The 42,681-nt window shown below is 44.9% G+C and carries 37 protein-coding genes (1 of these 37 cut by a window edge); 5 read left to right on the forward strand and 32 right to left on the reverse strand.

All coding sequences use genetic code 11. From position 1 onward, the window contains the following. On the reverse strand, nt 1–327 hold the beginning of the coding sequence (locus H8704_RS06835) for a DUF4317 family protein (RefSeq protein WP_330605858.1). Its footprint begins 330 nt before the window's first position; the window shows 327 of its 657 coding nt (coding positions 1–327); the start codon lies at nt 325–327; its stop codon lies off the left edge, out of view. Between the two features lie 50 nt (nt 328–377). Beyond that, nucleotides 378–1,463 (reverse strand): Fic family protein, encoded by a 1,086-nt coding sequence (locus H8704_RS06840; protein WP_249297766.1) that lies wholly within the window; start codon nt 1,461–1,463, stop codon nt 378–380. A gap of 235 nt (nt 1,464–1,698) precedes the next feature. Here H8704_RS06840 and H8704_RS06845 point away from each other — a divergent pair, with 235 nt between their 5' ends. After that, a complete protein-coding gene (locus tag H8704_RS06845; protein ID WP_249297767.1) occupies nt 1,699–2,322 on the forward strand; it encodes an HAD family hydrolase in 624 nt (207 codons plus the stop codon). A 15-nt stretch (nt 2,323–2,337) separates the two neighbouring features. Here the strand turns inward: H8704_RS06845 and H8704_RS06850 are convergent, their stop codons facing one another. The 16 genes from H8704_RS06850 to H8704_RS06925 all read right to left on the reverse strand — a co-directional run bounded on the left by H8704_RS06850 (nt 2,338) and on the right by H8704_RS06925 (nt 18,932). Beyond that, nucleotides 2,338–3,081: a metallophosphoesterase gene (locus tag H8704_RS06850; protein WP_022465741.1), complete on the reverse strand. Its 744-nt coding sequence runs from the start codon at nt 3,079–3,081 to the stop codon at nt 2,338–2,340. A gap of 170 nt (nt 3,082–3,251) precedes the next feature. Next, nucleotides 3,252–3,614: a P-II family nitrogen regulator gene (locus H8704_RS06855; protein WP_022465742.1), complete on the reverse strand. Its 363-nt coding sequence runs from the start codon at nt 3,612–3,614 to the stop codon at nt 3,252–3,254. Nucleotides 3,615–3,644: 30 nt separating this feature from the next. Next, nucleotides 3,645–4,862 carry an ammonium transporter gene (locus H8704_RS06860; protein WP_249297768.1) on the reverse strand — a complete coding sequence of 406 codons (1,218 nt, stop codon included), beginning with the start codon at nt 4,860–4,862 and terminating at the stop codon, nt 3,645–3,647. A gap of 326 nt (nt 4,863–5,188) precedes the next feature. After that, the gene (locus H8704_RS14105) at nt 5,189–7,606 is read right to left on the reverse strand and encodes a fibronectin type III domain-containing protein (protein ID WP_283241951.1); all 2,418 of its coding nucleotides are present in this window, start codon (nt 7,604–7,606) and stop codon (nt 5,189–5,191) included. Between the two features lie 330 nt (nt 7,607–7,936). Further along, nucleotides 7,937–8,722, reverse strand: coding sequence for a ZIP family metal transporter (locus tag H8704_RS06870; RefSeq protein ID WP_022465745.1), 786 nt, complete (start codon nt 8,720–8,722; stop codon nt 7,937–7,939). A gap of 251 nt (nt 8,723–8,973) precedes the next feature. Beyond that, the gene (locus H8704_RS06875) at nt 8,974–9,933 is read right to left on the reverse strand and encodes a D-2-hydroxyacid dehydrogenase (protein WP_249297769.1); all 960 of its coding nucleotides are present in this window, start codon (nt 9,931–9,933) and stop codon (nt 8,974–8,976) included. A gap of 273 nt (nt 9,934–10,206) precedes the next feature. Next, nucleotides 10,207–11,142 (reverse strand): hypothetical protein, encoded by a 936-nt coding sequence (locus tag H8704_RS06880; protein WP_118679086.1) that lies wholly within the window; start codon nt 11,140–11,142, stop codon nt 10,207–10,209. Nucleotides 11,143–11,175: 33 nt separating this feature from the next. Beyond that, the gene (locus H8704_RS06885; protein ID WP_249297770.1) at nt 11,176–11,661 is read right to left on the reverse strand and encodes an RNA polymerase sigma factor; all 486 of its coding nucleotides are present in this window, start codon (nt 11,659–11,661) and stop codon (nt 11,176–11,178) included. 71 nt (nt 11,662–11,732) lie between these two features. Next, nucleotides 11,733–12,173, reverse strand: coding sequence for a PD-(D/E)XK nuclease domain-containing protein (locus H8704_RS06890; RefSeq protein WP_249297771.1), 441 nt, complete (start codon nt 12,171–12,173; stop codon nt 11,733–11,735). 200 nt (nt 12,174–12,373) lie between these two features. Continuing rightward, nucleotides 12,374–13,348, reverse strand: a complete 975-nt coding sequence (locus H8704_RS06895; protein WP_249297772.1) for a hypothetical protein — start codon at nt 13,346–13,348, stop codon at nt 12,374–12,376. 1 nt (nt 13,349) lies between these two features. Continuing rightward, nucleotides 13,350–13,922, reverse strand: a complete 573-nt coding sequence (locus H8704_RS06900) for an RNA polymerase sigma factor (RefSeq protein ID WP_118679094.1) — start codon at nt 13,920–13,922, stop codon at nt 13,350–13,352. 185 nt (nt 13,923–14,107) lie between these two features. Beyond that, nucleotides 14,108–15,850, reverse strand: coding sequence for an adenine deaminase (gene ade, locus H8704_RS06905; RefSeq protein ID WP_249297773.1), 1,743 nt, complete (start codon nt 15,848–15,850; stop codon nt 14,108–14,110). Between the two features lie 117 nt (nt 15,851–15,967). Further along, nucleotides 15,968–16,516, reverse strand: a complete 549-nt coding sequence (locus H8704_RS06910; RefSeq protein WP_249297774.1) for a hypothetical protein — start codon at nt 16,514–16,516, stop codon at nt 15,968–15,970. 100 nt (nt 16,517–16,616) lie between these two features. Further along, nucleotides 16,617–17,282 carry a PH domain-containing protein gene (locus H8704_RS06915; protein ID WP_249297775.1) on the reverse strand — a complete coding sequence of 222 codons (666 nt, stop codon included), beginning with the start codon at nt 17,280–17,282 and terminating at the stop codon, nt 16,617–16,619. Between the two features lie 93 nt (nt 17,283–17,375). After that, nucleotides 17,376–18,191, reverse strand: a complete 816-nt coding sequence (locus H8704_RS06920) for a lecithin retinol acyltransferase family protein (protein ID WP_249297776.1) — start codon at nt 18,189–18,191, stop codon at nt 17,376–17,378. Nucleotides 18,192–18,224: 33 nt separating this feature from the next. Next, complete coding sequence (locus tag H8704_RS06925; RefSeq protein ID WP_249297777.1) at nt 18,225–18,932, reverse strand: glycosyltransferase; 708 nt, start codon at nt 18,930–18,932, stop codon at nt 18,225–18,227. A gap of 73 nt (nt 18,933–19,005) precedes the next feature. Between H8704_RS06925 and H8704_RS06930 the strand changes: the two genes are divergently transcribed. The 4 genes from H8704_RS06930 (at nt 19,006) to H8704_RS06945 (ending at nt 22,918) form a co-directional block, all read left to right on the forward strand. Continuing rightward, nucleotides 19,006–20,016: an ABC transporter substrate-binding protein gene (locus tag H8704_RS06930; RefSeq protein ID WP_022465759.1), complete on the forward strand. Its 1,011-nt coding sequence runs from the start codon at nt 19,006–19,008 to the stop codon at nt 20,014–20,016. A 47-nt stretch (nt 20,017–20,063) separates the two neighbouring features. Next, nucleotides 20,064–21,044: an ABC transporter permease gene (locus H8704_RS06935; protein WP_022465760.1), complete on the forward strand. Its 981-nt coding sequence runs from the start codon at nt 20,064–20,066 to the stop codon at nt 21,042–21,044. Continuing rightward, a complete protein-coding gene (locus H8704_RS06940; protein ID WP_118679104.1) occupies nt 21,045–21,839 on the forward strand; it encodes an ABC transporter ATP-binding protein in 795 nt (264 codons plus the stop codon). 128 nt (nt 21,840–21,967) lie between these two features. Then, nucleotides 21,968–22,918: a Gfo/Idh/MocA family protein gene (locus H8704_RS06945; RefSeq protein WP_118679106.1), complete on the forward strand. Its 951-nt coding sequence runs from the start codon at nt 21,968–21,970 to the stop codon at nt 22,916–22,918. A gap of 26 nt (nt 22,919–22,944) precedes the next feature. On the opposite strand, the gene H8704_RS06950 is transcribed toward H8704_RS06945, so the two are convergent. From H8704_RS06950 to H8704_RS07015, 14 genes are all read right to left on the reverse strand, one after another. Continuing rightward, nucleotides 22,945–23,892, reverse strand: coding sequence for a bile acid:sodium symporter family protein (locus H8704_RS06950; protein ID WP_249297778.1), 948 nt, complete (start codon nt 23,890–23,892; stop codon nt 22,945–22,947). Continuing rightward, the gene (locus H8704_RS06955; RefSeq protein WP_249297779.1) at nt 23,889–25,202 is read right to left on the reverse strand and encodes an ABC transporter substrate-binding protein; all 1,314 of its coding nucleotides are present in this window, start codon (nt 25,200–25,202) and stop codon (nt 23,889–23,891) included. The genes H8704_RS06950 and H8704_RS06955 overlap by 4 nt, the downstream gene beginning before the upstream one ends. Beyond that, entirely contained in the window at nt 25,195–26,703 is a 1,509-nt protein-coding gene (locus H8704_RS06960) for a GGDEF domain-containing protein (RefSeq protein WP_249297780.1), read from the reverse strand. The genes H8704_RS06955 and H8704_RS06960 overlap by 8 nt, the downstream gene beginning before the upstream one ends. An 874-nt stretch (nt 26,704–27,577) precedes the next feature. Beyond that, nucleotides 27,578–30,082, reverse strand: coding sequence for an ABC transporter permease (locus H8704_RS06965; RefSeq protein WP_249297781.1), 2,505 nt, complete (start codon nt 30,080–30,082; stop codon nt 27,578–27,580). After that, nucleotides 30,069–30,770, reverse strand: a complete 702-nt coding sequence (locus tag H8704_RS06970; RefSeq protein ID WP_249297782.1) for an ABC transporter ATP-binding protein — start codon at nt 30,768–30,770, stop codon at nt 30,069–30,071. The genes H8704_RS06965 and H8704_RS06970 overlap by 14 nt, the downstream gene beginning before the upstream one ends. Nucleotides 30,771–30,930: 160 nt before the next feature. Then, entirely contained in the window at nt 30,931–31,851 is a 921-nt protein-coding gene (locus H8704_RS06975; RefSeq protein ID WP_022465767.1) for a sensor histidine kinase, read from the reverse strand. After that, complete coding sequence (locus tag H8704_RS06980; RefSeq protein ID WP_118679116.1) at nt 31,839–32,507, reverse strand: response regulator transcription factor; 669 nt, start codon at nt 32,505–32,507, stop codon at nt 31,839–31,841. Before H8704_RS06980 ends, H8704_RS06975 begins: the two co-directional genes overlap by 13 nt. Nucleotides 32,508–32,618: 111 nt before the next feature. Next, nucleotides 32,619–33,725: a tetratricopeptide repeat protein gene (locus H8704_RS06985; protein ID WP_249297783.1), complete on the reverse strand. Its 1,107-nt coding sequence runs from the start codon at nt 33,723–33,725 to the stop codon at nt 32,619–32,621. A gap of 14 nt (nt 33,726–33,739) precedes the next feature. Beyond that, the gene (locus tag H8704_RS06990; RefSeq protein ID WP_249297784.1) at nt 33,740–36,373 is read right to left on the reverse strand and encodes a DEAD/DEAH box helicase; all 2,634 of its coding nucleotides are present in this window, start codon (nt 36,371–36,373) and stop codon (nt 33,740–33,742) included. A 79-nt stretch (nt 36,374–36,452) separates the two neighbouring features. Beyond that, nucleotides 36,453–36,941, reverse strand: coding sequence for a hypothetical protein (locus H8704_RS06995; protein ID WP_022465771.1), 489 nt, complete (start codon nt 36,939–36,941; stop codon nt 36,453–36,455). Nucleotides 36,942–37,025: 84 nt separating this feature from the next. After that, the gene (locus tag H8704_RS07000; protein ID WP_118679144.1) at nt 37,026–38,123 is read right to left on the reverse strand and encodes a glycoside hydrolase family 53 protein; all 1,098 of its coding nucleotides are present in this window, start codon (nt 38,121–38,123) and stop codon (nt 37,026–37,028) included. A 198-nt stretch (nt 38,124–38,321) separates the two neighbouring features. Next, nucleotides 38,322–40,361, reverse strand: coding sequence for a beta-galactosidase (locus H8704_RS07005; RefSeq protein ID WP_249297785.1), 2,040 nt, complete (start codon nt 40,359–40,361; stop codon nt 38,322–38,324). Between the two features lie 95 nt (nt 40,362–40,456). After that, on the reverse strand, nt 40,457–41,299 hold the full coding sequence (locus H8704_RS07010; protein WP_249297786.1) for a sugar ABC transporter permease: 843 nt from the start codon (nt 41,297–41,299) through the stop codon (nt 40,457–40,459). 2 nt (nt 41,300–41,301) lie between these two features. Then, a complete protein-coding gene (locus H8704_RS07015; RefSeq protein ID WP_249297787.1) occupies nt 41,302–42,546 on the reverse strand; it encodes a carbohydrate ABC transporter permease in 1,245 nt (414 codons plus the stop codon). Nucleotides 42,547–42,681: the final 135 nt, after the last annotated feature.

Below are 42,681 nucleotides of genomic sequence, written 5' to 3' on the forward strand. Positions count from 1 at the left end.
GTAAAACATTTCCAACAGGGCATCATTTTTCAGCTCACTCTGATTTAACGACAGGAGCAGCTTACGCATGCTGTCATCCGTCATATCCTGTCTGCGGTACGGATACTCCTTTAGCTGTACATTCGTTTCCGCAAAGGGCACCGCCTTGGCAAGTTTTATATTTTTGTCCCGTTCGGACGATGTCAGATTCAGAAAATGCTGGTTAAAGGTGCCGTCAATATAGCCCTCCTCGTCCAGATAAGCTCCTGCAATACGGGCAAAGCAGTTTCTTTTGACTGTCATACGTCTCGTCAGCTCCAGCATATCCTCCCGGTTTATCATACCCATGGTTTATAAATCCTCCGTTTCTTTATAAGCTCCCCGATCCATCGTCATTTTCATCCCCATAAATTGTCGGTACCTACAAAAACATCATAAATTCTTTTGTATTGAAAACCCTTTTTATTTACGGTATCATCAGGAATCACAATTTTTAATTCCACCAATTGATTGATGATATTAGACGCACTGTTATATGATACTCCTGACATTTCCTGTACTTCCTTTTTCGTAAAAACAATCTGCTTCATGATCACCGGCATGATCCGATATACTGCAGTCCCCTTTATCACCTCAATAGACTGCATATCTTCTTTATAAATATTTTTGATCCGCTCCAGCTTATAAATGTAAGCATTACATTGCTCTATGACACATTGCAGAAAAAACTTAATATATCCCGCTGTATTTCCTCTTCTACATTCCATCAAGTATCTCTGATAAGACGGTTTGTATAATTCTAAAATTTCTGACATATACAAAATAGGAGTTCCCGACTCAAATAATGCCATCTGAACCGGGATCAATGCTCTTCCCAAACGTCCATTGCCGTCTTTATATGCATGAATCGTCTCAAACTGCATATGTGACAATGCAATGTTGATCAGCAACGGGTCAATAAATTCATCATTCATATATTGATATAAGTTCACTAATAACCCATAAACTTCCTCGGGTGCAGGCGAGACAAACGCTGCATTTTCCATACTGCAGCCTCTGGGTCCGATCCAGTTTTGTGTGGTTCTAATCTGTCCCGGAGTTTTCATAGACCCCCGTACGCTGTCCAAAATCAGCTTGTGCATGTTATTTACAAGCTCATAATCAATCTGTCCTGCAGACTTTAAATAAGTAACTGCATATTCCATTGTCTTCTTCAGATTCTGAATTTCCCGGTTCTCATCTGTTTTCTCCATATATTTTAAATAAAACATTTCATCCTGAGAAATCTGGGTTCCCTCAATCTGTGTTGATTTGTAACTCTCATTCAAAAGAACCGAATCCAGAAAAAAACTGGCATCAAACTCCAATGTATGAAGCAAGGACTTATATTCTCCGTATTTCTCATTTGCTTCCGAAATAAGCCTTAGCATTTCCTTATCAATCGTGTATTCCAAAGGCATCTTTTTTGCCTGAAATGGCTGCATAAAATCACCCCTTTTTTCATATATTACCACATTATTCTGAAAAAAATCACTAATTTTTCAAAAAACAGAAATTTTTCATTAAAATCCCAAAGATTTTCACTATATTTTCAAAAAACTGAAATTATATCTTTACGAACACACCAAAAATGTATTAAGATGAAAAAAACAGTTTTTTATGCGCAGAAATATAATATTATATTACAAATTTTTGATATATGAAAGGATGGTATGTTTTATGGAAATGACAAATATAAAAAATTTTATTTTTGATATTGGCGGTGTCCTTCTGGAATACCGCTGGGCGGATATGCTGATGGATCACGGACTTTCCAGAGAAAACGCCATTGCCATCGGAAACACGATGTTTAACGATCCTCTGTGGTCCGGCATGGATCTTGCTGCTGCCGGAGAGGAGCAGTCCATTATCGAAGCATACCGTAAGAAATACCCGGCATACGGTGATACGATCGCCTGGTTCATTAACCACTGCGAATATATGCATGTACCCAGAAAAGATGTCTGGGAGCGGGTACATACTCTGAAGGAGCTGGGATATCCTCTTTATCTGCTGTCCAATTATCCGGAGACCATGTTTCACAAGCATACCGACGATGCTCCGTTCCGACAGGACATGTCCGGCGGCGTGATCTCCTATGAGATCAAAAAGCTTAAGCCTTATCCTGAGATTTATCAGCACCTTCTGCAAAAATACAATCTGATCCCGGAGCAATGTCTTTTCTTTGATGACCGTGCCGAGAATACGGAAGGTGCCAGAAAGCAGGGCATTCACGCCATTACTGTCACCTCCCGCCAGTTTTTGATAGAAGAATTGGACAAAATAATAGCAGCAACGAAATAATCCTCATTGCTGCTATTATTCTAATCTGCCAATCTCATCAAAAATGCAGTGACATTTTTCTTCTTCAAAGCTGACATTGACATGCATATGTCCAAACATCCACGCTTCAAACTCTGTGGTATTTTTGATCTCATCCAGATAATCTGTGAGATAATCCTTTGCATAGAAATCCGGATATCCATCCATCTGCTCCAGAATAGAGGAACATGGACTATGAGTAATGATATAGTCCACCTTATGATCGTGAGCGGCAAGATTCTTTAGCCCCTCCTCCATCTCCTCCTCGGAAGGAAGCTCCCGTTCCCACCAGGACAGATGATTGATCCGGAACATTTTTCGCATCTTATACCAGCTCTCAATCCTCTCATCATCCGGCTCCAGCACGCCATCCGGAATGTCGTGGCAGCTTGCTCCGCCAAAGGTAAAAAAGCTTCTGTCATTTATATCAAAAATCTGTCCTCTCATCAGGTGAATCACAGATGGCCGGATAAAATTAACCTTTCCTCCGTGCCACTCCTCCACCGGCAGATTGTCCAATATATCATAATTACTGTGGTTGCCCGCCACAAAAAGCGTAGTGAACTTTTTATTCTCTAACCAGTCCAGATTGGCATGCTCTCTCGGACTGTCATCCCAGATGCCAAAATCTCCACAGACGATCACATAATCATCCTTCGTCAGCTCCACTCCCTCCGGAAAAACATAACGGTTCAGCCTGCTTTTCCAATCGCCGTGAGTATCGCCTGTTACAAATACCATCTCCATCAGCCCCCAATTTTATTTACACCTGTGTGTCAAATTTGAGTCATATATTCTATTATACATGTATTCTTCTTAAAATGCTACCAAAAAATACTTGAAATATGATGAATAAATGCGTACATTTCTCAAAAAATGGGGGAAAATCACATCCGCAAGGGATCTTTATATTATTCCGTCTGATCCGCAGCCCACACAGCCTTTGGTCCATGCTCTCCGGTACGGATCCGCACCACATCCATCAGCTCATAAACAAAAATCTTACCGTCTCCGTGCTCCCCGGTATGTGCTGTTCGGCAGATAGCATCTACCGTACGCCTTGCCCACTCCTGACTGGAAACCACAATTTCAAATTTCACCTTAGGAAGAACATTGATGTCCACGTCGTAGCCTCTCACCTTCTCCTTATATCCCATCTGTGTGCCACAGCCCATCACCTGTGAGATTGTCATTCCGTGAACCTGCAGCTCCTGCAGGGCATCCTTGACATCCTCCATTTTATCTTCATTAATAATCGCATCGATTTTGATCATAATCCTAACCTCCTGATTTTCTTTAACTCCCTAATCCAATCCGTTAAAGGACGGATATGCACTTTCTCCATGCTGGCTCTCGTCCAGTCCCACTCTCTCGTCATGCTCTGATACACGCAGCGGAGTAAACAGCTTGACAACAGATGCACAGATCAGCGTTCCGACAATAGCAACTGCGATCGTTGCCACAATGCTGATGATCTGCGCCAGGAACAAACGGTAATCACCGAAGATCAATCCATCCCAGCGTGCCACTCCATTGATAGACTTCTGTGCAAAAATTCCGGTTGCGATACCACCCCAGATGCCACCGACACCATGACATCCAAATGCATCCAGCGCATCATCATAACCAAAGTGCTTCTTTACTACGGACATCATAAAGTAACAGATCGGACTCACTACGATACCAATAATGATCGCGGACCACAGCGGCACAAAACCGGCACCCGGCGTAATGGCTACCAGACCAAGTACGGCACCTGTACAGGCACCGATCACGGTCGGTTTGCCATCACGGATCATATCGATCACCATCCATGAAAGCATTGCACAGGCTGCAGAGGTGTTCGTCGTCATAAATGCGTGAACAGCCAGCCCATTTGCCCCCAAAGCACTTCCCGCATTGAAGCCGAACCAACCAAACCACAGAATAGAAGCTCCCAGCAAAACAAACGGGATATTGTGGGTACGGTATGCGGTCTTTTCATATCCGCGGCGCTTGCCGAGCATCAGGGAAAGCACCAGACCGCTGACACCGGAGCTGATATGTACTACATTCCCTCCGGCAAAATCCACAGAACCCAGCACTTCACCGAGAAGACCTCCTTTGCCCCATACCATATGAGCCATCGGGAAATATACAACCAGAAGCCACAGAGCAATAAAAGCAAATAACGCTTTAAATTTCATTCTTCCGGCAACAGATCCGGTGATCAGTGCCGGGGTAATAATAGCAAACATCATCTGAAATGCAGCAAACAATAATGCCGGTATGCCGTCCGCATAAGCTCCGGGCTCCCAGCCTACATTATTCATACAAAAGCTTTTCAGATTACCGATCACACCACCGCAGTTGCCGCTAAAGGAAAGAGAATATCCCACCAGCACCCACATCAGGGAAGCAAGTCCCATAATAAAAAACGACGAAATCATTGTATTTAAGACATTTTTCCGGCGAACAAGTCCTCCATAGAAAAATGCCAGTCCCGGCGTCATAAAAAATACAAACGCCGTTGCTATCATCATAAATCCAGTATCTCCAGAATTCAACATATCCGTACCACCTTTCTGTCCATCACCATTCTCCTGTTTCTATAGTTACGATAGGATTGCGCATTCCTGTCCGAGCTTCATGCCTTCCAAAATAATTCTTAACCGGATTATTTCTTTTTAAGAAAACAAAAAAGGCACTTCTATCTAAAAAATAGAAGCACCTTCGCTCTTTACGAAAACAATCATAGCACAACCAAAAATCATTTTCAATAACTTTTTTCAAAAAAACTTGATAAAAATTCGTACACCGTTTTAATTTCTTTCAAATGCAAACGCCGGACTTTATTATTCAAACTCCGCTATCCCTTTATTTTCACAGGTTTAGAATAATAGCTGAACAACCTCTTTTTGCCACGCTTCCTGTAGGTTCTGATCCGGATGCGGAATGTCTTGTTGCCCTTCTGATAACGAATCCGATAGATCCCATGAAGTTTTTTGATGGAATTGGTCTTTAGGACAATCTTTTTGTAGGCTCCCCCATTGGTTGCTGCGTATAACTGCACCCGGTCCGCATTATATCTTTTGACACGAAGCAGCAAATAAGGAATGCTGCCTGCTCTTTTTTTCTGCACCGAAATCACCGGTGTGATAAGCCGGGTAACTGTTATGGTCTGCGGTTTCGTAAACGCTCCATATACAATTCGGCTGCCATCCGTCCACCAGGCACGAAGCTTATAACGATACCGGACGCCGGCCTTTTGCTTATTGTATGTATAAGAAAGTGTCTGCCCGGAAAGAGTCTGTATCCGGCGGTATGTCTTATTTTTGCCGGATGACATATAAATTTCATAGCCTGTCGCTGACATATTATAGCTCCAGGAAAGTGTCACATGACGATTGTCTCCGGACCGCACCCGGAGCCCCGCAATAGACAGATCTGATCTTTCCGATGGCTCCGCTGACGCATCGGTATCCGGCATACTTGTGGAAAGCACAGAAGGAGCCGGACTTCCCTGCGGACTCACCGTTGGATTCAGACTGATCATGGGTTTCGCTGTTGGGGTTGCCGACGGGGTCACACCGGCTGGCGGACTTAGCGTTGGGGTTGCTGTCGGGGTCACACCGGCTGGCGGACTTAGCGTTGGGGTTGCCGACGGGGTCACACCGGCTGGCGGACTTGGCGTTGGCGTCGCCGACGGGGTCACACCGGCTGGCGGACTTAGCGTTGGCGTTGCTGTCGGGGTCACACCGGCTGGCGGACTTAACGTTGGGGTTGCTGTCGGGGTCACACCGACTGGCGGACTTAGCGTTGGCGTCGCCGACGGGGTCACACCGGCTGGCGGACTTGGCGTTGAGGTTGCTGTCGGGGTCACTGTCGGTGTGCTGGTGGTAACTATCGGAAATGCACTTGTCTCCGGCAGAGCCTTGATCAGGGTTTGTTCACAATCATATGCGTGACCACACTCCCGACAGAGCATCCCGGTTATTGTTACATATTCATCCTCATAAAAGGTATACGGCTCATATTGGTGGACATGCTCATCAATATCCTGAAAGGTAAGCCCGGCTTCTTTTGCATAGCTTTCGGCTACACTGTCCTTTTTTCCGTACAGTACAACCGTATCATCCTGAAATGCGTTTTCTCCGATTTTTGTCACAGTCTCAGGAATGTATATGCTTTTCAGCGAGGTACAGCCCTTTGCAAAATTCTCCGGGATTTCTGTAAGATCCTCCGGTAAAACTATGTTCTCTAATTCCTTACAATAGGCACCGTCCCCTCTATGCAGCGTCATTCCTTTTCCAAAAATCACGCTTTTGACACCGGTGCACCCATTCAACACCTCATAGCTTGTTTTTGTCCCACCCGGCAGATACAACGATTCTATACCGGAACGAATGATAATCTGATTGGTATTTTGATATGCTTTTCCCATATATATCTGCAGATTTTCTCCCAAAAGGATCATCCTGAGATTTTTCACATCCGCAAATGCCATAGCTCCAAGCCGCTTTACATTACGCAGATCCTGCACCGGGTACAACGCAGTGGCTGCCTCAAATGCTGCAGCACCGATTTCCTCCACTCCGGAAGGAATCATCATATTCTTTACATTGCGCACTGATTCAAAAGCATACTGGGAAATCTTTGTAACACTGTCCGGAATCGTGTACTCTGTCCGCGTATCCTGACTGGGATAACGTACCAGCTCTGACATGTCCGTTGTAAACAAAACACCATCCTTTACTGTGTAAAATCTATTCTCCGGATCAATCGTAATCTCCTCCAGCTTTGTCCCCTCAAAGGGAACCAGCCATGACGTTTCAATCTTCTGAACCTGTTTACCAATATGAATTTTACTCAGACCGGAAAGACTGAAGGCCCCCTCACTAATCTTCTGAACATTATCACCAACCGTAATTTCTCTCAGCTTGCTGCATCGATTAAAAGCATAGGAGCTGATATTCGTAACATCATACACATTACCATCTTTGGAAACAGCATCCGGAATGATCACAATGCCATCGCCTGCCCCCTGATAATCTGCCGCTCCAAAGGATGTGTCCCCCACCATTGCCTCATCCCCTGAAATATTATAATAAATCCCCTGTGGATCTTTGTTATTCTCATCCAGTGTATAGATCACATTGCGATAAGAAACCGGATTTTCCGCTGCAGATGTCCTCTCAGAAACCGGATTTCCCAAAAAATCCCCCGATATCAATAATGCAATAATCAATATCCAGCTGATCCATCGTATGTGTTTTCTCTCAAACATCTCTCATCCCTCTTTATTTGAAATGATGTGAATGTTATCATCCACAAATCATATTTCACTCACCGAATTTACTCCTTTACAACCTGTTCCAAACCAAAGTATATCACAGATGCTTTTTTATTCTCAAGTGCAAGTGCAGGAAAACAGGAAATCATGTCATATTCAGCCCCTTATCCTGAAGCATTTTCCGGTACTCTTCCGGCTTGCTTCTCGGCACAGGGACTCTCACACCGCTGCAGACTCCATCAAAGACTCTGCTGCCCAGTGCCGTTACATAGTAGTTAATTCCATCAATCCGAACACGTTCCTTCTTCTGTGTGATTCTCCATATTATCCCAATGCCACATCCAGAACCATCATTAATGCAAACCCCAATGACGCTCCAATCGTACCGATATTACTGTGCATTCCATCCTGACATTCCGGAATCAGCTCCTCGATCACGACATACATCATAGCTCCGGCCGCAAATGCCAGAAGATATGGCAGCACCGGTGAGATCAGTCCGGCGATCAGAATCGTAATAAAGCCGCCGATTGGTTCTACGATTCCGGACAAAACGCCACATACAAATGCTTTTCTCCGGCTCATTCCCTCGCCGCAAAGGGGCAGGGAAATAATCGCTCCCTCCGGAAAATTCTGAATGGCAATGCCAAGTGCCAGTGCCAAAGCACCGGCTGCGGTGATACCGGCTCCCCGTATCAGGCTTCCTGCATAGGCAACCCCCACAGACATTCCTTCCGGAATGTTGTGAAGCGTCACCGCAAACAGCATCATTGTAGTCTTGGACAAATGAGGCTGCCCGGAATGAAGTCCCTCCGGTTCTGGGCTTTTTAAATGCAGATGTGGAATGACCGTATCCAGTATCAGCAAAAATCCGATGCCCAGCAGAAATCCCACCAATGCCGGAAGCCAGCCAATCCCTCCCTGCGCTTCTGTCATATCAATCGCCGGGATCAACAGAGACCACACAGAGGCAGCGATCATAACACCTGCTGCAAAACCAAGCAGCAGCTTTTCCAGCTTTGGCGCAATCTTATCCCTAACAAAAAATACCATTGCCGCCCCCAGAGAGGTCCCCAGAAACGGAATACTTAATATGATCAGTTCAGACATAAACTGCTCCTTTCTTAATATTTCATATCTTACACATAATTCTTATCTGTATATTAAATATATGCGTATAAATAAATACAGCGACAGTTAGTTGATGCTAACCGCCGCTGTATTGTAACACACACACATTAAAATTGCAAAATATACTCATATGCCTGTTTTTATTGTAACAACACCGCTATCATACGGCAATAATCCTTTTTGTGTAACCTTCTGCTTCATAAAAGGATTTATACTTAAACAGGAGTATTTCAATGAACAACATTCTGTGCTTTCCCCTTAAGAAAACACTTAACATTCCCGGAAGCAATATCGATCAGGCGCCCTCTTGCCTCCTTGGCAGCCCATGCAATGTGCGGCGTGATCACACAGTTCTCACAGGCAAGCAGCGGATTATCCGGTTTGGCAGGCTCCACAGATACCACGTCAACACCTGCTCCATACACCTTACCGCTGTGAAGAGCCTCCGCCAGATCCTTTTCCACAATCGTTCCGCCACGGCTGGTATTGATCAGAATGACCCCATCCTTCATCTGCGCGATGGTTTCTTTACAGACAAGATCTTTCGTCTGCTCATTCAATGGACAGGCAAGAAAGATCACATCGGACTCCTTCAAAAGCTGTTCTCTGGAAACATATTCTCCGATCGCCTTTCCTTCCGGCGTCTCATGGGAACCATTGGTGATCACTCTCATGCCAAACGCTTTCGCTACACGGCCAATGGCTTTGCCTGTCTGTCCAAAACCGATAATTCCCGCCGTCTTATGATCCAGCTCGATCAGTGGATAATCCCAGAAACAGAAATCACGTCCCCGGCTCCATCTGCCATTATGAACCTCTTTGCTGTGATGTGCTGCGTGAGAGCAGATATCCAAAAGCAGGGCAAATGCCTGCTGTGCAACTGCCTGTGTACTGTATCCCGGCACATTTGTAACCGTAATACCATGCATTGCAGCCGCCGCCATATCTACTACATTATATCCGGTAGCCAGCACACCAATATATTGAAGTCCCGGACATGCCTCCATAACCTCTGCTGTAATGACCGTTTTATTGGTCAGAGCAATCTCGCAGTCCTGCAGCCGGTCCACAATATCTGCCGTCTGATTTGGTGTGTACTCATATACAGTCAGATCACCTAATGCTTCCATTTTATCCCAGTTTAAATCACCCGGATTGCTTGTAAAACCATCTAAAATCACAATTTTCATTGATCTATGCCTCCTGTCTTTCCGTATTTAAATTATAAATTTGAGGTTACTATAGCACCTTTGTCCGAACTGTGCAAGAACCCTGCGGAATCATCCATAACTTTGTTAAAAGAAAATAAATAAATCATATAACTTGTCCGGCGATTCCTACACCCTTTACAGCGGTGGCAGCAGCAGACCATGACGATAATTTTCCTCTTAACACAGCATAAGCCTCTGTGTCCGATTATTAGGACACAGAGGCTTATGTTTTATTTTGGTGCAAGGCACATTCTACTCATATCCATCTTCATTAATAATGGTGGAGATCACAGAAAATTCCATGCTGTTTTCCTTTGTTGTCTTTTCCAGAGAAATGCTTCTGGCAATTTTTTTCATATCCCGTTCTGATAAGCCATCTCCTCCGATAATTTCCATACAGTATCCAACATTCTCGTCAAAGATCCAGATAGTGTTTTCTCTATTATCCTCTACATACATTCGTTCCGCCTTCGTCTGAGCCTCCGCAGGACGTATCCCCTTAAAATAATATGCCCTGTTTTCTCCGATCGTCATTTTTTCTATGTCTTTGATATATTTCATCCGTACATTTTTCGCACGATTGATATAATACACACTGACCGAAAAATCCTTATCTGTATATTTTTCCATAGATTTCCATATTTTTTTCTTCTTTTTAGGATCTGTTTCTTTTACAAGCTTCTTCCTTAGTTTATTATGCTCCGCCTCTTTATATTGAAAAAGAACATTCCCGTAGTAATCCGTATACTTCGTTGGACGTTTCCAGATAGTATAATCCTTTCCTAGCCTCAATGCTTCTTTATTGTATGACAGCTTTACATAATAATTAGGATGGGCATTCCGGATATACTTTGCCAAAGTATCTTTCGCTTCACGCTCCATAGTATATTCATATCCCAGAGTTTCTCCGTATTTCTTATAAAAATGCAATATGGCCACATGATCCTTTGCTTCCCTTTCCACGCTATAAGTAAAATGTGTATTCATCTTCTGGGATGCATAGCCTCCCACCGGAAGGATCACCACCAGTGCAGCGGCAACAATCGCTGCTGCCATCATAAGCCGCGGATGCTTATGCTCCGGCTGTCTTGCCTCACCTACCCCTGTAATTTCACTCAGGATCTCACTTTTTCTCTCCCCCGATACCCTGACATGATCATACATATCCCGATAATCTTTTATACTCATAATATTCCTCCTTTTCCCGCAGACGCGCAAACTTTAGAATCCAACAATTCCCGGTTCCAATGATTCCCGCAGCTTCTCCCTGCCCCGTTTCAGACGCATTTTCACTGCCGAAATGCTGCACCGCAGTATCTGTCCGATTTCACGTACACTGTATCCCTCATAATAATAAAGATACAGCACCAGACGATACTTTTCCGGTAACGCTGCTACTTCCTGCCAGATTTCCTTTTGATTCTCCTGCCAGCCAAATACTTCCTCCGGCATATTCTCATCGAACTCCTGCCTTTTTTGATTCCAACGAGACCGCAGATGATCCTTTGACAGATTGATCGCTACCCGCAGCAGCCAGCGCCTGACATGCTCCTCTGACGCAAATTCCCCCTCCTGACGGTACAGACGCACGAAGGTCTCCTGTGCCACATCCTCTGCATCCGCCGGATTTTTCACGTAGGTAAAGGAAAGCCGGTAAACGAAATCAAAATGCCTGTTATAGCAGCTCTCAAACTCCTCTTTATTCAAATTTCGTCTCCCCCTTTCACTTGATATACGAATGATGTTTTCAAAAGGTCACAACGCTGCTATTACCTCATTTAATTTTCCTGATACTCACACGCCACCCGTTTGCCGTGGAAAGCAATGCCAAAAAATCCAATCTCCGTGATGCCGTGATACTTCATATCCTCTGCATACCCACGATCCCGTATCTGGCGGACCGCGTCCTTTGCCGCCCCGGCAAGTTCCTGCTCTGTCTGGCTCTTCGCGACCTTAAACTCAATGATATATCCCTTACATTTATGATCTCTCGGTTCCAGCTGCAGATCAAAGCGTCCCTCTCCCGACTCCCGGTTGGACAATATATAATACCGGTCAGACAGGATTGCCAGCATTCCAAAATCGGAAGGGATCATCCAGAAGCGTCCTGCCTTATATGCACCGGGAATCATTCCATCTGCACAAAGCTGATTCACACGTCTGGGGGTAATATCCCACTGTCCTGCCAGTTCCTTTGCCCGAATAAAATCCTGCTTCATATGATCACTTCCTTCCCAAATTCTTTCTTGTCTGTTTTCTTTGGTATAGCCCGTTTTCAGGAAATTATCAAGAAATAAATATGTGGTTCGGGAAATTTAAGGAAATATAAATCATTATTTCTCGTAATTTCCTCAAAAAACGGCAGTGCTGCTTTTTGACAACACTGCCGTCAGGTTCAAATCTAAATTCACACTTCCGCTTACAATCTTTCGAATGCTACAAAAACTCCCATACTATCTTTCAATAATTCCAGCTCCTTTTTCAGGCGTTTGTCATTGCAGCTGCCTGCTGCTTCTTTGTATGTCATCGCCTCAAGCCGCACAGCTACTCTGGCCGTCTCCGTTTTCTGTCCGGAATCCCCGCGGTAAGTAATCTTGCAGGTAACCTCCGGGCTGTCCAACACTTCATTTTTAACGGCTGCCTCTGCGGTAAGCTCCTCGTCTGTCATGCCGGTGCTGTTATTATCCCACAGCCGCTTATAAAGCTCCTTCGACAATTTTTTCTCATCACAGATAGCCACTTCAACATCCTTTCTGTCCTGATCCTTTGCGGAGATGGTATAAGATTTATAATACTTCGCCTCCAGATTGTCTGCACCCTCCGGCACAACCTCAATATCCACGCCACTGCTGACCTGTTTCGGTTTTTCGCACTCCTCGCCTTTGATCACATATGGTTTATCCTTCGGCTGCAGGATGCGGAAACAGCCTTTGTTTACCGAATAGGTAATGGTATCCATATTTTCCCCCTCACATACCAAAGGCAGATCGATCATATATCCGATCTCTTTGTTTTGATCCGAACCGCTCCAGGATTCTCCTGTGGCTCCCCCCGAATAAATAGCAGTCTGCGTCTCTCCCTTTTTCAGTTCCTTTACCTCGGCAGCCTTCACCTTCATCACAAAACCGTTTTCCACATTCTGGGATGACTTATCGGTAGATATGTCCGTTTTATGGGACAGTCCCGTATTGGATAATATCTGCTCCGGCAGATTTCCAAAACCGATTCCTGCCACCAATGCCGCACATGCCACCAGCGCAACGGTCGGTCTTATATAATTTCTCTTTTTCTTCATAGGATATTCCCCCTTTTCAAACCTTACTTTGATCTCATTATCATTTACCTCCGGGGTAAGGGCCTGCTGTAAAATCTGGTCTAATTTTTTTTCATTCATATTACGAATCCTCCATTCGCCGGCAACCCTTTTCCTCCGGGCCGTCAGGCATAATAACTGCCAATTCTTTTTTCAGGATACTCTTTGCTCTGCGCATCCGGCTTTTCACGGTGCTTTCCGGAATATGCAGACATTCTGCAATCTCCTTAAACTTTAGTCCTGAAGAATAGTAAAGATAAACAATCGTGCGGTATTTTTGCGGTAATGCCTGCACCTGTCTTTGCACTATCTCTGTCATTTCCTTTTGCAAAAGCTGCTGCTCCGGTTCCTCCGTGCTTTTTCCCGGCATGTGAAAACCATTTTCCACATGCTTTTCGTAGCTTTCAAACGCTGCGATCCTGTGCCTCCATGCAAATTTTCTCCTTTTGTTTCTCCATATAAGGATGGAAACGGATAATGCATAACTTTTCAGAGAATCATTTTTATTTAATTTGTCAGCCTGCTCCCACAATGTCAGCATGGTGTCCTGGTAAAGATCATCTCCCTCTGCGCTTCCCCCTGCATTCATCCGGCAGAATCGTAAAATGTCTTTACCGCTTTCGGACACAAACCGGTCAAATTCCTGTCTTGTCACGTTTTCCTTTCCTTTCCTCTTCCCTTGACGTCTCGGTTAGAATCCTTACACTTTAATATTGTAATGATTCCGAAAAAAGTTTATAATTTTCGACAAAAAAACAGCCAGACTGTATGATCCTCAGATATTGAAGCCTTTGAGGACAGTACGTTCGGCTGTTTCTTCATAAGATTCCTTACCTATCACTAAAATGAAGCATCCACTACCTTCTGCTGATTAACATCAATCACTCCGTATGTGTTCAGACGCAGAGAAGGAATCACCGGCAGGCTTACAAAGCTCAGTGTCATAAACGGATCGATCTCCTCTGAGATCCCCCATTCACGCAGAATCGCTTTCATTTTCTCCAGTCTCTGATCCACCTCTTCCAACGGAAGAGTTGACATCAGGCCGGCGATCTGCAGCGGAAGATCCGCAACGATCTCTCCATCCAGTGCAATCGCCAGACCACCTTCATTTTCAATAACACGGTTCGCTGCACATGCTATATCCTCATCATTCGTTCCGGCAATGACCAGATTATGAGAATCATGTCCCACACTTGTAGCAACTGCACCCTTTTTCAGCCCATATCTTCCCAAAAAGCCTTTGCCAATATGACCGGTATTTTTATGACGCTCCAGAGCAACGATCTTCACAATATCCTCCTCCGGATCCACACCGTCTGCACAGCCCTCCCGGCATGTCCATCCGGCAATCCGTTCTGTAGTCAGAAGTTCATGCGCATTCAGATCGATCACACGGATACGCTCCCCTTTCTTTTCCATTGCAAGCTGTGACACATTCACCGGGTCGACATGGAAGGAATGGTATACCCGTTCCTGTATCTCCTGTCCCATTTCCGGTACAGAGCTTTTCACAAGGCTTTTTCCGTTCTCTGCTGCAAGGACACCGTCCTTGTATACTTCCAGAACATTCAGTTCTGTCAGGCTGTCAAGCACTGCAATATCCGCACAATACCCCGGTGCAATGGCACCATGGTTCACAAGTCCAAAATAGGAGGCTGCATTATAAGTTCCTGCCTTGATCGCCTTGACCGGATCAATACCTTTCTGTACGGCTTTTCGTACAATGGCATCAATATGTCCATCCCGAAGCAGATCACACGGATGCTTATCATCTGTCACCAGCATGATCCTCTGGGCATACGGTGCTTCAAATAACGGAAGCAATGCCTCCAGATTATGTGCGGCCGTTCCTTCACGCACCATGATCCACTGACCCCTTGCAAACTTTTCCTTCGCTTCCCGGACATTGGAGCATTCGTGATCGGAGCGTATCCCTGCTGCCACATAACCATTAAGCTCCTGTCCCGACAACAGCGGAGCATGTCCATCAATAATTTTCTGATGTTCCAGTGTTACATTTATCTTATCCAGAATCGCCGGATCTGCCTGATTTACTCCAAAGGAATTCATCATTTCTGCCAGACCGATCACACGATCGTTCTCATAAAACGGCTCAATATCTGCCGCTTCCAGACAGGCTCCTGCCTCATCCAGCCCGGTGGAAGGCACACATGACGGTACTACAAAGAACACGTCCAATGTCATATCCTGTGTATATCTGAGCATAAACTCAATTCCCTCGCAGCCTGCCACATTGGCAATCTCATGAGGATCTGTAATAACTGCTGTGGTTCCATGGGGAAGCACAGCCTTCTCAAACTCGGCAGGCGCCACCATCGAACTTTCCAGATGAATATGACCGTCGATAAATCCCGGGCAAAGATACTTTCCTGTCATATCCTTTTCGACCTCACCCTCATATGTTCCGATCCCGGCAATCATTCCATCCACAACTGCCACATCACCAATCTCTATATCCTCCGTAAATACATTGACAATGCCGGCATTTTTCAGAACCAGATCTGCCTTCTGTCTGCCGTTTGCCACATGAATGAGTTTTTCTCTGATTTTTTTATTCATTATGATCGTCCTCCGCTCCACATTTTTATTTATCATTGTACCCCCCGCACTATAATTTTGCAAGAAATTACACCATGCAGAAAGTTCATCATGGAACGCGCCCCGTCAGATGGCATATTATCGAAAATAATAAAAGATAATCGTAATGACGGTACATAACATCAAAAAAAGCCCGGCAATATTTTCGCAGTATCTGACCGGCTTCCCCTGCCACATTCTCAAGCCCAGATTATTGGACAGAAGCACCGCAGACATACAGGATAAACCAAACGCATAAAGCACCTTCTCCGGAGACTGCAAAATAACAGCCAATAACACTCCGCTGATCACCGCCAGTTCATGTATCACAAAATTACCGATCTTATAAAACTCTCTTACTCCACACCACAACAGCTCCGTTACAAGCCACACCCCAAACACACTCCAGACACTCCATTTCTGCCACATACACGGTATCCACAGAAGCAATGCCAAAACCACAATGGCACGGATCATGAATTGATTCCATCTGCCCAAAACAACCTTGTCTCTTTGCAACTGCTGCTTTATTTTCTTTTCTGCCTCATACTCTGCCTCCATTGCATGCAGCGCTTCCTCATCCTCCGGGGAAAATGCTTCTTCCAATTCAAAACCACAGATTCCCAAAAGCTGATTCATTATCTTCATAACAAACCTCCCTTTCTGCCTTTCAATCTTCCTGCTCGCGATACAGTATGACAAGAATACAAAACTCCTATGACATATAATGTCATAGGAGTCAATAAATTTAACGGTTTTGATCCATGCCTCTATACTGTGTCTGATATCCATGATTGTCCTGTGGACGCATATCATTAGGATACATCGTATCCGCATAAATATCTGTCTGAAGCTTCTTTAACATAGAAAAGACCTTCTGATACTCCGGTATATCATAAATCTTAAAACCTTCGTGATCATGATTGGAATGACCATTCCGGGTATCCGTGTTGTAGGTTGTATGTCCACATACCATGATCACATCCCCCACCCCGAGCATCTGATCAAAAATCCCCCTGTGGATATTGATATGGGAAAGATCCGTAAACGGTTTCATTTCATAATTATATGTAAACATCCCTCCGGATATATATACACCCTTATCTGTGATAATAAACTCCGTATGCTTATATTTCAATATAGAAAACAGCACACCGCCCACATAAAGCCATACCGGCATCAGATGCAGCAAAAAGAATCCCAGAAATGCCAGTCCGAAGCCTCCTGACATCGCCCCGGCCGATGCCATGCGGATCGTACCGATCATAGAACCATCCACAAGTGCCCATATCACTGCAACCGGAAGCATGGAATTAAATATGCTTTCCAAAAGAAAACATTTAAAATCCGGTCTTCCCCTCCATAAAATCTGTTCCTGATCTCCAACCATTAATTCTAAATCTGATTTGTTCATTTTCATCCTCTTTCATAAGTGCTTTGTTGTTTATGCGCCTGACACTGACATCGTAAAGGCGTTCCCTTTCTTTTGATTGTAACGGCACCCTTTTCAAATGTCAACGGAGGAAGCAAGATAAGCCTCCACATCCTCTCTGTTTTCCGCGATACCGTCCATATCAACACCTGCCGCCAGCACATATCCGGCCACCTGCCGCACCTGGCTGGACTGCGCCTTTCCTGTTTTACACCAGATTGCAAAATGCTCACAGTTATTATGGATCAGACTGTATTTTTCCTCGCCTAACCGGCTGTTCGCCCGCTGCACCGTCTCCTCCGGAGAAAAAACATCCCACTCCTGCTGCTGGAAGCGTTCCCCGTAGTAATCCATGATCCCATGAAAGAAAAAGGATGTGGCAGACCGGAGCTTGATTGGAAATCCCGGCGCAAAACTCACAACAAAATAATCTTCGCCTTCCTTCACAAAATCCTCTATAGGTGCTTCATGAACAGACACCCGGCCGCCAAAATCTCCACCTTCTCCGGCATAGTGGATCACTCTGCCGGCTCCCACATATATGCCATAATGCTCATACAACCGTCTGGATACACCGATCACATCTCCCGGCCGCACAAACGCATCTGCCATCAGCCGATCCATCTTCTCCCGCATGGCCGCAATGCTTCCGTTGCCCTTCTGCCTGCCATCCTCTCCTACAATACGTGCTTTCTGTGATAATGTTCTCTGCTGCAGTACCCATCCATTCCGGCTCTCGATCGTCCTCCAGAGAAGACTCTCCCCATGGGTCTTTCTTTCCACATTGGGGCAGTCTCCCATCCGGTCCACTAAATCCTGCTCCAGATCCAGAAATGCCGTAATATCATTTGTGAGGTTATTCGAAATATCATTATAATCTGCCGACATCATACTCCCCTTTTCTCAACAATTTTGATCACGGTTTCAAAAACCTTTTCCATCTGTGCTTTCAAAATATTTCCAGGTACGGTTGACAAAAAAATTATCAAACGCATCACCATATGTGATTTGCGGTGCTGCCTCCGGATATCCGTTTTTTACGCCTATAACATGCTCATCTACAGAATCCGTGACATTTCTTACCTGATCTTCTACATCTTTCTGGTCGCATCCCATAAAACAGGCGACACACAAAACCAACATAATTATGCCTGTCATCCCCAGCGCATCCGTCCTGTAATTGTCTACATTGTATGGATAGCCACCGAAAAATACAGTACGCTTTGTCTTTGATAATACCATGAACTCCTCTGCACTGACAACGGCAATCTCTGCTTCTCCCAGCTCCGTATCATACAGCCGGCTTACATCTCCGTTCACAATAAGATTGCAGTCCAGATATAATATATGCAGATACCTTGAAAAAGTGTCTCCCAGCAAAAGCAGGCGGTACACCGCTTCCACCGTATAATAATACCCAGCTTCCTCAGGCAGCCGGCCCCCCCACGCCGCAACAGACAGCAGGCGTATCGTCACTCCCTCCGCCTCCGCTGCCAGTACCAGCAGCTTCTGCTGATTCTCCCATGATATATCCTTATGTAATATCAGAATATCGTAACACCTTCCACTGTTCCGGTTACAGAGCATGGAATAAACCGCCACCGGTTCATATATTTCAATTGACTTTGTCATATTATTGACTTATTACCCGCAAAACCCTATAATTTATACAATTGCACATATTATTAAGGAGGAATTTTAAATTATGAGAAAGACATTCAAGAAACTTTTATCACTGACACTTGCGACTACTATGGTCGTTGGTCTTGCAGGCTGCGGCAATACAGCTTCCAATGGTGGCAGCTCTGATTCTGCCGACAAGGGCGGCTCCGGCAAGACATACACCGTTGGTATCTGCCAGCTTGTACAGCACGAGGCACTCGACGCTGCCACAAAGGGCTTCAAGACAGCTTTGAAGGATAAACTGGGAGACAATGTAAAGTTTGATGAGCAGAATGCGGCCGGTGATGCACCAACCTGTTCTACCATCTGTACTTCTTTTGTTACCAACAATTATGACCTGATCCTCGGTAATGCAACCGCAGCTTTCCAGGCTGCCGTTTCCGCTACCGACAAGATCCCGGTACTTGGTACATCTATCACTGATTATGGCACCGCTCTTGATATTTCCGACTGGAAGGGCGTAACCGGCAAGAACGCTTCCGGTACGACAGACCTTGCTCCTCTGGATCAGCAGGCAAGCTGTATCGCAGAGCTGTTCCCGGATGCTAAGAACATCGGTATCCTTTACTGCTCATCAGAGCCAAACAGTATCTATCAGTCAAAAACCATCACCAAGTATCTGGAAGATAAGGGATACAAAGTAAAGGATTATACGTTCTCTGATTCCAATGATGTTGCTTCTGTTACAAAGAATGCATGTGATGCTTCTGATGTAATCTATATTCCTACTGACAATACGGCTGCTTCCTGCACCGAGGCGATCAATAATGTAACAGCTCCTGCTAAAATCCCTGTATTCACCGGCGAGGAAGGTATTGCAAAGGGCTGTGGCGTCGCTACCCTGTCTATCAGCTACTATGATCTTGGATATGAGACCGGTGAGATGGCTTATGACATTCTTGTAAACGGCGAGGACGTTTCCAAGATGGAAGTAAAGTCTGCTCCAAAATTCACAAAAGAATATATCGAAGATCGTGCAAAGGATCTGAATGTAACAATTCCTGACGACTACGAAAAGATTTCTGCTGAATAATCACATTGGAAACAGCGGGCAATTAACTGCCCAGAAACGAGGAAATTATGTTTATATTAAATTATTTTGCTTCATTGAATCCGGTGGCATTTACAAATGCCCTGCCCGGCAATGTGGCACAGGGTCTGATCTGGGGTATTATGGCACTGGGTGTTTATATCACCTTCCGTCTTCTGGATTTCGCAGACCTGACTGTAGATGGCTCCTTCGCGACCGGCGGAGCAGTCACCGTAATGATGACTATAAACGGGCACAACATCTGGATTTCCCTGCTGTGCGCATGTATTGCCGGACTTCTTGCAGGGCTGTGCACCGGTCTGTTACATACAAAGCTCGGTATCCCGCCGATCCTTGCCGGTATCCTGACACAGATTGCGCTTTATTCCATCAATCTGAATATCATGGACCGCCACGCAAATCAGGCACTGAGTATTGACAAGTATGATCTGATTATCTCCTCCCGCCAGCTCAATCATGCGATCATCGTAGGCATCGTGTTTGCCATCGTATTGATCGCCCTTCTCTACTGGTATTTTGGTACAGAGCAGGGTTCTGCCATCCGTGCGACCGGATGTAATCCTGCCATGAGTAAAGCACAGGGTATCAACATTGATACAATGAAGCTGATCGGTCTTGCCCTTTCCAATGGAATTGTAGCATTGTCCGGCGGACTTCTGTCCCAGTATTCCGGTTTCTCTGATGTGAATATGGGACGAGGCGGCATCGTAATCGGTCTTGCCGCAGTCATTATCGGAGAGGTACTCGGAGATGCCATTCTCGGTAAGCACATGGATTTCAAGGGACGTCTTACTTTTGTAGTTCTTGGCGGTATTATTTATTATGTGGTAATCGGTATCGTCCTGTGGCTGAAGATGCCGAGTGATGACCTGAAGCTTTTCACCGCCATCATCGTAGCGATCTTCCTTGCAGTTCCTTATCTGAAAGGAAAAAGCAAAAGCTCCTTCAAAAAAGCAGGCAGGCGTTCCGCTGCGTCTTTAAACAGCGCATCTGCAAAGGAGGGCAAATAAATGTTAGAGATTCGTAATGTACATAAAACCTTCAACCTGGGAACCATCAACGAAAAACATGCCCTGAACGGCGTTGACCTCACCTTAAATGAGGGCGATTTCGTTACTGTCATTGGCGGTAACGGTGCCGGAAAGTCCACCATGCTCAATGCCATCGCCGGTACCTGGCCGGTGGATGAGGGTTCTATCCTGATCGACGGCGTGGATGTGACGGGACTTCCGGAGTTTAAACGTGCCTCTTTCCTTGGACGTGTATTTCAGGATCCTATGACCGGCACAACTGCAACCATGCAGATTGATGAAAACCTTGCCCTGGCCGCACGCCGTGGACAGCATCGTGGTCTGAAATGGGGTATCACCAAAAAGGAAAAAACAAAATTTCATGAGCTTTTGAAGACATTGGAGCTTGGTCTGGAGGATCGCATGACCTCAAAGGTTGGTCTTTTGTCCGGTGGTCAGCGTCAGGCAGTTACACTGCTGATGGCCTCCCTCCGGAAACCAAAGCTTCTGCTTCTGGATGAGCATACGGCAGCTCTGGATCCAAAGACTGCAGCAAAGGTATTGGAGCTCACCGACAAGATCATCGAGGAAAACCACCTGACAGCAATGATGGTTACACATAATATGCGTGACGCCATCGCTCACGGCAACCGTCTGATCATGATGAACAACGGCCGTGTCATTCTGAACATTTCCGGTGAGGAGAAAAAGAAATTGACCGTAGAAGATCTTCTGATAAAATTTGAAGAGGTCTCCGGCGAGGAGTTTGATTCCGATAAGGCGTTACTGGGATAATCATTAACATAAATAATCCGTTTTTCTAACAACTGTGTTAGAAACACACCGTTATTAAGGCTGTATATCTGCTGGTCCTTCCTCGTCAGATATACAGCTTTTTACTACTATAGAAAGAGAGACTTTTTATGTATCATTTTGGAATTATCGGAGCAGGAAATATTGCTCATAAATTTATCGAAGCAGTTCGTATGACAAAAAACGCCGACGTAACAGCGGTTGCCAGCAAGTCTTTGGAGCGTGCCAGAGATTGGGCCGAAAAGGAGGGGCTGAGCCGGTATTGCGACAGCTATGAAACACTTCTGGCCGATCCTGACATTGACATTATCTATATCGCCACATTATCTAACGCTCACTATGACAATATCAAGGCGTGTCTGGAAGCGGGCAAACATGTAATCTGTGAAAAGCCCATGACACAGACCGCTTCCCAGGCGCAGGAGATGATCACCCTTGCCAGAGAAAAGCAGCTTTTTCTTATGGAGGGCATGTGGTCACGCTTTCTGCCAAAATCCCTCCGGGTGCGCCGGTGGATTCAGGAGGGCAGGATCGGAGAGCTTCATCTGATGCAGGCAAATATCGGCTGGAAAGCCGACAAAACCTATAATAAACGATTATTTTATCCGGAACTCGGCGGCGGCTCCCTCTACGATATCGGAATCTATCCCATGGAACTGCTGCCCTATTATGCAGACCAGAAGATTACCCAGATGCAATTTTTCAAAAAAGATTATTCTACAGGTGTAGATGAGATTGTCAGCCTGAATCTACAATTAGAACGGTGCATTGCCAATATCCAGTGTTCCTTTACCACCAAAATGCCGGAGGATGCCTATCTCTATGGCAGCGATGGCTATATCCATATCCCAAAGATCCATTTCGGCAACCGAGCACGCCTGTATGATCTGGAAGACCGGCTGGTGGAGGATTTCCATGAAGGTCTGGACAACGGCTTTTACTACGAGGTCTGCGAAGTCATTTCCTGCATCGAAAAAGGACAGACGGAAAGCTCCATCTGCCCATTAAATATGACATATGACAATGCAAAACTGTTTGATCATGTCCTGCGCTCCAGATAATTTATCCTTATATCAGGCACCTGCTGTCACTCCTTACGGGAGGCTCTCTCCAGACCCTTTCCGTACAATGCCGCCAGCATCTGCTGAAATAATGTGGCGATCAGAACCGGAAAGATAGCTTCTCCCGGAAAAGAGGTGGTTGCGATCACAGCTCCGGCACTGATATTGCGCATTCCGGCTCCGTACATCATAGAAACCTGTGTTTGCCGGTCCTGATGGAACAAACGGGCGATCACAAGACCGGCTCCATAGCCCCCTGCTGCCAGAAGAAACATAAAAACGGCTACCAGGATCCGCTGCCCATTCATGTGACGGACATACGGCGCAACCCCGGAGGAGTTTGAAGCAACGACAAACATCAACGCAATTTTAGAAAACGGTGCCAGTCTGGACGGCCATGTCTCCCTGACACGATCTCCGCTGACCTGATTTAATGTCATTGCGGCAATCGACGGAAGTGCAACCATGAAAACAAGCTGGCTGATCATATGGGTCATATCAATATGAACCTTCGATCCCACAAAAATGCTAAGCGTGATCGGAATGATCAACGGTGCCAGAACCGTATCTACCACCACAAGTGCCAGCGAAACCGCCAGATTTCCATCATAGATCATCACCCACATTAAAGCACTGACTGCTGTAGGAACCGCAAATTCCAGCACCATTCCCGTAACCAGATCGGGATTCCCCGGAAATGCAAGGGTTCCCACACCGCAGACAATCCTCGGAATCACCAGATGAAGCAGCGCCATCACGATCAACAGCGGTGCCGGATTCCGGAATACATTTGCCACATCACGGAATCTGGATTTGAGTGCTCCGGTAAACGTCATAAATGCAAATACATAGGGAACAAAGGGCACACCATGCTTTGCAATCTGTGGAAACAATACCCCAAACGCAAGACACGCCGGCGTAACCAGCGCCATCCATTTTTCTATAAAGCTGTTAAATCGATATAATGTTTTCATTTGCTGTCATTCTCCTTCGTGTTGTAAACGGACATTTCCCGATATAACTTCTTTGCGACAAAATCAATATCTTTAACTCCATAAATATATTCGTCTGCATTCTTCTTAAAAATGTTTAACACATCGTCATTTTCCATAACCGGCTGCAATACCTTCATATACTTCCGCTCTTTTATCATTTTATTATTTCCGGCGGCTTCATAGCTCTGAATGGCATTTTCCTGATGCAGTATTCTGACTGCCTTCCGGCTTACCGGCACACCCTTTTCCGTCCCCTGCAGCCGCACCATCTCTTTGCTGTTTAAAAGATAATTCAACAGTCTCGCCGCTTCCTCCGGATGATTTGTAAGGGAACTGACCGCATACATGGTTGCCGGCTTCACATACCATCCGGTCAGCTTCTGCCCCGGCACATCAGGATATTCTCCGATCACCGGCTCACCCCCGGCTGCTTTCAGTCCACCACAGCAATTTCCCGCATCACTGACCCAGAACATTCCCCCTGCAATCTTTCCCGATACAAACATCGTATCGGAAAACTGATCCACCGAAGGCATCACCTTTTCATCAATGAGCCTTTTATAGAAGCTGAGAATTGTTTTAACATCCTTTTCTCCGGGAAGAAACCGGCCATCCTCACCAAACATCTTCTTGCCTGTGGTCTGCTCATAATATGCGATCAAAAACAAAAACATCTGTTTTTTCGCCATGCCAATCGGATAAATTCCATCCTTTTTCATTATCTTCGCCGCTTTAAAATAATCATCCCAGCTTTCAGGAAGAGAAATGCCATAGGCATCATATATCTTTTTGTTGTAGTAAACGGTTGATGTGTTAAATGCAATCGGTATTGCATTTAATTTGCCGTTTTTTTCTCCAAATGCCAGATCCTCTTTTGTAAAATTATCCAGGTCAATATAATCCTTTAACTGATACAGGTCATAATATCCGGAACCGTCCCTGGAATACGTGTCGAGCCACGCATAATTGATCTGCATTACATCTGTCTCCGTATGGGATTTCATCCACACCTGCATACGCTTCTCATATCCGTTCCAGTCCCCATAATGATATTCCACATCAATATCCGGATTCCGCTTCTGAAATTCATCGACTCCGTCCATGGTATAAGCATGTCTGGCATCATTTCCCCACCACGAAAAGGAAATTTTGCTGCTGTCACTGCCGGTAATCACATCCACACTGCCACTCTTTTTACATCCGGTAAGCAATCCGCCGGACAAAAGAGTCATTACCATTAACATTGTCATTCCGGCAAATATTTTCTTTGCCATATTTTTACTATGCATTGTCTTCCATCCCTTCCTTGTATACCGTGTATTGATTTTTTCCATGTCTCTTAGAAATATAAAGCGCACTGTCCGCTTTCCGGGATAGTTCTTCAAATGTAAAATCTCCACTGATCAGACAAACTCCCGCACTCAACGATACATCACAGGCCTTATGCTCCATGGTAAATTCTTCTGCAAATACTTTCAGCAGACTGTCCATATCAGCATTCATACGCGTCTTCGCATATTCCATGTCCTCTTTTCGGAAAGAACGATAATAGGAAAACTCATCGCCTCCTACACGACCGATCGTTCCCGCCGCATCCAGCTTCTTGCGAAGCAAACGTCCCATCCGGGCAATGGCGAGATCCCCCTGGGCATGCCCCAGCTTGTCATTTACCTGCTTAAAATTATCAATGTCAAACATAACAAATAACTTTATGTTTTCCGGTGCCATACGTCCCAGTTCTTCTGTCACCTGCTTATGAAAAGCACGCTTATTGCATACGCCGGAAAGCGCATCGATCGCCGCCTCGTTTTCCAGCTTGGAAACAAGACCATCCACCGGCTGTGTTGCTCTCTTCAAAATGATCATTCCTATAGAAACAAAAACAAGAACACAGATTGATGTGATCAGATATACTGATCTTTTTAATTGATCATTCTCTTTCATAATCTTGTTCATCGAAACCGAACAGACAACTCTCCAGCCATTGGAACACTGATTTGACGTTACAAGATATTTTTTATTCATTGCCGAAAAATTACTCTCATCCACAAGCAGGGAAGCTGTCACCTCAGGAAGCTTTTTTCCTATTTCCTGCTTCCCGGAGGAATACAGGATCTGCTTTTCGTCGTTGATCAGCCGGATCGTAATGCCCTTTAGTTCCTCCGGATATTTGAATACGCTGTCTAATTCCTTACTGTAAAAGGATGCCACAAGGATGGCATGAGGATTTAATCTTTTCACATAATATAACCGGTCCGTATTGCCACCCACGCCAAATGCCCAGCCGGAATCCACTTTTTGATTCGTAATACAGCCGGCAAAGGTATCATAAAGCCCGCCCTTCGGAAATGCTCCGGAGGTAGTCTTCGACAGCCATCCCACAGAATGATCATTAGAATAAATAATAGAAAAATCGGAAAAATTCTCCATCAATCCAATATCAACGATCCGATCCGTTATCTCCTCTTCCGATATCACCCGGTGATATTCATCCATGCTCTCGTCCGTTGCGTCATACGCATAGTATTTTTCATCGGCAAACATCAGACTGGCTGTGGATTCCACCTTTTTGAGATATGAATTAATGTTCATCTGTAACTGGTGGCTGTCCGCCGCCACAAGGCTTGCCACTTTTTGACGCATCACCGTGCCTGATCTCTCCAGAATGACACTCGCAAGAACGGCTGAAACAACAATAATGATCAGACCAAAGGAATACATGATCCGGAACTGCATCTTTCGATAATTTTCGTTTTTATCTTTTTTTGTTTTCTTTCTAAAAAATCCCATACGAACTCCATGATACTTCTGATAAACTTACTTATATTTTTACTGCATATTTTATTATATACATTTCTTTGTACATACTCAATATATTTATAATGCTTTATTCCCCTTATTTCCTAAAAAATCCAAGAAAATCACACTGGAGTTTGAGACAAACTTCCGGTCACAGGACAAGATCATATTTGTAGCCAAAAAATAATTATTTATGCAGTTTATTATATGTTTTATTACATATCTACAAATAACTTTTTCTTTTTTGTATAAATTGCCGATAGTTTTTTTGTTGTAAACGAGTATAATACTGGTTACAAATAACACAGGCTCACTTGCTGGCATGTGTTTTTGGCCGACGAGGCCACAAATGAAAAGATACTTTGACCGACGAGGTCGCTCTATTTTTCAGAGTAGGGTATGGTTAGCGCTATACCCTTTTTTCATACATAAAAATTAAGGAGTACTATTATTTGAAAGAATATCTAAAAGCTCAAAACAAAACTACGGACGCTGTTATCTCTAATATGTTCGCAACAGATGAACTTGATCGCTTCTCTAAATCCGATTACCGCTGGGCTGATAACCGAACAAAACAATATCGACACAGAACTGTGAATTTTCTTTTATAAAGCATCATTCCATTTTAAAACTGAATGACATACGAACTGTCAGCGTTAACCGCATCTTATATCAACATCCCGGTGTAATTCCTCCTTCTTCTGATACATATAAAAAAATAGAAGAGCTGGTTCTCCAAAAATATTTTCCTGATTTTATTTATGAATATGCACAAATAAAGCAGAAACTATCCGATACAGAAACAGCTCTTCGAAAAAAGGAAGAGGCATTAAAATCCCTTTCCACTTATTAATTGATCCCCCTTCTATTCCACCCCTTTGATCCGTTCCACCACGGTTCCCTGTCGTTCCAGCACCTTCCATGTTACCACCGGAATTGCAATGCAGACCACAAAGCTGATAGCCGCTGCCAACAGAAGCGGTACAACTGGCACCAAAAACGAAACACCCCGGTAATTCATTGTCTGATAGATCAGATAGACGATTCCCAGTCCTGCTGTCAGCGTAAGCCCCCATGCTCCCCCTGCATAAAGAGCTCCTTCCCGGACAAGCATTCCCATGAGCTGCCGGTCAGTCATGCCGACACTTTCCATCACTGACAGCTCCGTCATCCGGCTCTGCACGTTTACCACAAACGTATTCATATAGTTCATGATCCCAATAAACGCAAGAATCAATACAATACCCATTCCGATCTGAGGCATGTTGCCCTGTGCCTTTCGCATTTCGTCTGCCTCCTCGATCTTGGATTCCCAGGAAAAATCCCGTGCATTGGCATCCTTCTTCAGAAGTGACAAAACCGCCTTCTCCGTTCCACGGTCATACTCCTTCTTATAACAGATCCCCGCTTTCAGAATAAATGCTTCCTCGTCAAACGACTTCACCACCTGATCGCTGACAATGAGTGTTGGTGGATATCCAAGAAGTGCCGTGTAATAGGAGTCATCCGTTACACCTGCCACCGTAAAGCTTTTACTCTTGTTGCTATCTTGATAGAGCGTACATGTCACTTTTTTGCCCACGAGATCCTTATCGGCAAGCTCCAGTCCATTCCGGTAAATAATACACGCTTTTCCTGTGATGAAATCCTTTTTGGATATGGGCGTTTCAAACGTCTGATTCAGACGATCAAATTCCTGTTCGTCTATGCCGAGCAGACTGGTTCCAAAGTTTTCAGGATGCTCCCGGTACTCCTTTCGCTCCTTTTCATAAGGTATGCTCATCCATTTTTCATAAAATTCCTTCATCCACGTTTCCATGAAATCCGGTTCCCATGGAATGGTAATCTCCGAAAATAACACTGCATGCATCTCGGTAACGTCTTTCCGGCTTTGAATCGACTTCACCAGGGCACTGCTAAAAATATCTTTCCGATCCTTTGCCTTTTCCTTGGTGCCTGTATCGTTTTGGATAACGAGATCTGTGTCCATGTTATTGGACACGATCGCGCGCGCAGCCTGGCCACCCAGCATTGTGACAACACAAAGATACACAGACAGACTCATCGCCAGAGACAAAAGAACCATCGCGGTCCGTTTCTTATCCTTCACAAACTGCTCCAGGGAAATCCGTGTGATGACATTTCCCCGCGTTGCTTTTCTGTCTCTCCTCGCTCCCGATGACGGACGGTATCCCAGTGCTTCCAGCGGAGAAATCTTTGCCGCCTTTCGCACCGGCTTCCAGCCCGCCAGACCGATCGTAAGCCCCGCCAGCAATATGGTCACCGCCAAAACCGCCGGGTGAAACTGTACACCGATCGCACCCACATACCCCTTCCGTATTCCGAGACTTTTTACGATAACCGGAATCAGAAAAAACGAAATAAACGCTCCTGCCACACAGCCGCTTCCGATGCCTGCAGATCCTACCAGAAGAAGCTGTTCTTTCAGCATACCCCTGATCTGCCGCTCCGTCATGCCGATGGTCTGAAGCAGTCCATAATGCCGTACCCTGCCTGCCACAGAAAGATACATAATATTGTAGATCAGCAAATAAGCACACAGACAGGTAATGATACTCAGCCCGATAAGTCCTTCAAGGATCTTAACGGATTCCCCCAGATCTGAGACAAAAAAAAGATTCTGCTGTTTCCCCAGTTTCATACTCTTTATAAATGCATTCTGCGTTTTCTTTGTCATCAGTCTCTGACGAAAGCTTATAAAATATCTTCCGGATGCAGCATCGGAACGCTTCCATCCCGACTGCTCATAAAACGCTTTAGACATATAGAACATCTTCTTCGTTCCGTAACCATCCCATATCCCGCTGATCCGAAAGGTTCCCTTCTGTACACCAATATACTCCCCATAAGTCACGGTAATGGAATCACCGACCTTAAGCTCTCCGTATCCGCATTCCTCTAATGCCTCTTTTGTCACCATGATCTCATCTTCCGCAACCGGATATTTCCCCTCTAACTTCTCCCTTGCCGGTTTCATCATTTTTGACCAGTAATTTTCATCTGCCCAGCCAAGTCCGACGTTCGGTGTATTATCGCGGTCCGTTTTCTCGACCCAGCCGCAAAGACCAAGAAAGCCGGTCAGCGTAATATCCGGATTCTTCCCGCACTTCTGCGCCTGTTCCCCTGTTACACCATACATGATCGCATCAAACTCCGCCCCGGACAGCCGGATGTTTTGAATCTTCTGCAGTTTAAAATAAGTGACACCTACCGTAAAGATTGTAAATATCATAAAGGCAGAAAGAAAAATGGCCAGAAATAACGTCACAGTCCTCCTTTTGCCTGTCTTCAATGAATGATGTGCCATTCTCTTAACAACTGCATTGTTGGGATTTTTAAGCATCGACATCACTTCCCTTCCGTGTGTCCCCTACGATCCTGCCGTCCTCAATATGAACAATACGGTCGGCGAGCTGGGCAATATCCCGGTCGTGTGTGATCAGGATCAATGTCTGACAAAACTGCTTTGCCGCCATCTTTAAAAGCCCCAGCACATCATGGCTGGTGGCACTGTCCAGATTTCCGGTAGGCTCATCTGCCAGAATAATTGCAGGCTTCGCCGCAAGTGCTCTGGCAATTGCGGCTCTCTGCTGCTGCCCTCCCGACAGATTTCCCGGCAGAGTGTCCTTTTTTTCGGACAGCCCTAATAACTCCAGTATTTCTTTGACATACTCCCGATCCACATGTCTGCCGTCCAGCTCCACCGGCAGGATTACATTTTCATACACGCTCAGATCCGGCACCAGATTATAATTCTGAAAAATAAAACCAATATTTCTTCGCCGGAAAATAGCAAGCTGCTCCTTCTTTAACCCCAAAAGCGCCTTGCCATCTACCACAACCTCTCCCGAAGTGGGGATATCAAGACCACCCAGCATATGAAGCAGTGTGCTTTTGCCTGATCCGCTCTTTCCGATAATGGCCACAAATTCATGCTCCTTCACACAAAAATCAACGCCATCCAAAGCTTTTACCATATTGTTTCCCATTTCATAATATTTCTTGAGATTTTTCGTCTCTACGATATACTTTCCCATGGTTTTTCCTCCTCTTTCAACAGATATAATGCCATGGATCACTCCGGTGCCATACAATTTCCGGAATATTGCAAGCATCCCCAATCCCTGACTCTTACATCATATCATCGAAAAATCACAAACCGGTCTCAATGAAAGATCATCACAAAATTGTGACTTTTTATACAGGAAGATACAACCGGAAGCAGGCTCCCTTCCCTGTCTCTGACCGCACCTCAATGTAGCCCTTCTGTAATTCAATAATCCTTCTGGCAAGATATAGTCCGATTCCCACACCGGGTTTATCGTGAACCTCCGGTTCCCGGTAAAATCTCGTAAAAATCTGTGCCTGCCGTTCCACGGCAATTCCTTTTCCCGTATCCGCAATGGCAATCTGCCAGAATATCTCCTGTCTTTCCACGGAAAGATGAATCTGCCCACCGGATTCCGTATACTTCACTGCATTGTCCAATATATTGGACACCGCCTCCTGCGTCCATTTTCCGTCATGAGGCACCATCATTCCATCCGGACAATCCACAAACAGATCAATCTCCTTGGCCGCTGCCGCCGGAACCACATCCGCAACAGCCCGGCGGATCGTCTCTGACAGATCCTGTTTTTCCTGCCGGATCTGCAAAATCCCTGTCTCCAGCCGGGACATTTTTACCATACTCTGCATCAGAAAATCCATTTTTTCCGTCTGTTCGCACAGCTTTGCCAGAAATCCGGTCCCCTCCCCGGAAAGTGTTTCCTCCTCCAACAACTCCACATACAGCTTCATATTTGCAAGAGGCGTCCGCGTCTGATGGGAAATGTCCGAGATCAGTCCCTTGACCGTCTCCTTCTCCCGAAGACTTTCTTCCTGCTTTCTTTGAAAGACATGTTCTGCCTTTGCAAGCTGTGTCTCTATGCGATCCCAGAGGCTATCCGTCAGCTCTCCCTGCCGCTTCCATTCCTTTCCGGTTACAATGGCGTCCAGTGCCTGCTCCACCTTCCCGGCAAACTGCGCCGCCTCTTTACGCAAACAATAGTTTCTCCACAAAAGCACCACTACCGCAATTCCCAAAGCCATCATTCCGATTCCAATTATCCAATCCATTGATATCCCACTCCATATACATTAGAAATATATTTATGCTCCGCATCCTCCAGCTTCTGCCGCAATCGGTTTACATTTACTGCCAGAGCGTGTTTATCCACAAACTGACCGCCACTGTCCCATAAACGGTCCAGCATCACCTCGTAAGTCAAAAGCTGCCCCCGGTTTGAAAGAAACAGACGCAGCATCCGGACCTCTGTCGGCGTCACGCTGCACTCTCTGCCATCCACATACAGTCTCGCCTGCTCCAGATCCATCCTCAGATGATCATCCTGAAACACCTGACTGTCCGCCGGTGTCAGCCTCTTTAAAACCACATCCAGCTTCTTCAACAAAATCTTCATAGAAAAGGGCTTCGTCACATAATCCTCTGCTCCCGACTCATATCCCTCCAGCGCATCCTCCTCCAGATCCCTTGCCGTCAGATAGATCACCGGCACCTCTCTCTGCGCCTTTGCCCAACGGCAAAACGTGTAGCCCTCTCCATCCGGCAGATTCACATCCAGCAGCACCAGACAAATCTTTTCCCGGACAAATATTGTCTCCGCTTTCCGGATGCTGTCCGCACGAAATACGCCATATCCCGCTTTTTCCAGAGCATAACCGATCGTCTGATTTAAGTCCGGATCATCCTCTATGATCAAAATATTCTGCATGACTTTCCTCCTTTTTGCACATTGTACCACGGAAAGGATATAAAAAGAGAAAAAAAGCAAACAATCTCAATATTGTGAGAATGTTTGCTTTTTATGATCCCTTTCGATTTGTTATTTCTTCTTGATGTTCTGTCTACATTCTGCCAAAACCATCTTTGCTTCCTCAATCCAGCCGTACTCCCGGTCTCCGTCCTTTTCACATTCCGCGATCAAAAAAGCTGCCTTGTCAAATTCGTTCTCGCCGATATAAGCAAATACCAAATTGCCGGAAGTTAGATCCCAGTTATTGTTTTCGTCATTTTTATGTTGTCTTATTGTCTCCCCCAGCTCAATCGCAAGAAACGTCTGTCCCATCATTAATTCAATATACATCAGCTTTTCCATAATATTGAGATTTTCCTCCTGATGTAATGCGGTCTTATATTCCTCTTCCGCTTCATTGTACCAGCCAATCTCAGAATACAGATCCCCTCTCAGTTCCCGTGTTTCCATACAGTCATCCTTTTCCACCGCCAGATTCGCATAAGCAAATGATTTGAGCAGATCACCGGTTCCATCAGAAAATTCTTTAACGCATTGGTCCATCAGCTCCTCCGCCGTTTCTCCATGATCCGGTGCACATTCCGACAAAGTTTCTATCGTATCATAAATAGGGATACACTTCTCTTTCATGGACTCCAGATAAGCAATTACTTTTGGAATAATTTCTTCCTGCGCATATTCTGAATCTGCATACCATACCTGTGACTGCCCCATCCCTTTTCCTTTACCTGCAAGCGGTGCACGGGGAACTACAAAGCTCCGATCCTTCTCGTCAATCAGATAACAGTCCTTTTCCTCTGCCACAAAATTGTAACTGTTTCTCCAGTCACCACAATACAGGGAATCATAAAACTGCTGCCAGAAACGATACATGGTCGCATGCTCATACCAGCCAACAATCTTGCTGCTTTTTCCATCCGAGGCAACCCATACCACTGTCATATCCCGTACTTCATCAAAATCCCGTAAGATCTTATCATAACGCTCAATATGAAGTTCCTCTCCCTGATGCATAACATATCCATAACACTGATGATTGTACGGGGCAAAATTATAAATTTCTCCTCCTTCCTTGTTTTCTTTAACATATTTTCCACCGTTGACCGGCTGGTCATCCTCTGACACACCGGAATAATATTTCATCCATGCAATCTCGCAAAATACAACTTTTTTCATTTTCTTTCTCCTTATCAATAATCAAATTTTCCATCAAAATCTCTCAGAATATAATCAAGAAAATGCTCTTGTATCTGAAAATCCTTATACAACCGTTCCTTGTCCCGAAACTCCTTCGGATGTCCTGTAAATTCCTGATGCAGGCATTCATGGTAGATTACAAATTTTACAACCTCCTTATCAACACTCTCTGAATTTAAAAGAGAATTAATATATATCAGATTGTAGTCATGGTAAAACACGCCCCAATATGACGCCATTGCACGATCTGTCCATTGAATTTCCGGCCGTACAAAATCCTTCTGCAAATGCTCTCTGTTTTCCTCAATGACCTCCGTCAGCAAATCCTCGATACTCTCCTTCATTGGTTCCGGAGACAAATGAAAAACCTCTTTGTCTACTTCCTCCACACGGGTACCGATAGGCACAATCCCATTTGGAAACATCAGACAATTCATCACTCTTTTTTTGTAATATTCAAAGTTTCCATAAAGACTTTCCGCAATTTCCCTGTTCTGTTCATATGCCTCCCGGATGCTGTTCATAGTGTCGGTGTATGTCATATCTCCCTGCTTGATCCTCTCAGACAAAGCAAACGGTTCCATTTGATCACGTACTTCAAAACGCTTTAACTCCGGAAATGTTTTTTCCTGTCTGATATAACAAAGCAGATCCTCTAACTCCTTTTCTCCGGGCAGCATACCAAAATTTCTAAAATATCGGGAAATCAACTGCCGCCCGGTTGTATTCTCATCTTCGAAATAATTCTGTGAATCCTCTTTGAATGCCTGATATCCCCCCAACTGATTTTCAAACACTAATACCCTGGCATCATTTCCATATTCATCAATGACATCATACCATCCCACCGGCAATGTCCCCTGACGAACTTCGGCAAATTCTCCTTTGTAGCTGATTCCCCGCACAATATCGCGAATTGCGTCCATTGGTATCATATCATAAATATAACGCTTTCTTTTCAACGTCTTCTCCTCCGGATCCTCCATCCCCAAAAGGAACTGCGGGTTCAGCCAGCTTGTAATGCTAGTCCACTTATCACAAAAATCCACAATATTAACGGTATCTGTACCACCGCATCCTGCTCCCCGCATTCCCCTGCCGACCATTTGCATCAACAGTACGTCACTGGTCGTTGGTCTGGTAAGAAAAACGGTCTGAATATCCGGAATATCGCTTCCCTCTGTCAATATATTGATGTTGATCAAAACATCAATCCCATCCTCTGCCTCATTATGCCGGAAACGGTCAATGGTTCTCTGGTTTTCTGCATTGCCGATCATCGTGTAAACGTAGTCACTTCGGATTCCCTTCTTCCGAAACGCCTCATTTAACGAATCACAATGAATCGCATTTAATGCAAAAATAATTGTCTTTCCGTATTTTTCCTTATTGCGCACATATTCGTCCACAATAATATCATTTCTCTCATTTATTTTTGCAACCTTCATCACCAGAGATTCCGGCAGTTCTCCCCATTTGGCAATATATTTCCGCTCATCAATATCGATCAGTGTTTCAATATCAATATTGGTATCCACAGGAATATATTGCGGCGTTGCCAGGGTCTTGTCAGCGATCAGATCACTCATTGTCACAGAAAATACAATTTTATTATCAAAAATTTTCATCAACTGCCCTGTCGCCTTCTCCGTCAGGCGCACCGGCGTCGCCGTAAGCCCCAGAAGCTTGGCACCCGGTCTTTTCTCACGGATCGTCCGGATAATCCTCCGATAAGACGGTGCCAATGTATGATGTGCCTCATCTACAACGATCATTACCTTCTCTGCCAGAATATTTGGCAGATATACGGTATTGTTACACAGACTCTGCACACTGGAAATAATCAGATTATCATCCGGTTCCATCGCCCGCACACTCGCATGCTTCCCGGAAATACAAACCATTTTAAACTGCTCCATGGATTGATTTTGTTCCCTGATCAAAGGGGAAAATTTGTAAAACTGCTCCGCCGCCTGCTCGATCAGCATAGAACGATGACACAGCCAGATCACCTGATACCCCTGACTGATCATATCGTGAAGCAGATAGTACACACTGGTTCTGGTTTTTCCACTTCCTGTCGGCATAGACAAAATAGCGGAACTACGATCTTCGTTCAAAAAGTACTGATGCATCGCCTCCACCGCTTTTTCCTGATAAGAATACAATGTAATTTTATCCGGTTGTGCAATGGTCAGATCCAACGTCTTAGGAAGCTGGAAAACACTCTCCTCATCATTGTACACAGCCTTTCCCGTCATACGCAGCTCACTTAAATAAACATCACATAAGGTCTGTGTCATTCGTTTCTGACGCAATGCAAAAAGCATTTCATCGTTTTCTCCCAGATGGATACCACCATAGTTCAATCGCTCCAACCGGCGCACCACCTGAATTAAATGATTGGATCCGTTGAGAAAATAATCTTCAATGGATTTTCGATATTTTCTTACAAAATAGTCATCCGGATAACCACAAATATAACTGATATGAGGGATCAGAAATTCTACATCCTTCTCCTCATACACGTTTCCTGGTCGTAACCTTGCCGGTGTCTCCTTTCCATAAGCGATTGCTTTCAAAAAATCATACGGGAAATTTTCCCAGGTAAATCTTTTCTTTGACATATGCGTCAACTCCTTTCTTTATGTTGATGCCATCTTACCAAACCATAAAGCCCCACATTGGGATTTTTTATCCCAACTTTTAAATTTTATATTCAATATCCAGATTTACCTGATTGCATGTATCAAAGAACTCATCAAGATCATAATGATTTTGCAGACAATGTACGATCACGGCATCTAATAGAATTTTATCCGGCTGCAGAGCGTGATCTCTTAATTCGAATAATTCGTCGGCTTCCTCCAGGGAAAGACCACAGGCGATCACAAACTTTGCAAGCATTTCCTTGGGCAGGGTTTTCCCACTGCGCACACGTATGTATTTTCTGACCGTTTCATATTTCAGATTGCATTTCTGGCTAAACTGCTCTTTCGTATCAAACAGCTCCCGGATCATATCATTAATACGGATATTCAGTTCATCAAACCGGTCCATGTCTCCCCGCGGCAGCCTGCTTAATTGCTGCGGGGAAAACATCGCACTCGTTTTCTCTTTCGCCACAGTCTGCTCCTCCAGACCGGTCAATTCAAATGTATGATTTCGTAAATAATCCATTGTAATATTCTTCATATTGTGCCCTCTATTCTTTTCTTTGACTAAATATGTCAATAGTACCTTCTTCTTAATTACACTAATTTTTTCTCTCCATTTTCCCTACCGGAAATCCCGGATTCTGCGCAGCGCCGGCAAAGAATTTCCATCATAATCAAACAATGCCTGATTGGCCCATTCATTTCCTCCCGGTCCCTCCTCGCCGGTATAACGAAGTGCCGCCTCCGTGGCCCATCCGCAGCCCGGCACCGGAATCCATGCCGGCTCCCAGTAGTAAAAGCCCAGACCGCCGGGAACAGACTTGATCCTGTGCATAATATCCTCCATAAAATCTGCCTGCCCCTTAGGAGTCATAGGATATTCCAGATTTTCCACAAGCTCCGGTTTTGTTGCCATACCCTTTAACCTTTTATCCGGATCACCCTCCCGGTCACGGTAATCCTCCATGGTAAATCCCATAGATACCTCCGCTACCACCAGCTCTTTCTGATAACGTTTCGCCAAATCCCGCATATTGTATTCCAGCTGATCCAGCGTTCCATGCCAGAACGGATAATAGGAAAGACCGATCACATCAAAATCCTCCCCACGCTCCATAAAATGATCAAACCATTCTACATACATTTCATTAAAGCCGCCATTATCCAGATGGATCATAATTTTCACCTGATCATCCACCTCTCTGACACCACGGATTCCTGCATTAATATATTTTGCAAGCTGATCGAAATTGGGTTTCTGACCGGTCGGCCACAAAAGTCCGTTAGTGAGCTCGTTTCCCACCTGTACCATGGTTGGGGCCACACCGGCCTCCCGCAGTACCGTCATTGTACTGACCGTATATTCGTACACTGCCTCTTCCAACTGCTCCGGTCCGTATCCCTGCCATGCCTTCGGCACAATCTGCTTACCCGGATCTGCCCAGAAATCACTGTAGTGATAATCCAGCAAAAATCCCATTCCTGACGCTTTTGCCCGTTTTGCCATACAGATCGTCTTGTCCAGATCATTGGTTCCCGCACCATACGGATTCCCCTGTTCATCATAAGGATCATTCCAGAGACGCAGGCGGACAGAGTTTACTCCGTACCGCTTCAATATATCCAGAAGATCAGCTTCCTCCCCAAAATCATAATATTTTGCCCCACACGCTTCTTCCTCCAAAAGCGTAGAAATATCCATTCCCTTGATCATTTTCATGGTCTTTCCTTCTCCTTTCCATATCACAGATTTGCAACACAAGGGAGCTTGTTCCCCCGCATAAAATTCCAGATAATAAATCACAAAACGGCAGCCCTGTGTCCAAATACAGAGCTGCCGTCTGAGACGATACATTTATATTTAATACATTAGGTATTAAATACTTTCCTTATTGGGAAATCAAATTTCCCCTTTATATTATCCCTGTTTTACTTTTACCACCATCACACCATACGGTTCCAGCTTTACGGTACCATCACAAAGCTTCTGTGTCAGCAGATCTGTTCCATTGATTTCGTCTATCTGCTTTTCCTTTTCTTCCAGATTTAGCAGGAATATATATCGCTCGCCCCCGGCTTCTCTTACATGATATTCTACTCCTTCCGGAAGTTTTGGCAAGTCCAAACCACTCCGGGACACAAGCAACTCCAGAATACGCCTGTTTGCCTGTGATTCCATACGCGCTGCCACATAACATACCGTTCCCGCTCCATAAGAATGCTCTGTCACCGCCGGCATTCCCTGATAAAAGTCCGCATCATATTGTCCCAATATTCGGACATCTTCCTGCACACGAAGAAGCTCTGCATAATCCCGCACCTGAGCTTTGCTTCCATCCCACAATGTTACCTGATTGCGATCCGTCGGATAAAAGGTATCAATTTCTTCACTGATAACACCAAATACATCCTTTAAGCCATCTCCCGGAAATCCTCCGAGATAACAAAGCTGATTCTGATCAACATATCCCGTCACATAGGTTGCCAGAAGCTGTCCGCCTTTTTGGATATATTCTTTCAACCGTACAGCTGTCTCCGGCTTCAGCATATACATCATCGGGGCTACCACAAGCTTATATTCACTAAGCTCCTCTGTCTGCGGAATTATATTCACATTTAATCCCATGGATGCCATCAGACGATACCACTCCATACAGGTCTGGGCATATTTTTTCGTCTCCCGGGCAAGTCCCATCATATCATTCACAGCCCACATAGTATCCCAGTCCAGGATCAATGCAGCCTCTGCTTCCGGCACACTGCCTGCAACCTCGGCCAACTTCTCCAGGTCCTCCCCCAGTGCTGCGACCTCACGGAATGTCCGCGTGTCATCCGTACCCAGATGATCCACAACGGCTCCATGATATTGTTCATAACCGCCTCTGCCCTTGCGCCACTGAAAATACTGCACAGTGTCCGAACCACAGGCAACCGCCTGCAGGGAAAACAAACGATGTACATATGGTCGTTTTAGTTTATTGTATACATGCCAGTTCACCAGTCCCGGTGCACTTTCCATCAGCATAAATGGTCTGTCCTTTTTCATGGACTGCATCACAGTATTATGAAAGGCCGTATTCCACATAGTGGTTTCAAAGCTCTCATGATCATTATGAAATCTAGGGTAAGAATCCCAGGATATCACATCCAGCTCCTTTTCCATTTCCCGATAGTCAAGACCCTCATACAGCTCCATAAAATTAGTCGTAATAGGGAGTGTACTTCCCAGTCCACGAATAGTCTCAATCTCTGATTTCAGATAATCCGTCATATTCCATGTGGTAAATCTCCGCCATTCCAGATCAAGGCCCATGCTGCTGCTCTCACCATACTCCAGTGGTGGTTCAATTTCCTCAAAGCAACTGTAATTATGACTCCAGAAAGCATTCCACCAGGCTTTATTCAACTCCTGAATATCATTGTGAAATTTCTTCCGCAGATATTCCTGAAAGCGCGCTGCACAAAGAGGACAATAACATTCTCCTCCCAGCTCATTGGAAATATGCCACAGCTTGACACCCGGATGTGTTCCCACCGCCTCATATAATTTTTCCGTAATTTCCTTTACCTTCTGACGAAATACCCGAGAGCTCATACAATGGTTATGGCGGATTCCATGATGCTCCCGCACGCCATATTTATTGACACGGCGTACCTCCTCATACTTCCGGTCCAGCCAGGCAGGGCGTGCTCCCGACGGCGTTGCAAGCACCGTACAGATACCATTTTGATACAAAGTATCTATGATCTCCTGCAGCCATTCAAAATGATATTCGCCTTCCACCGGCTCATAAACGGCCCAGGAAAATATGCCAAGACTTACGGTATTGACATGCGCCTTTTTCATCAGACGGACATCCTCCTGCAATATATCCGGGCGGTCCAGCCACTGGTCCGGATTATAATCTCCTCCATGAAGCAGCCCCTGCTGCCCCTCAAACAAAAATGATCTATTCACGTTATTAACCCTAGCCTTTCTTATTGTAAACTAAGACCTCCACAATAAAATTTCTGGTGCGCCCATAATATTTCTTATGTCAGAATTGTTAGTTATCACCCTTTTACGGCGCCTCCGGTTACACCCTCCACATAACATTTCTGCATCAGCACAAACAAAATGGAGATTGGAATAGAGATCAGCAGACCTCCTGCGCAGAATACAGCAAAATACTGATTGATCAGGCTTTTATCCAACATATTGTAAAGACCGATCGCTACCGTCCAGTCTTTGGAAAGTCCGGAGTTTAGCATCAGCTTTGCAAATACGAAATCCCCCCACGGAATCAGGAATGAGCTGATGATCTGGTACACAATGATAGGTTTACAAAGGGGCAGAACCACCTTTATTAAAGTTGTGACTTCCGATGCACCCTCAATATGCGCTGCTTCCCGCAGGGACTCCGGAATCGTGTCCATAAAGCCTTTGACGATCAGAAATCCAAGTCCGGAGCCTGCCGAATAAACAATGATCATTCCCAGATGGCTATTGGTGAGTCCAATGGATTTCAGAATAAAATAAATTGCGATCATCAAAAGCGGCCCCGGAAACATATTTAAGATCAGAGAAAAACTCATCATGCCTTCCCGTCCCTTGAACCGCATACAGCTCATTGCATAGCTGACCATCACCACAAAGATTGTTGAGATAATGCAGGTAAAAACCGCAATGACAAGGGTATTTTTAAACCAGGTCACATACTGCACAACGGAATCCGGTTTAAAGAGAACCTGCACAAAATTATCAATGGACCAGGTTTCCGGAAAAAAATGAGAGATATTGATCCCTTTGTATCCGCTGAACGCTGTCACAACAAGCCACAGGATCGGCAACAGCCAGACCACTGCCAAAAATGCAAGTACGATATGTTTTACAATGATTCCTACTTTTTTCTTCATTTCTACATACCCCCTTCCCCGTTTCTCTTCATCATTTTAGAGAAGGAAACCAAGGTAAATGCAGCACAAATGATAAATACGATCAAGCCAATGACGGATGCCATCTTATAATTATAGTATTCATTCGTCAAACGGAACAGCCAGGTAACCAGCAGATCAACTTCTTTACCGTTGGAGTTGGCAAGTGCCTGATCCGGCGTAATATATACATCCTGTGTCAGCAGATAAATGACATTGAAATTATTGATATTCTTTACAAAGTCCGTGATCAGTGCCGGACCCTGAACGATCATGATATAAGGCATCGTGATTTTCCAGAAGATCTGGAATTTATTGGCACCGTCAATGCGGGCACTTTCCAGCTGATCCACCGGAATATTCATCAAAACTCCTGTTGCGATCAGCATCTGATACGGCACACCTACCCAGATATTGATCAGCACGATCATTACCTTCGCCCAGTGTTCCTCGGTCAGAAACGGAATATAATTGATACTCTTGCTTACCAGACCTACATGCTGCAGAAATCCGGTGATCCCCAGATTGGAGCAGATCGTATTGACAATTCCGGTATCCGCAAAGAAATTCCGCACCAGAAGCAGCGTAACAAACTGCGGTACTGCAATCGCAATAATAAAAAGTGTTCTCCACATTTTCGGCCATTTTGTTGTTTTGGAATTGATCGCCTTTGCAAGGAGAATACCACCGAAGAATGTGGTAAATGTTGCCAGTACTGCCCACAGCAATGTCCAGCCAAGAATCTTACGAAATGCGTATCCAAAGGTGATCGTCATGGAATTGGCAAACAGGCTCTTAAAATTCGCAAAGCCAACCCAGTGAAACAATGCATTGGGCGGCATATGGTTCTGATCATAATTAGTAAACGCCACAGCGATCAGCACCAGGATCGGCAAAATGTTCATAATGACCACGCCCAGCGTTGGAAGTGTCAGCAATGTAATATGAAACTTTCCGTTTACCATCACACGAAGATCTTCTTTGAACGTATTGATATGTTCGCCGTTTGCCTGCTTCTTCTGGAGGCGGTAAACACACTTCAGATTATGTATATAGAATAAAATAAACACAAAGATGATAAACAACATAATAATGGAATTTAGTAAGATCAGGAATGAGTTATCATAATTGTTTATTGTTGCTTTCATAGTCAGGGGATCAAATGTCTGTTCATAGGGAACAGTTCCCAGCGATCCAAATTTTGCCAGATTGGGAATTCCATAAAGCACAAGCATCAGAATAAATGAGACTATGAGAAAAAGTCTGTAAATAAGATTCTTCTATGATAATGAAAGGCAAAAAATTCTTTGTCAGAGCTTTTTGCCCTTTAGTTATATATAACAGTTGAAAAATGACATGTCAAG

This window comes from Jutongia huaianensis (genome assembly GCF_014384985.1).
Classification (GTDB): domain Bacteria; phylum Bacillota; class Clostridia; order Lachnospirales; family Lachnospiraceae; genus Jutongia; species Jutongia huaianensis.

What these genes read in the sequence shown, in the direction of transcription:
- H8704_RS06855 (WP_022465742.1), bottom strand. Translation starts at nt 3,614, where the DNA reads ATGATCAAAATCGATGCGATTATTAATGAAGATAAAATGGAGGATGTC.
- H8704_RS06980 (WP_118679116.1), bottom strand. Translation starts at nt 32,507, where the DNA reads ATGCAGAATATTTTGATCATAGAGGATGATCCGGACTTAAATCAGACG.
- H8704_RS06990 (WP_249297784.1), bottom strand. Translation starts at nt 36,373, where the DNA reads ATGTCAAAGAAAAGATTTACCTGGGAAAATTTCCCGTATGATTTTTTG.
- H8704_RS06925 (WP_249297777.1), bottom strand. Translation starts at nt 18,932, where the DNA reads ATGACAAAGTCAATTGAAATATATGAACCGGTGGCGGTTTATTCCATG.
- H8704_RS06895 (WP_249297772.1), bottom strand. Translation starts at nt 13,348, where the DNA reads ATGAATGAAAAAAAATTAGACCAGATTTTACAGCAGGCCCTTACCCCG.
- H8704_RS06930 (WP_022465759.1), top strand. Translation starts at nt 19,006, where the DNA reads ATGAGAAAGACATTCAAGAAACTTTTATCACTGACACTTGCGACTACT.
- H8704_RS06960 (WP_249297780.1), bottom strand. Translation starts at nt 26,703, where the DNA reads ATGGGATTTTTTAGAAAGAAAACAAAAAAAGATAAAAACGAAAATTAT.
- H8704_RS06915 (WP_249297775.1), bottom strand. Translation starts at nt 17,282, where the DNA reads ATGAACAAATCAGATTTAGAATTAATGGTTGGAGATCAGGAACAGATT.
- H8704_RS06920 (WP_249297776.1), bottom strand. Translation starts at nt 18,191, where the DNA reads ATGATGTCGGCAGATTATAATGATATTTCGAATAACCTCACAAATGAT.
- H8704_RS06845 (WP_249297767.1), top strand. Translation starts at nt 1,699, where the DNA reads ATGGAAATGACAAATATAAAAAATTTTATTTTTGATATTGGCGGTGTC.
- H8704_RS06945 (WP_118679106.1), top strand. Translation starts at nt 21,968, where the DNA reads ATGTATCATTTTGGAATTATCGGAGCAGGAAATATTGCTCATAAATTT.
- H8704_RS06940 (WP_118679104.1), top strand. Translation starts at nt 21,045, where the DNA reads ATGTTAGAGATTCGTAATGTACATAAAACCTTCAACCTGGGAACCATC.
- H8704_RS06975 (WP_022465767.1), bottom strand. Translation starts at nt 31,851, where the DNA reads ATGGATTGGATAATTGGAATCGGAATGATGGCTTTGGGAATTGCGGTA.
- ade (WP_249297773.1), bottom strand. Translation starts at nt 15,850, where the DNA reads ATGAATAAAAAAATCAGAGAAAAACTCATTCATGTGGCAAACGGCAGA.
- H8704_RS07010 (WP_249297786.1), bottom strand. Translation starts at nt 41,299, where the DNA reads ATGAAGAAAAAAGTAGGAATCATTGTAAAACATATCGTACTTGCATTT.
- H8704_RS06860 (WP_249297768.1), bottom strand. Translation starts at nt 4,862, where the DNA reads ATGATGATAGCAACGGCGTTTGTATTTTTTATGACGCCGGGACTGGCA.
- H8704_RS06955 (WP_249297779.1), bottom strand. Translation starts at nt 25,202, where the DNA reads ATGCATAGTAAAAATATGGCAAAGAAAATATTTGCCGGAATGACAATG.
- H8704_RS07000 (WP_118679144.1), bottom strand. Translation starts at nt 38,123, where the DNA reads ATGAAAATGATCAAGGGAATGGATATTTCTACGCTTTTGGAGGAAGAA.
- H8704_RS06995 (WP_022465771.1), bottom strand. Translation starts at nt 36,941, where the DNA reads ATGAAGAATATTACAATGGATTATTTACGAAATCATACATTTGAATTG.
- H8704_RS06910 (WP_249297774.1), bottom strand. Translation starts at nt 16,516, where the DNA reads ATGAAGATAATGAATCAGCTTTTGGGAATCTGTGGTTTTGAATTGGAA.
- H8704_RS06965 (WP_249297781.1), bottom strand. Translation starts at nt 30,082, where the DNA reads ATGTCGATGCTTAAAAATCCCAACAATGCAGTTGTTAAGAGAATGGCA.
- H8704_RS06840 (WP_249297766.1), bottom strand. Translation starts at nt 1,463, where the DNA reads ATGCAGCCATTTCAGGCAAAAAAGATGCCTTTGGAATACACGATTGAT.
- H8704_RS14105 (WP_283241951.1), bottom strand. Translation starts at nt 7,606, where the DNA reads ATGTTTGAGAGAAAACACATACGATGGATCAGCTGGATATTGATTATT.
- H8704_RS06870 (WP_022465745.1), bottom strand. Translation starts at nt 8,722, where the DNA reads ATGTCTGAACTGATCATATTAAGTATTCCGTTTCTGGGGACCTCTCTG.
- H8704_RS06880 (WP_118679086.1), bottom strand. Translation starts at nt 11,142, where the DNA reads ATGAGTATAAAAGATTATCGGGATATGTATGATCATGTCAGGGTATCG.
- H8704_RS06850 (WP_022465741.1), bottom strand. Translation starts at nt 3,081, where the DNA reads ATGGTATTTGTAACAGGCGATACTCACGGCGATTGGAAAAGCAGGCTG.
- H8704_RS06935 (WP_022465760.1), top strand. Translation starts at nt 20,064, where the DNA reads ATGTTTATATTAAATTATTTTGCTTCATTGAATCCGGTGGCATTTACA.
- H8704_RS06890 (WP_249297771.1), bottom strand. Translation starts at nt 12,173, where the DNA reads ATGAAGCAGGATTTTATTCGGGCAAAGGAACTGGCAGGACAGTGGGAT.
- H8704_RS06950 (WP_249297778.1), bottom strand. Translation starts at nt 23,892, where the DNA reads ATGAAAACATTATATCGATTTAACAGCTTTATAGAAAAATGGATGGCG.
- H8704_RS06875 (WP_249297769.1), bottom strand. Translation starts at nt 9,933, where the DNA reads ATGAAAATTGTGATTTTAGATGGTTTTACAAGCAATCCGGGTGATTTA.
- H8704_RS06985 (WP_249297783.1), bottom strand. Translation starts at nt 33,725, where the DNA reads ATGAAAAAAGTTGTATTTTGCGAGATTGCATGGATGAAATATTATTCC.
- H8704_RS06970 (WP_249297782.1), bottom strand. Translation starts at nt 30,770, where the DNA reads ATGGGAAAGTATATCGTAGAGACGAAAAATCTCAAGAAATATTATGAA.